General features: G+C 36.5%; 47 protein-coding genes (2 of these 47 running past the window's edge). 17 read left to right on the plus strand and 30 right to left on the minus strand.

Features of this window, described 5'->3' with window-relative positions; all coding sequences use genetic code 11:
- The 4 genes from D1094_RS06325 to rplM form a co-directional block, all read right to left on the minus strand.
- Positions 1–980, minus strand: partial view of a cytochrome bc complex cytochrome b subunit gene (locus D1094_RS06325; RefSeq protein ID WP_118959251.1) — the 5' portion only. The gene continues 286 nt to the left of window position 1, outside the view; 980 of the gene's 1,266 nt are visible here — the first part of the coding sequence; its start codon is at positions 978–980; its stop codon lies beyond the left edge, outside the window.
- On the minus strand, positions 980–1,570 hold the full coding sequence (gene petA / locus D1094_RS06330; protein WP_118959252.1) for a ubiquinol-cytochrome c reductase iron-sulfur subunit: 591 nt from the start codon (positions 1,568–1,570) through the stop codon (positions 980–982). Before petA ends, D1094_RS06325 begins: the two co-directional genes overlap by 1 nt.
- Positions 1,571–2,009: 439 nt before the next feature.
- A complete protein-coding gene (rpsI, locus tag D1094_RS18595; protein WP_140605586.1) occupies positions 2,010–2,402 on the minus strand; it encodes a 30S ribosomal protein S9 in 393 nt (130 codons plus the stop codon).
- A 3-nt stretch (positions 2,403–2,405) separates the two neighbouring features.
- The gene (gene rplM, locus D1094_RS18600) at positions 2,406–2,834 is read right to left on the minus strand and encodes a 50S ribosomal protein L13 (protein ID WP_182440109.1); all 429 of its coding nucleotides are present in this window, start codon (positions 2,832–2,834) and stop codon (positions 2,406–2,408) included.
- Between the two features lie 810 nt (positions 2,835–3,644).
- Here rplM and D1094_RS19045 point away from each other — a divergent pair.
- The 8 genes from D1094_RS19045 (at position 3,645) to yacG (ending at position 10,937) form a co-directional block, all read left to right on the plus strand.
- Positions 3,645–4,076: a prepilin-type N-terminal cleavage/methylation domain-containing protein gene (locus D1094_RS19045; RefSeq protein WP_310648346.1), complete on the plus strand. Its 432-nt coding sequence runs from the start codon at positions 3,645–3,647 to the stop codon at positions 4,074–4,076.
- Between the two features lie 116 nt (positions 4,077–4,192).
- A complete protein-coding gene (locus D1094_RS06345; protein ID WP_118959253.1) occupies positions 4,193–4,894 on the plus strand; it encodes a hypothetical protein in 702 nt (233 codons plus the stop codon).
- Positions 4,895–5,105: 211 nt separating this feature from the next.
- Positions 5,106–6,806 (plus strand): type IV-A pilus assembly ATPase PilB, encoded by a 1,701-nt coding sequence (pilB, locus tag D1094_RS06350; protein WP_118959254.1) that lies wholly within the window; start codon positions 5,106–5,108, stop codon positions 6,804–6,806.
- Between the two features lie 120 nt (positions 6,807–6,926).
- Positions 6,927–8,165 carry a type II secretion system F family protein gene (locus D1094_RS06355; protein WP_118959255.1) on the plus strand — a complete coding sequence of 413 codons (1,239 nt, stop codon included), beginning with the start codon at positions 6,927–6,929 and terminating at the stop codon, positions 8,163–8,165.
- Between the two features lie 97 nt (positions 8,166–8,262).
- Positions 8,263–9,135: an A24 family peptidase gene (locus D1094_RS06360; protein ID WP_118959518.1), complete on the plus strand. Its 873-nt coding sequence runs from the start codon at positions 8,263–8,265 to the stop codon at positions 9,133–9,135.
- An 18-nt stretch (positions 9,136–9,153) separates the two neighbouring features.
- Entirely contained in the window at positions 9,154–9,756 is a 603-nt protein-coding gene (coaE, locus tag D1094_RS06365; protein ID WP_118959256.1) for a dephospho-CoA kinase, read from the plus strand.
- 140 nt (positions 9,757–9,896) lie between these two features.
- A complete protein-coding gene (gene zapD / locus D1094_RS06370; RefSeq protein WP_118959257.1) occupies positions 9,897–10,643 on the plus strand; it encodes a cell division protein ZapD in 747 nt (248 codons plus the stop codon).
- A 57-nt stretch (positions 10,644–10,700) separates the two neighbouring features.
- Positions 10,701–10,937, plus strand: a complete 237-nt coding sequence (gene yacG / locus D1094_RS06375; RefSeq protein ID WP_118959258.1) for a DNA gyrase inhibitor YacG — start codon at positions 10,701–10,703, stop codon at positions 10,935–10,937.
- 3 nt (positions 10,938–10,940) lie between these two features.
- Here yacG and mutT read toward each other — a convergent pair whose 3' ends face one another.
- The 3 genes from mutT to D1094_RS06390 form a co-directional block, all read right to left on the minus strand.
- Positions 10,941–11,360, minus strand: coding sequence for an 8-oxo-dGTP diphosphatase MutT (gene mutT, locus D1094_RS06380; RefSeq protein ID WP_118959259.1), 420 nt, complete (start codon positions 11,358–11,360; stop codon positions 10,941–10,943).
- Positions 11,361–11,430: 70 nt separating this feature from the next.
- Positions 11,431–14,112 (minus strand): preprotein translocase subunit SecA, encoded by a 2,682-nt coding sequence (secA, locus tag D1094_RS06385; RefSeq protein WP_118959260.1) that lies wholly within the window; start codon positions 14,110–14,112, stop codon positions 11,431–11,433.
- Positions 14,113–14,167: 55 nt separating this feature from the next.
- The gene (locus D1094_RS06390) at positions 14,168–15,121 is read right to left on the minus strand and encodes a M23 family metallopeptidase (RefSeq protein ID WP_118959261.1); all 954 of its coding nucleotides are present in this window, start codon (positions 15,119–15,121) and stop codon (positions 14,168–14,170) included.
- A gap of 56 nt (positions 15,122–15,177) precedes the next feature.
- Here D1094_RS06390 and D1094_RS06395 point away from each other — a divergent pair, with 56 nt between their 5' ends.
- A complete protein-coding gene (locus tag D1094_RS06395; protein ID WP_118959262.1) occupies positions 15,178–15,678 on the plus strand; it encodes a DUF721 domain-containing protein in 501 nt (166 codons plus the stop codon).
- 81 nt (positions 15,679–15,759) lie between these two features.
- Here the strand turns inward: D1094_RS06395 and lpxC are convergent, their stop codons facing one another.
- The 16 genes from lpxC to mraZ form a co-directional block, all read right to left on the minus strand.
- Positions 15,760–16,677 (minus strand): UDP-3-O-acyl-N-acetylglucosamine deacetylase, encoded by a 918-nt coding sequence (gene lpxC, locus D1094_RS06400; RefSeq protein WP_118959263.1) that lies wholly within the window; start codon positions 16,675–16,677, stop codon positions 15,760–15,762.
- Between the two features lie 256 nt (positions 16,678–16,933).
- Complete coding sequence (gene ftsZ / locus D1094_RS06405) at positions 16,934–18,103, minus strand: cell division protein FtsZ (RefSeq protein WP_118959264.1); 1,170 nt, start codon at positions 18,101–18,103, stop codon at positions 16,934–16,936.
- Positions 18,104–18,163: 60 nt separating this feature from the next.
- Positions 18,164–19,399, minus strand: a complete 1,236-nt coding sequence (gene ftsA / locus D1094_RS06410) for a cell division protein FtsA (RefSeq protein WP_118959265.1) — start codon at positions 19,397–19,399, stop codon at positions 18,164–18,166.
- Positions 19,392–20,222 (minus strand): cell division protein FtsQ/DivIB, encoded by an 831-nt coding sequence (locus tag D1094_RS06415; protein WP_118959266.1) that lies wholly within the window; start codon positions 20,220–20,222, stop codon positions 19,392–19,394. Before D1094_RS06415 ends, ftsA begins: the two co-directional genes overlap by 8 nt.
- A 5-nt stretch (positions 20,223–20,227) precedes the next feature.
- Positions 20,228–21,187, minus strand: a complete 960-nt coding sequence (locus D1094_RS06420) for a D-alanine--D-alanine ligase (protein WP_118959267.1) — start codon at positions 21,185–21,187, stop codon at positions 20,228–20,230.
- A gap of 2 nt (positions 21,188–21,189) precedes the next feature.
- Positions 21,190–22,653 carry a UDP-N-acetylmuramate--L-alanine ligase gene (gene murC, locus D1094_RS06425; protein WP_118959268.1) on the minus strand — a complete coding sequence of 488 codons (1,464 nt, stop codon included), beginning with the start codon at positions 22,651–22,653 and terminating at the stop codon, positions 21,190–21,192.
- 13 nt (positions 22,654–22,666) lie between these two features.
- A complete protein-coding gene (murG, locus tag D1094_RS06430; RefSeq protein ID WP_220452529.1) occupies positions 22,667–23,779 on the minus strand; it encodes an undecaprenyldiphospho-muramoylpentapeptide beta-N-acetylglucosaminyltransferase in 1,113 nt (370 codons plus the stop codon).
- On the minus strand, positions 23,776–24,990 hold the full coding sequence (gene ftsW, locus D1094_RS06435) for a cell division protein FtsW (RefSeq protein WP_118959270.1): 1,215 nt from the start codon (positions 24,988–24,990) through the stop codon (positions 23,776–23,778). The genes murG and ftsW overlap by 4 nt, the downstream gene beginning before the upstream one ends.
- Complete coding sequence (gene murD, locus D1094_RS06440; RefSeq protein ID WP_118959271.1) at positions 24,987–26,402, minus strand: UDP-N-acetylmuramoyl-L-alanine--D-glutamate ligase; 1,416 nt, start codon at positions 26,400–26,402, stop codon at positions 24,987–24,989. The genes ftsW and murD overlap by 4 nt, the downstream gene beginning before the upstream one ends.
- A gap of 25 nt (positions 26,403–26,427) precedes the next feature.
- The gene (gene mraY / locus D1094_RS06445; RefSeq protein ID WP_118959272.1) at positions 26,428–27,510 is read right to left on the minus strand and encodes a phospho-N-acetylmuramoyl-pentapeptide-transferase; all 1,083 of its coding nucleotides are present in this window, start codon (positions 27,508–27,510) and stop codon (positions 26,428–26,430) included.
- On the minus strand, positions 27,510–28,982 hold the full coding sequence (gene murF / locus D1094_RS06450) for a UDP-N-acetylmuramoyl-tripeptide--D-alanyl-D-alanine ligase (protein ID WP_118959273.1): 1,473 nt from the start codon (positions 28,980–28,982) through the stop codon (positions 27,510–27,512). The genes mraY and murF overlap by 1 nt, the downstream gene beginning before the upstream one ends.
- The gene (locus D1094_RS06455; RefSeq protein WP_118959274.1) at positions 28,979–30,610 is read right to left on the minus strand and encodes a UDP-N-acetylmuramoyl-L-alanyl-D-glutamate--2,6-diaminopimelate ligase; all 1,632 of its coding nucleotides are present in this window, start codon (positions 30,608–30,610) and stop codon (positions 28,979–28,981) included. The genes murF and D1094_RS06455 overlap by 4 nt, the downstream gene beginning before the upstream one ends.
- The gene (locus D1094_RS06460) at positions 30,603–32,393 is read right to left on the minus strand and encodes a penicillin-binding transpeptidase domain-containing protein (RefSeq protein WP_118959275.1); all 1,791 of its coding nucleotides are present in this window, start codon (positions 32,391–32,393) and stop codon (positions 30,603–30,605) included. Before D1094_RS06460 ends, D1094_RS06455 begins: the two co-directional genes overlap by 8 nt.
- A gap of 31 nt (positions 32,394–32,424) precedes the next feature.
- Positions 32,425–32,739: a cell division protein FtsL gene (ftsL, locus tag D1094_RS06465; protein WP_118959276.1), complete on the minus strand. Its 315-nt coding sequence runs from the start codon at positions 32,737–32,739 to the stop codon at positions 32,425–32,427.
- Between the two features lie 3 nt (positions 32,740–32,742).
- Positions 32,743–33,693, minus strand: coding sequence for a 16S rRNA (cytosine(1402)-N(4))-methyltransferase RsmH (gene rsmH, locus D1094_RS06470; protein ID WP_118959277.1), 951 nt, complete (start codon positions 33,691–33,693; stop codon positions 32,743–32,745).
- Between the two features lie 51 nt (positions 33,694–33,744).
- Entirely contained in the window at positions 33,745–34,203 is a 459-nt protein-coding gene (gene mraZ, locus D1094_RS06475; protein WP_118959278.1) for a division/cell wall cluster transcriptional repressor MraZ, read from the minus strand.
- 654 nt (positions 34,204–34,857) lie between these two features.
- On the opposite strand from mraZ, the gene D1094_RS06485 reads away from it, so the two are divergent.
- The 7 genes from D1094_RS06485 to dndE all read left to right on the plus strand — a co-directional run bounded on the left by D1094_RS06485 (position 34,858) and on the right by dndE (position 42,790).
- Positions 34,858–35,412, plus strand: coding sequence for a hypothetical protein (locus tag D1094_RS06485; RefSeq protein ID WP_147361060.1), 555 nt, complete (start codon positions 34,858–34,860; stop codon positions 35,410–35,412).
- Positions 35,402–37,405, plus strand: a complete 2,004-nt coding sequence (locus D1094_RS06490) for a DNA phosphorothioation-associated putative methyltransferase (RefSeq protein ID WP_118959281.1) — start codon at positions 35,402–35,404, stop codon at positions 37,403–37,405. Before D1094_RS06485 ends, D1094_RS06490 begins: the two co-directional genes overlap by 11 nt.
- A gap of 51 nt (positions 37,406–37,456) precedes the next feature.
- Positions 37,457–37,627 (plus strand): hypothetical protein, encoded by a 171-nt coding sequence (locus D1094_RS18605; RefSeq protein WP_182440110.1) that lies wholly within the window; start codon positions 37,457–37,459, stop codon positions 37,625–37,627.
- A 96-nt stretch (positions 37,628–37,723) separates the two neighbouring features.
- Positions 37,724–38,815, plus strand: a complete 1,092-nt coding sequence (gene dndB / locus D1094_RS06495; protein WP_118959282.1) for a DNA sulfur modification protein DndB — start codon at positions 37,724–37,726, stop codon at positions 38,813–38,815.
- Positions 38,812–40,437, plus strand: coding sequence for a DNA phosphorothioation system sulfurtransferase DndC (locus tag D1094_RS06500; RefSeq protein ID WP_118959283.1), 1,626 nt, complete (start codon positions 38,812–38,814; stop codon positions 40,435–40,437). The genes dndB and D1094_RS06500 overlap by 4 nt, the downstream gene beginning before the upstream one ends.
- Positions 40,437–42,437, plus strand: a complete 2,001-nt coding sequence (gene dndD, locus D1094_RS06505) for a DNA sulfur modification protein DndD (RefSeq protein WP_118959284.1) — start codon at positions 40,437–40,439, stop codon at positions 42,435–42,437. Before D1094_RS06500 ends, dndD begins: the two co-directional genes overlap by 1 nt.
- Positions 42,437–42,790, plus strand: a complete 354-nt coding sequence (gene dndE, locus D1094_RS06510) for a DNA sulfur modification protein DndE (protein WP_118959285.1) — start codon at positions 42,437–42,439, stop codon at positions 42,788–42,790. The genes dndD and dndE overlap by 1 nt, the downstream gene beginning before the upstream one ends.
- Positions 42,791–42,852: 62 nt before the next feature.
- Here the strand turns inward: dndE and D1094_RS06515 are convergent, their stop codons facing one another.
- Genes D1094_RS06515 through dptF form a run of 6 tightly spaced genes read right to left on the minus strand, consistent with a single transcriptional unit; the run spans position 42,853 to position 56,222 of the window.
- Positions 42,853–44,088: a DGQHR domain-containing protein gene (locus D1094_RS06515; protein ID WP_118959286.1), complete on the minus strand. Its 1,236-nt coding sequence runs from the start codon at positions 44,086–44,088 to the stop codon at positions 42,853–42,855.
- Positions 44,081–44,587: a hypothetical protein gene (locus tag D1094_RS06520; protein ID WP_118959287.1), complete on the minus strand. Its 507-nt coding sequence runs from the start codon at positions 44,585–44,587 to the stop codon at positions 44,081–44,083. Before D1094_RS06520 ends, D1094_RS06515 begins: the two co-directional genes overlap by 8 nt.
- On the minus strand, positions 44,574–46,037 hold the full coding sequence (locus tag D1094_RS06525) for a HEPN domain-containing protein (protein ID WP_118959288.1): 1,464 nt from the start codon (positions 46,035–46,037) through the stop codon (positions 44,574–44,576). The genes D1094_RS06520 and D1094_RS06525 overlap by 14 nt, the downstream gene beginning before the upstream one ends.
- 36 nt (positions 46,038–46,073) lie before the next feature.
- Positions 46,074–53,309, minus strand: coding sequence for a DNA phosphorothioation-dependent restriction protein DptH (dptH, locus tag D1094_RS06530; RefSeq protein ID WP_182440111.1), 7,236 nt, complete (start codon positions 53,307–53,309; stop codon positions 46,074–46,076).
- On the minus strand, positions 53,290–54,615 hold the full coding sequence (gene dptG / locus D1094_RS06535; protein ID WP_118959290.1) for a DNA phosphorothioation-dependent restriction protein DptG: 1,326 nt from the start codon (positions 54,613–54,615) through the stop codon (positions 53,290–53,292). The genes dptH and dptG overlap by 20 nt, the downstream gene beginning before the upstream one ends.
- Before the next feature lie 2 nt (positions 54,616–54,617).
- Complete coding sequence (gene dptF, locus D1094_RS06540) at positions 54,618–56,222, minus strand: DNA phosphorothioation-dependent restriction protein DptF (protein ID WP_118959291.1); 1,605 nt, start codon at positions 56,220–56,222, stop codon at positions 54,618–54,620.
- A 233-nt stretch (positions 56,223–56,455) separates the two neighbouring features.
- Here dptF and D1094_RS06545 point away from each other — a divergent pair, with 233 nt between their 5' ends.
- A complete protein-coding gene (locus D1094_RS06545) occupies positions 56,456–57,373 on the plus strand; it encodes a YeeE/YedE thiosulfate transporter family protein (RefSeq protein WP_118959292.1) in 918 nt (305 codons plus the stop codon).
- Positions 57,374–57,621: 248 nt separating this feature from the next.
- Here the strand turns inward: D1094_RS06545 and D1094_RS06550 are convergent, their stop codons facing one another.
- Positions 57,622–57,671, minus strand: partial view of an acyl-CoA dehydrogenase C-terminal domain-containing protein gene (locus D1094_RS06550; RefSeq protein WP_118959293.1) — the 3' portion only. The gene runs 1,735 nt beyond the window's last position; 50 of the gene's 1,785 nt are visible here — the last part of the coding sequence; the start codon falls outside the window, past its right edge; the stop codon is at positions 57,622–57,624.

A 57,671-nucleotide genomic window follows, 5' to 3' on the forward strand; every position in this document is an offset into this window, starting at 1 on the left:
CCTAATAACTTATCAGGAACAACACGTAAAATGGTGTAGAAAGGACCAAAATACCAAACAGGTACAATGTGCTCAGGTGTTTTCAAGCCATTTGCTGGTTCAAAGTTTGGCGCTTCAATAAAGAAACCTCCACCTTCAGGAGCAAAGAACATTACCCAACAGAAAATAAATAAGAAGAATGCCACACCCATAATATCTTTTACAGAGTAATAAGGGTGGAAAGGGATTGCATCAACAATATCGTATTTGTCAGTGTAATGCTTATGGAACTTAAATTTACTTAATTCTTCTGGTTTAACAGAGCCTTTCTTTTTCTTAATCTCTGTACCATCAGGGTTATTTGAACCCACTTCATGCAAAGCAAGGATATGTAAGAAAACTAAAATAACTAACACTAAAGGCATTGCGATAACGTGCAGTGCGAAGAAACGGTTTAATGTAGCACCAGAAATAACATAATCACCACGAATCCACTGTGTTAAGTCATCACCAATAACAGGTATTGCACCGAATAAGGAGATAATTACTTGTGCCCCCCAATAAGACATATTCCCCCAAGGTAATAAGTAACCCATGAAGGCTTCAGCCATTAATACTAAGAAGATCAACATACCGAAGATCCACAGTAATTCACGAGGCTTCTGGTAAGAACCATACATCATGCCGCGGAACATATGTAAATAAACCACGATAAAGAAGAATGATGCACCCGTAGAATGCATGTAACGTAATAACCAACCGTAATCCACATCACGCATGATGTATTCGATTGAAGCAAATGCTCCATCGCCAGAAGGCTCATAGCTCATTGTTAACCAAACACCTGTAAGGATTTGGTTAACTAGCACTAACATGGCTAGAGAGCCAAAAAAGTACCAGAAGTTAAAGTTTTTAGGTGCTGGGTACTGAGCTAAATGTTTATTCCAACAATCAGTAACTGGCAAGCGCTTGTCAATCCAAGCCATAAAATTAGCGAACATTACGCCTCTCCTTGACCAACACCGATTAATAAGGTGTCTTCACTTGTGAATGAATGCTCAGGAACCATCAAATTTAATGGTGCAGGAACGCCTTGAAATACACGACCAGCCATATCAAATTTACTACCATGACATGGGCAGAAGAAACCATCACTAACGCCTTCAACGAACTGATCAAAATCACCGCTATGGTGTGTAGGAGCACAACCTAAGTGAGTACAAACACCTAATGCAACCAAGAACTCTGGTTTAATTGAGCGATAGGCATTCTTAGCATATTCAGGTTGCTGTGCTTCATCAGAGTTAGGGTCACGTAATTGATCATCCACTTTAGCTAAATCATTAACGGTTTTCTCTGTTCGGCGAACTACATAAACAGGTTTACCACGCCATTCAGCACGGATTAATTGACCTGGTTGTATTTTCCCAACATTGATTTCAACTGGAGCACCCGCAGCTTTCGCTCGAGCACTTGGATTCCAGGAACCAATGAAAGGCACAGCCACGCCGACCACACCAGCACCACCAACAACTGCAGTAGCAGCAGTTAAGAAGCGACGGCGGCCATTATTCACAGGCACATTGCTCATTCATACTCTCCAACTAAGACACTAACCCAACAATTATTCTTGATACGTTACCTTAAAAAACTAAATACAAAGTACGCATTAAATTTGTTTTTGTTAGATCAAATTCATACCAAGCGGTATATCGATAAAAAAATTTTTATGATCATAAAGAAATACCCTATTTTTTACAAGGTAAAAACCGAGTAAGTACAGTAAAAATAGCAAAAAAGTGAAACTATTGTTTATTCAATTTCAATAATGCTTTGTTGGGAATAATTGCTATTTTCATCTTGAGGATATTTGCGCGAATAACAAAGAGAAGTGCACTCGTTAACAAGGGGAGCTCGTGTGAACTGATTTTGGTAGCGTGTTTTTTGTTGACACTATTATAGGCAATAAAATAAAGGCAATAAAAAAGCCGACGTAAAGTCGGCTTTTAAGAAGTATATTCGAATGAATATTAACGTTTTGAGAATTGTGGACGTTTACGTGCTTTGTGTAAACCAACTTTCTTACGTTCAACTTTACGCGCATCACGAGTAACGAAACCAGCTTTACGTAGATCGCTACGGAAAGTTTCATCGAACTCCATTAATGCACGAGTGATACCGTGACGGATCGCACCAGCTTGACCAGAAATACCACCACCAACAACAGTGATGTTAAGGTCAAATTTCTCTAGCATTTCAACTAACTCTAATGGTTGACGAACAACCATACGAGCCGTTTCACGACCAAAGTATACAGAAATATCACGATTATTAATTGTGATTGCACCGTTACCAGCTTTCATGAACACACGAGCAGTAGAGCTCTTGCGACGACCAGTACCGTAATATTGATTATCAGCCATTGTCTAAAGCTCCAAAAGTTGTGGTTGTTGTGCAGTATGCTTGTGCTCAGCACCAGCATACACTTTTAATTTGCGGAACATTTCACGACCTAAAGGACCTTTAGGTAACATGCCTTTAACTGCAAATTCAAGTACACGTTCTGGTGCTTTATCAATTAACTTTTCAAAGCTAATTTGCTTAAGGCCACCAGGGAATTCAGTATGCGAGTAGTAAATTTTACCTTTCGCTTTATTACCAGTTACTTTTACTTTCTCAGCATTAATAACAACGATATAATCGCCAGTATCAACATGAGGAGTATATTCTGCTTTATGCTTACCACGTAAACGGCTAGCAATTTCAGTAGCGATACGACCTAAAGTTTTATCTTCGGCGTCCACTAAGAACCATTCGCGTTGTACGCTTTCTGGTTTAGCTACAAAAGTTTTCATTAAAAAACCCAATTTTAAAAATGTTACTTAAATAACAAGCTAACTATTGTTAGTTTGTCGGTTAAAAAGACCACGCTATTGCCCCTTCGAGCATCGAGTCCAGCGCCCATATTTACTGACAGTTCAATAATATTACTTAGTAAACTAAGCCATAAATAATAGACATTTGTAACGTAGGGAGCGCGGATTATACAGAAGTTGTTCAAAAAGATCACGTCTAATTTTTAATCTTTTTATCGATTTATTAACGTTCTACTACTTATTAAATATATTGAAAAAACTGTAGTCGGTATTGTGGGCTATATAAGTAACCACACAGAAACTGTTATTGCTTAACTTTGTATAGACAAAGTAAGTTTCATTTATACTTCTCTAAAATAGATTTAATCTAACTAAAAGCATGTAATATTTAGCTATTTAATTACGTTGGTATAAAGGTAGCTTTGTTGGTATAAAGGTAGCTTTGTAATTTTAATGGTATTGCTATTTAGCGCTACATTCTCTTAAAACCTACTGCATCTTAAAAGCTATTGCTTAAAGCATATTTATCAAAATTTGTAATGAACATCTTCATTTAATGCATACTTGAAAATAAGCACTTCATTCTGCTTACAACTTATACAATTGAATATGATGAAGGTAAAATATTTCAAATAAAAGTTAACTTAAGGTTAAGAATGAGTTATAAATTACCCGATTGTTGTTAAATCAACAAAAAAACTAAAAAAAAGTGCTACAAAATTTTACATTTGAGTAAAAGTGTCGCAATATAAATTCAGCCCCCGTAGAAAATTAATGGATGTATAAACTATGAAAAAATTACAAACAATGAAAAAATCAGCCCAACAGGGTTTCACGCTTATCGAATTAATGATCGTTGTTGCGATTATCGGTATTCTTGCGGCAGTAGCTTTACCTGCTTACCAAACTTATACTGCTAAAGCAGCTTACAGTGAAGTTATTTTAGCCTCAGGTACTTTTAAAACTGGCGTTCAAGTATGTGCACTTAAAAACCCAATTGCTGATTGTGACCTTGGGACAAACGGTGTACCGGCTACAACAGAATCACAGGCTGTAGCAAGTGTAGCGGTTTCAGGTGGTACAATTCGTGTAACACCAAAAGCGTTTAGTGGTATTCAAACTGATAACATCTACCAACTTGAACCAGTTGGCGGTGCAACTGCAGGTGCAGCAATTACTGCATGGAATGAAACTTGTGAAGGTACTACTCCACTTTGTTAATAAGTAGTTATTCCTAATATAAAAGCTTCTTCGGAAGCTTTTTTTATTTCTGATGTAAAGATTGAAACTCTTAATTATATTTAAGCATAATAATTTTCAATATTAGTAAAAGCTGTATGGACTCACTAAAACGCAAATTTTTTATTTATCATTTATCTGTAAGTATAATAACCGTTATATTGCTTAGTAGCATTTGCCAATTTTACTGGTTCCCTTCACCTTTTCTTTTATTAGATGGAACCTGGATAGCTCTATTAACCTTAGCTTTAGTTGATATTATTATTGGCCCTTTATTAACTCTTTTATTGGTGTCATCAAAGAAATCATCTAAAGAAATAATTTTCGATATGGTCGTTATTATTACTATTCAAGTTTCAGCATTAAGTTACGGGTTAATAAAAATAGAACAAGAACGTGTTTGGGCAATAGTACACTTAGATGGTGTTTTTAATTTAGCGCCTAAAAAAGAAATATTGATAAATTATCAAAATATGGAACAGGAGTTACCTAAATTTAAAGGAATATATTATGCCATGGTATTAAATTCAGAGATGCTTTTGCATAGCCAAAGTAAAAATAGCACTAAACCATTAATGTACTCGCCTGAGCGTTATCATCCTATTAATAACAATATATTAGCTACAGCTATACCTTATCGTAACTTACCACGCGAAATTCAAAAGCAATATAATGAACAGTACCGTTTTAAACTACTTATAGGTAAAAGAATGAACGCTGTTATTATTCTAAGTAAGGAATTGGAGATTATTGATATTGCTCCTCTCAATGAAAATAAAATTAAGATACCGACAATATAATAAGTTTATAATGAATCAGTTGTTGTATATAAAATAGAAAAAGTGTTTTAGAAGATTTTTTATTACCCTTAACATATTCATTTATTCTCAATAAAGTTATGTAATATATACTATGCTCAAAGAATCGCCTGAAATCTATTTATGCTTTTACCACGTAATAAGTTACACTCACCTAGTTAACAATACTTCAAAGAGGCTATAACTAAAAGTTATGAAAGGAAGTCATCAACAATCAAGCGTACTTTCCGCGCTTTCAAAGCAAAATCTTATACCTGAAGAGTCAGTTGATGAAATTTGGGAAGGTTTTGCCAACAAAACTAAACCTTTCGTCAGATATTTAGTCGAAGATAAAGATATAGATGGTGTAAAAATAGCCAAAGCTTTATCAAAAAGTTACGGTTACCCGCAAATACAACTTTCAAGTTTCGATACTAGCCTTGTCCCTGAAGGTGTTCGTAATGAAAAACTCATTGTAAAACATAATGCTTTACCACTATTTTTACGTGGTAAAGTTTTGTTTGTTGCCATGTCTGATCCGACCAATTTAGATGCCTTAGAAGAAATTCAATTTAATACGGGGTATGGTACTGAACTTATACTTTGTGATGAAAAAAGCTTACAAGCCAGTATTGAGAAAGTTTTAGAAGATGAGAGTGACGCTCTTGATATATCAGATATTGATTCCGATGAATTATCTGGTATTGATGTTCATGATACCGAGAAGAAAGAAGAACAAGCATCAGGTGAAGATGATGCGCCAATTGTTGTTTTTATTAATAAAATTCTTTTAGATGCGATTAAAAAAGGCGCTTCAGATTTACACTTTGAACCTTATGAAAAAGCTTTTCGTATTCGATTTAGGGTCGATGGAATTTTGACCGAAATAGCAAGACCTCCTGTAGCTTTAGCGTCAAGAATGGCTGCTCGCTTAAAAGTGATGTCAAAGCTTGATATTGCAGAAAGGCGTGTTCCACAAGATGGTCGTATAAAACTGGCTTTATCACAAAAAAAATCGATAGATTTTCGTGTTAGTACACTCCCTACAATGTGGGGTGAAAAAATAGTTATGCGTATACTCGACTCTTCTAGTGCTATGTTGGGTATTGATATGTTGGGTTATGAAGCCGAGCAAAAAGAAATCTATATGAATGCATTAGCACAACCGCAAGGCATGATATTAGTGACTGGGCCAACAGGTTCTGGTAAAACAGTTTCTCTTTATACTGGCTTAAATATTCTTAATACCGCTGAACGAAACATTTCAACCGCAGAAGATCCTGTAGAAATTAACCTTGAAGGTATCAATCAAGTTCAAATCAATACTAGAGCAGGATTAACCTTTCCAAGTGCTTTACGATCATTTCTTCGTCAAGATCCAGATATCGTTATGGTTGGTGAAATTCGAGATCTTGAAACCGCTGAAATCGCAATTAAAGCGGCACAAACAGGTCACCTAGTTTTATCAACGCTACATACCAACTCAGCTGCCGAAACCTTAACACGTTTACTTAATATGGGTGTCCCTTCATACAATGTCGCCAGCTCGGTCACTATTATCATTGCACAGCGATTGGCAAGACGTCTGTGTCCTCAATGTAAAGAAGAAGAAGTATTATCAGAAAGCCAATTACGTGAGCAAGGCTTCCCAGAAGATAAGCTCTCCCAAATACAGCTTTTTAAACCCGTTGGTTGCACTCATTGCACTGGTGGCTACAAAGGTCGAGTCGGTATTTATGAAGTTATTGAAATTACACCAACGATTGCAAGTATTATTATGGAAGGTGGTAACTCTTTAGACATTGCAAGCCAGTGCCAGAAAGAAGGTTACAATAATTTAAGGCAATCTGGTTTAATAAAAGCCATGAATGGCATGACAAGTTTAGAAGAAGTAAACCGTGTCACTAGCGCTTAATAGCAAATTAAGGTAGTTTATTTACTAGCAAACATCATTACTTAAAAGAATTAAAATAAAACAATCACACATGCTAACTATTATGTTTAACAGGAAGTTGTGAATTGACTGGGTATATCTATGGCAACAGCAAAAAAAACAAAAAAAACTAAAGAGTTAGATACTTTTATCTGGAGTGGTGTAAACCGCAAGGGTAAAAAAATAAATGGTGAATTAACCGCAAACAATGTGATTGAATTAAAGGCTCAACTTAGAAAACAAGGTATAACCCCTAGTCGAGTCAAAAAGAAGCCTAAACCGCTCTTTGGTATGGGGGGTGATAAGCCTATTACTCCTGCAGATATCGCTGTAATTACACGCCAAATTGCAACTATGTTAGGTGCTGGTGTGCCGCTTGTTCAAACTATTGAAATGATTGGTAAAGGTCATAACAATGGTAATATGCGCAAACTTTTAGCTGATGTTGGTCATAAACTAGCATCAGGCATTCCATTATCTGATTGTTTACGTGAACACCGGCTTTATTTTGATGATTTGTATTGTGATCTTGTTGCTTCAGGTGAGCAATCTGGTGCGCTAGAAACAATATATGGACGTATTGCAACCTATAAAGAAAAAGCTGAAGCATTAAAGGCAAAAATCAAAAAAGCGTTAACCTACCCTATAGCAGTATTAGTAATAGCATTTATTGTTACAGCAATACTACTTATCTTTGTCGTACCTGTTTTTCAAGATATTTTTAATAGTTTCGGTGCTGAATTACCTGGTTTTACTTTATTAGTGATTTCAATATCAGAATTTATGCAGGCTTATTGGTATTTAGGGTTAGCAATCTTATTTATTATTGGTTTTCTCTTTAAAAGAGCTCATCGTAGTAGTCAAAAATTTAGAGATAGTGTAGATAGAAAGATAATTAAGCTGCCCGTTATAGGTGATTTATTAGAAAAAGCAGCCGTTGCTCGATATGCACGAACTCTTTCAACGACATTCGCGGCGGGTGTTCCGCTAATTGATGCTCTAGAGTCTGCCGCTGGAGCTTCGGGCAATGCGGTATTTAGAGATGCTATCCTTGAAATTCGAGCCGAAGTATCCTCTGGTATGCAAATGAACTTGGCGATGAGAAACTGTAAAATATTCCCTGATATGGTTATTCAAATGGTTGCTATCGGTGAAGAGTCAGGTGCAGTAGATGATATGCTTTCTAAAGTAGCAAATGTCTATGAAGCTGAAGTTGATAATGCTGTCGATTCATTAACTAGTCTACTAGAGCCTATGATCATGGCAGTGTTAGGTGTAGTTATTGGTGGTTTAATCATCGCTATGTACCTACCAATATTCCAAATTGGTATGGTTGTTTAATTTAATTGAGGCAGCCTAATTAATAGGTTGCCTCTGCTTTCTTCCCAACGATTAGCTCCAAGGTTCAAGTTTGTTAGACTTTCCACTTTTTCAAAATATTGCTTCATTATTTGAGCAATCTTCCAACTTTTTCTACCTTTGCGTAATACTTGTTTCACTTTGCGTGGGTAGTTTCCTTAATGTGGTCGTCTTTCGCTTTCCTAAAATGCTTGAATATACTTGGTATCACGAATGCCGAGAATTTCTTGCTGATGAAGTTAAAGATATTAAACCTAAACCAATCCAGGAAATCACCCTATCTACACCTGATTCAACTTGTCCGAACTGCCAACATAAAATACGCTTTTATGAAAATATTCCTGTTCTAAGTTGGCTCTTTCTTAAAGGAAAATGCGGCAATTGTTCTCAAGCTATCTCGAAGCGTTACCCACTAGTTGAGCTTTCAACAGCGATTTTAAGTCTGATTGTTGCTAAGCACTTTGGTGTAACAGCGACAACATTTTTTGTCTTATTTTTGACGTGGGGGTTAATTGCTTTAACACTCATTGACTTTGACCATATGCTATTACCCGACCAAATTACGCTACCTCTAATGTGGTTAGGTTTACTAATCAATATTAATGGGCTTATCGTACCACTTTCAGATGCGGTCATTGGTGCTGCCGCTGGCTACATGAGCCTGTATTCAGTGTTCTGGTTATTCAAACTATTAACAGGTAAAGAAGGAATGGGCTTTGGCGACTTTAAGCTATTAGCTGTTTTCGGTGCTTGGGCAGGCTGGCAGTTGTTACCCATATTAATATTAATGGCTTCAGTGGTTGGTGCTGTGGTTGGCATTACCTTAATGATAGTTAAAAAGCATCAACGAGAAAAAGCAATTCCTTTTGGTCCGTATTTAGCGGTTGCAGGTTGGATAACTTTACTCTGGGGTGAAGGTATTTGGGCTTGGTATCTTCAACAAATCAGTTAATTAAATAGCTTCAATCATATGTCTTCATTTATTGTAGGTCTGACTGGTGGTATTGGTAGCGGTAAAACTACCGTTAGCGATTACTTTGAATCCTTAGGTGTTAATATCATTGATGCTGATATTATAGCGCGTGAAGTTGTTGAGCCTAATACTCACGCGTTAAAGCAAATAGCCCAGCACTTCGACAATACTATTTTAAATCAAGATGGTAGCCTTAATAGAGCTTTATTGAGAACAAAAATATTCAGTAACGAAAAAGATAAACAGTGGTTAAACTCCTTACTCCACCCTATTATTCGTCAACAAATACTTGAGCAATGCCAACAAGCAACAAGTAAGTACTGCATTTTAGTTGCGCCACTATTAATCGAAAATAATTTACTTAACATAGTTAATAGGGTGTTAGTCGTCGATGTCTCTGAAGCAACACAACTATTGAGAGTATTGGATCGGGATTGTAGTAATGAAAAAGAAGTCAAAGCTATTATTGCTAGCCAAGCACCAAGACAAAAACGATTATCCCATGCTAATGATATTATTCAGAACGAAAACATAGATTTAATGCAGCTTAAAAAGAAGATAGACGATCTTCATCAGCGATATCTAAACCTTGTCAGCTAAGCCGATTCAACACTGTTTATGCATTTAATTAAATACCCACTTACATTTGAGTGAAAAATAATCAGCAAAATCATTCGCCATTTATTTATTCTATGGTTACTATAGCTAAACCATCAAACGAAACATAAACTTAGCTATAGATGTCAACGGTTTTATATGAACATCCGCTTAATGAGCGAATTAGAAACTATTTAAAACTTGAGCAATTATTTGCTCAAGCACAACATTGTTCCACTCAAGACATCACAGTACATCACCAAGTTTTTTTCAATGCCTTATTCGCTATTATTGATACATTAGAACGTAACGATGTTAGAGGCGATTTAATCAAAGATCTTGAGAAACTCGAACAAAACCTTGTTATTTGGTCTAAAGCACCTGAAATTGATACTAGTGCGCTTGAAAACAATCTCTCAGAAACCGTAAAGCTTGTCGGCCAACTTAAACTTTCATCCCCCATCTGGTGTAAACTAAAGGAAGACAAATTTCTTGCCAGTTTAAAGCAGCGTTTTGCAATACAAGGGGGCAGTTCTTTATTCGATCTTCCTCAATTGCATTATTGGCTATATCAACCACAAAAAAAGCTGCAAGAAGACATTAATTCATGGTTAGCATTATTGGCTAATATTCAATGCTCTTTAAGCTTGGTTTTGAAGTTTGTCCGACAACGCGCTAATTTTGAAAAAATTAAAACTGACAGTGGCTTTTATCAAGACAATGGCGAAGGTCTTTTACTATTAAGAATTAAACTCGATGAAAATGTAAACTACTACCCTACGGTAAGTGGTAATAAATTTCGCTATTCTATTCGTTTCATGTCACCTTGTGAGCATACTGGGCGACGATATTCTAATCAAGCAACTCAATTTGAGCTTGCCCGCTGTTAACGCATCGCTGAATTTCAGTTATAATTTTATCATCTCGATATTAATAAAGAATAACCAATGACTCTTGAAGTTTCATGTCCTACTTGCCAAAAACAGGTAAAGTGGGAAAAGCAAAGTGAATTCAGACCTTTTTGTAGTAAACGCTGCCAACTAATCGATTTGGGAGAGTGGGCTGAAGAAGGACATAAAATTAGCCAACCCGTTCAGAGCCACTCACCCATGAGTGAAGAAATGCTTGATGCACTTGAGGATGAATTTTTGATGAATAATAAATTTTTTGTTGAGCCAGAATAATTATTACACAGCAAAACGTTTAACTAACAATTCAATAATAGGGTAGTTTGCTTTAGGAAAGTTCATTTCTGCAAGTTTTGATAAAGCAAACCATCCTTCTTTTTGTCCTTCAAGTGCCTTAGGTTGGCCTTCAAAGTTATCAACAAGGTAAACCTGTAGACAAACCTTTTTATCGCCATAATCATGTGTAATTGTGCTTAAATGCTCGCATGAAAGCACATCAATGGCGACTTCTTCTTTTAATTCTCTAGCTAAAGCCTCGCTTACTGTTTCACCTTGCTCAATTTTTCCACCAGGAAATTCCCACTTGTTTGCTTGGTGAACATGTTCATGACGCTTCGTTAAGAAAAAAAGCACCTCTTCACAACCAAAGGTTGCCTTTTGCACAATAACACCAACTGCAACATTAACAGTACTTATCATATTTTAGTCCTATAAATAAAAAAGCTGACATGTATGTCAGCTTCAAATGTTAATAGTAAAAACTATGTAGCTAGTTTAATTTACCATGACACTGCTTATATTTCTTACCTGAGCCACATGGACACGGTTCATTCCGACCTACACGTGGCATTTGAGGGGTATCTTCAGCCCCAGAAGCAGACTCATGTTTGAAGTCCATTGGTACTTCTTCTGCTTTTCTATGTTGCTCTTCAACCGCCTCTACATCAGATTCTGCCCTAATTTGTACTTTAGACAAAATACCCACGACATCGTATTTTAAGGTGTCGAGCATAGTAGTAAATAGCTCAAATGACTCACGTTTATACTCTTGCTTAGGGTTTTTCTGTGCATGAGCACGAAGACCAATACCTTGACGTAAATGATCCATTGCTGATAAATGCTCTTTCCAGTGCGAATCTAAACTTTGTAGCATTACTGCTTTTTCAAATTGACGCAATACATCAGCACCGACAGCTTCTTCTTTATCTTTATAGACTTGTTCAAACTCAGTGATAATCTTCTCACGTAAGCTTTCTTCATGAAGTTTCTCATCTTCTTCAAGCCATTTAGCAATAGGAAGATCTGTAGTGAACTCACCTTTAAGCTGTTCTTCAAGCCCAGTAATATCCCACATTTCAGCAAGTGACTGTGGCGGAATATGTTGGTCAATAACAGAGTTAATCACATCACTACGAATTGCATGTACCACTTCAGCGATATCTTCTTCATCAAGTAATTCATTACGTTGCTCGTAAATAACACCACGTTGATCATTGGCAACATCATCATATTCTAATAGTTGCTTACGCATATCAAAGTTACGACCTTCAACTTTTCTTTGCGCATTTTCAATGCTTCGCGTAACCCACGGATGCTCAATCGCTTCTCCGCGTTCCATGCCCAATTTACGCATCATGTTTGAAATACGCTCTGACGCGAAAATTCGCATTAAAGAATCTTCCATTGAAAGATAAAAGCGTGTCGCACCAGGGTCACCTTGACGACCTGAACGACCACGTAACTGGTTATCAATACGACGTGATTCATGACGCTCTGTAGCGATAATTTTTAGACCACCGATAGATTTAACTCTTTCGTGATCTTCTTTCCATTTCGCTTTCGTTTTTTCTATTTGCTCTTCTGTAGGGTTCTTCAGCTTAGCAATTGCTGCATCCAAATTACCGCCCAAAACAATATCTGTACCACGGCCGGCCATATTAGTTGCAATAGTGACGGCACCTTCTTTACCCGCATCAGCAACAATTTCAGCTTCTTGCTGATGGAATTTAGCGTTTAAAACTTTGTGCTTGATTTTAGCTTTTTTAAGGTAATCCGATAAAAACTCTGACGTTTCAATCGCAATGGTACCAACTAATACAGGCTGGCCACGTTCAACACAATCTTTAATATCTTCAAGAATGGCTTCAAACTTTTCTTCTGTGGTTAAGTAAATTAAATCAGCCATATCATCACGAACCATATCCCTATTGGTTGGAATAATAACGGTTTCTAAGCCATAGATATGATTAAATTCAAATGCTTCAGTATCTGCAGTACCTGTCATACCAGACAGCTTTTCATAAATTCTAAAATAATTCTGGAAAGTAATAGAGGCTAACGTTTGGTTTTCATTTTGTATATTCACGCCTTCTTTAGCTTCCACCGCTTGATGTAAACCTTCAGACCAGCGACGACCTTCCATTGTTCGTCCTGTATGTTCATCTACAATGACAATTTCGCCATCTTTTACAATATAGTCAACATCTTTTTGGAAGAGCTTATGTGCTCTTAATGCCGCCATAACATGATGTAATAAGGTTATATTTGCAGCAGAGAATAAAGTATCCCCTTCCTGTAACAAGCCCTTTTCAGCCATGATTTCTTCGATACGAATTTGGCCACGCTCAGTTAAGTAAATTTGCTTAGCTTTTTCGTCAATGGTGAAATCACCAGTACTTTCTTCACCTTCTTTGTCTTCTTCTTCTTGCTGTTCAAGTGTTGGTACAATGGTATTAATAGTACGGTAAAGCTCTGAACTATCTTCCGCTTGCCCTGAAATAATCAGTGGTGTACGGGCTTCATCTATTAATATTGAGTCTACTTCATCGACAATAGCAAAGTGCAGTGGTTTTTGTGCTCTTTCTTGTGGCGAAAATACCATGTTGTCACGCAAATAATCAAAACCAAACTCGTTGTTAGTTCCGTAAGTAATATCAGATTGATAAGCTGCTTGTTTTTCTTGCGTTGAAAGGCCAGGAATATTACAGCCAACAGTTAAACCAAGAAATTCAAAAAGAGGTCGACTCCAATCAGCATCACGTTGAGCTAGGTAATCATTTACTGTAATTACGTGAACGCCCTTACCTGTTAAAGCATTTAAATAAGAGGGTAAAGTTGCGGTTAATGTTTTACCTTCACCGGTACGCATCTCCGCTATTTTGCCTTCGTTTAATACCATGCCACCAATCATTTGCACATCAAAATGGCGCATACCAAAAACACGTTTACTTGCTTCTCGAACTACAGCAAAAGCCTCTGGAAGTATTTCTTCTAACTTCTCATCTTGCGCTAATCGTTCTTTAAACTCTGCAGTTTTCGCTTTAAGTTCATCGTCACTTAGTGCTTCAATAACCGGCTCTAGTGCATTTATTTTTTTTACTTCTTTGCGCATTTGTTTTAGTAGTCTATCGTTGCGGCTACCAAACATTTTAGTTAACAAGTTTACAAACATCTTTTTTAAACCATTTATTGAATATAGACAGAAATCAATCTGTTATTGGTGAATTTTATTTTTTATTCTTTGCTTTACGATAAACATATTTTACTGGGTTTATCTGTGTATTGTGTTTTAGTATTTCATAATGAACATGTGGCCCTGTTGAGCGACCTGTACTACCCATTTTGGCAATGACCTGCCCTTTATCGACTACATCTCCTACTTCAACAAGTAAGGTCTTATTATGACCATAACGTGTTTTAAAACCGCCGCCATGATCTATCTCAATAAGTTGTCCATAGCCATAACGTTTATTTGCCCAGCTAACAACACCAGCACCCGTTGCAATAACACCTGTGCCCTCTTTACCTGCAAAATCGACACCTTTATGCATAGTTGGTCGACCGTGAAAAGGATCTTTCCTCATACCAAAGTAAGAAGATAACCACCCCTTTTGAATTGGACGACCAGATAAATAGCGATTATTTTGTATATGGTGACCAAAGGTTAAAGATTCAAGCAGTTGTAACTGCTTTTCTTCATGATTAATGCTACTTTCTAATTGCTCTATCTCTTTAAGTAAAGTAGGTATTGGCTTTTGATTAATTTCATTAACTGATATTGAGGGGCCACCACTAGGGGGTAGTTGACTAAAATTAAATTCTTTATCGGGTATATTTGCATCATCGGCTAAACGCTCACCCAGTGCATTGAGTCTTAATAGCTGACTTTGTAATTCAGCAAGCTTTATTGTAAGTGCAGTAACTTGTCGCTTTTGTTGTTGTGAATTAACCGTATCATTTTCTAAAATATCGTTTTCGTTACTGATATACTGTAATTTAGACGACTCCGACTTAGTTAGTGAATATTGCTCTAATGATTGAGTTTGTTTTGATGGCAACATAAGGTGAACACAAACACCTGAAATTATCGCGAACACAGTTAGCGCTGATAACCAATGCAACTTAGATAATTGCATTGAAAATCTAACGTTTTTTCCGCGATATAGTAATGTTAAACTCATAATACGTTCTGTGTTTAATGTAATTTGAATAAAGAGTTGAATGAAAGGTAGACATTATGGCTCGTAAGCCTAAAAAACCACTTAACTTATCGACACTGTTGCAATCAACGACAGGCACTTTGGCACAAATCCAGTCAAAAACCAACTCTTTGGCAATATTGGCCGACATTGTACGACAAATATGCCCTGATTTACCAGAAGAGGTATGGCATATTGCAAACTTTCGTCAAGACACACTGATAATTGAATTAAAATCTCCTGTTTGGAGTCAAAGATTGCAGTTTGAGCGAAATAAAATTTGTCAACAACTTGCTATTGAAACCGAAGGACAGTGTTCTAGAATTGAAATCAAAGTCAATCCGCAAGGTTTTACCACAAAAAAAACAAGCGAAAATTTAAATGCGTTATATAAAGCTGCTGAATCAACCAAAGCCACCACCAGAGCAACCCCTTCTAACCCTGCTACGGCAAAGTTATTACTTGATGTTGCACAAAACGCCCCAAAAGGCTTAAAAGAAAAGCTTGAAAAGTTAGCTAATGTTGCAGGAAAAAAATAGCGGACCACACAAAGATAATCACAAAAAAGCCGAACTGAAAGTTCGGCTTTTGTTTACTTAAAACGGTATCAACTACTGAAATTAAAATGCTGTTGCATTAATTTCCTGATATTCAATAGGTGAAGATTGTGCATCTTCATAAGTGACCCATTCCCAAGCATCTTCTTGTTTAAACACTTCACGAAGTAACATATTGTTTAAGCCATGGCCTGATTTAAACGCGTTAAGCTCGCCTAAAATACTAGCGCTACCCATGTACAAATCACCAATAGCATCAAGAATTTTATGTTTTACAAACTCATCATCATAACGAAGTTCATTTTTGTTAAGCATGCGGTATTCATCCAACACTATCGCGTTTTCTAAACTTCCGCCTAAAGCTAAGTTATGAGAGCGTAAAAACTCAATGTCTTTCATAAAACCAAACGTACGAGCTCGACTAATCTCTTTAATAAAAGAGGTACTTGAAAAGTCCATACTCATTGTTTGACATGTAGAAGCAATAACAGGGTGTTCAAATTCAATAGCAAAATTTACTTTAAAACCTTCATAAGGCTTCAATTCTGCCCATTTATCACCCTCTTCAACACGTATTGTCTTTTTAATACGTAAGAAGCGCTTAGCAACATTTAATGTTTCGATGCCAACTGACTGAATGAGATATACAAAAGGTAACGCGCTGCCATCCATTATTGGAATCTCTGGAGCATCAACATCGACAATAAGATTATCAATGCCCAAACCAGCAATTGCGGATAACAAATGTTCAACCGTAGATATTTTGATATTTTGCGGGTTAACTAAACAAGTACATAGGGTTGTTTCACCCACAGCTTCAGGTGTCGCTTTAATATCAACAACTGGATCTAAATCAACACGGCGGAAAACAATACCGGTGTTTGCTTGTGCAGGACGGAGAGTGACCTGTACTTTCTCACCTTTATGTAATCCAACACCGACGGTTGATACACTGTTTTTTATTGTACGTTGCTTAATCATATTAGCCTCGCCTTCTTAACATTTGCGCTGAGTTTAATCTGTTCAAAAAGACATTAAACTTTATATGCCGAATAAACATAGTAATAGCCAAATTCGACGGGCGCATAATATATCAAAGTTTACTAGTAAAATCAAAATTTAATCAATTAACTAGTTCTCTTATATCCCAAAGTTGTAATCACTTTCATCTATAACATACGTTAACTGTCATGTTATTTTCTACAACAAAATTGTAGAAAAATTGTAACTTGATTTCTTAGTCAGCCTGCTTACGTAAAAATGCGGGGATATCTAAATAGTTATCTAGATCTGCCGCTGCAACTTTTTGTGCATTGCTATCAGTCATAGTAATAGTCTCTGCAGATACTGCTGCTTGAACTTGAGGCGCTGCCGCTGGCGTGTAATCAGCACCAACAACCTTAGGCTCTGCTGCAGGCATAGGGTTAACTAAAGTAATATCAGGCTTAACTTCTGCACCAATACCCGTGGCAACTACAGTTACACGTAGTTCTTCGGTCATTTCAGGATCAATTACTGCACCAACAACAACCGTTGCATTTTCAGAAGCAAACGCTTTAACTGCATTACCTACCGTTTCAAACTCGTCAATACTGATATCCATACCTGCGGTAATGTTAACTAAAATACCGCGTGCTCCTGCTAGGTCGACATCTTCTAGTAATGGGCTAGAAATTGCCGCTTCAGCTGCTTCTTCAGCTCTATCTTCGCCTGAAGAAATACCCGACCCCATCATTGCTGTGCCCATTTCAGACATAACAGTGCGTACATCGGCGAAATCGACATTAATTAAGCCTGGGCGAGTAATTAACTCAGCGATACCTTGAACAGCACCTAGTAATACATTATTTGCCGCTTTAAAAGCATCAAGCAGGCTGGTACCAGGCCCTAAAACCTTCAATAATTTTTCATTTGGAATTGTAATTAATGAATCAACGTTTTTACTCAAGAACTCAATACCTTGATCGGCATAGTTCATACGTTTTTTCCCTTCGAATGGGAAAGGTTTAGTGACAACTGCAACGGTTAAGATACCCATTTCTTTAGCAACTTCAGCAACAACAGGTGCAGCGCCAGTACCAGTACCACCTCCCATACCTGCAGCGATAAAAATCATATCAGCACCATCGAGGGTTTGTCTGATAGTTTCTCTATCTTCTTCTGCAGCGCAGCGGCCAATTTCAGGATTTGCACCAGCACCTAAGCCTTTAGTAACGTCAGCGCCTAGCTGTAAAGTTACATCAGCAGATGAATTCCTTAATGCCTGTGAGTCGGTGTTCGCAGTAATAAACTCTACACCTTCAATGGTTTGAGTTACCATATGCTCAACGGCGTTTCCGCCACCTCCGCCGACACCGATAACTTTAATTACCGCCTCTTCGTTATGATCTTCCATCAATTCAAACATTTTCTCTCTCCGTTTTTACTTAACAAATTGTTTAACTAATTAAATTACTTTTGCCTGAGCTTAAAACTCACCTTTAAACCAAGCATGAATTCGTGACCACAAGTCTGTCACGCCTTCACTCTTATTCTTTTCATGACCCTCTTGATTATTAGCTTGCATACCGTAATGCAATAAACCAACAACCGTTGCATAACTTGGGTCGTTTACATACTCTTTAAGTCCTTGAACAGACAGTGGATTTGCAATCCTTACTGGCATTTGGAAAACTTCTTCGGCAAATTCAACTACACCTTCCATCTTCGCTGTACCACCAGTTAATACATAACCTGCAGCGATCTGATCCTCTAGGCCAGATTCTCGAAGTTCTTCTTGAATCAATTCAAATAACTCATGGTATCTAGGCTCTACTACTTCAGAAAGTGTATGGCGAGACATTGAGCGCGCTGGTCTGCCGCCGACACTTGGCACGTCGATATTTTCTTCCATACTTACTAATTGTTTAAGTGCACAAGCATATTGCACTTTAATATCTTCAGCATGACTTAAAGGCGTTCTAAAAATTTTGGCTATATCACTGGTTACTTGATTGCCCGCAACAGGAATAACCGCCGTATGGCGTAAGGCACCACCAGCAAAAACAGCAATATCCATCGTTCCTGCTCCCATGTCTACGACACAGATACCTAATTCTTTTTCGTCATCAGTTAACACGGCATAACTTGAAGCAAGTGCTGAAAAAATTAGTTGATCGGCCGATAGTTCACAGCGTTCAACACACTTTACCAAGTTTTTTGCCATATCATTTGCACAGGTCACAATATGAACTTTTGCTTCCATACGAACACCTGACATACCAATTGGGCTCTTAATGCCCTCTTGAACATCAATGCTATATTCTTGTGGTAACACATGTAGCATTCTGCGCTCTGCTGAGATAGGTACTGAACGCGCTGTATGAATAACATTGTCTACATCGTCTTGAATAACTTCTTTGTCATTAATGGGCACCATGCCATTTTCATTTTGACAACTAATATGTTTACCTGAAATACCTAAGTAAATGGAGCTTATTTGACAGTCAGCCATTAATTCAGCTTCATTAATAGCGCGTTGAATAGATTGAATTACTAAATTCAAATCATTAACACCACCTTTATCCATGCCACGTGCAGGCTGATTACCTACGCCAACAATGCTAAGTTGGTTATCTGGGGTAATTTCACCAACAGCCACTGATATTTTGGACGTACCAATATCCAGACCGACGACTAATTTCCTTTCTGCTGCTTTAGACATTTAGGTTTTTCTCTTGCTCATTTATATTGCTTTGCTGTGTTGTTTCAACAATGTTTTTCCAACCAACAGCCAATCCTGTATCATACCGTAAATCAATGTAATCAACCGCCTGATTTTGCTCTTTTTCTGTATTTATTTGCGCTTTGATTAAAGAATATACATCCATGAATCTTTGTATACGTTCTACACGCTCTTCGCGCCCTAAATTTAGGGTAATTCCGTCATTTAATGTTAATTGCCATGAATAACGTTCTGTTAGCACCAACTCATCAATTGACAAGGCTTTGTAATCTAATAACGCATTTAAATTGCTATAATTATCAAGAGCCATCTGCTCAGAACCTTCAGGACCATAAAATTTAGGTAACGGATGATAAACCCTAGCAATATCAGCCTGAAAAGCCTTACCAAATTGATTTAACAAAAAATCACCATTCCATAACGCTACGGGTGTTTGATCAACAACATATATTTTTAATTCATCTGGCCAATGCTTCCTAACAGCTACCGAATATACCCAAGGCAAAGCCAACACTTTTTCTTGAACTTCATCTACATCTACTGTAAAAAAATTTCCTAAATCAACATCGTCAATTGCTTGCATTACATCATTGCGCTGACTATAAGGCATTTCACCTGCCACAATCACTGAACTAACAGGGACATTTTCTTGCCCCAAAAAGTGTTGGCTTAACCACCAACTAGCTGCAATCAAACCAAACAGTACTGAGACGAAAAAAAACAACCCTAAACCAAAGCTCCACGCAGGTGCTTGGTTAAATTTTTTGCTTTCTGTCTTCTCAACTGTTTGCTTTTTGGGCATAGTTATTAACCTACAATGCTTAACGCAAGAATTCTTTCAACTAACTCTTCAAAGCTTAATCCAAACTGCTTTGCTGACTTTGGCACTAAAGAGGTCTCAGTCATACCTGGGACAGTGTTAACTTCTAATAATTGCCATGTACCATCACTATTTCTCATCAAGTCAACTCGTCCCCAGCCACTTGCACCCGTTGCTTTAAAAGCGCTTAATGCCAATGTTTGAATGACCGCTTCATCTTCCTCATTTAAACCACACGGGCAATGATACTGAGTACTGTTTGATTGATATTTAGCCTCGTAATCATAAAACTCGCGCGGTGTTTCCATATGTATTGCTGGTAACGCGTGTTCACCTAGAATACTTACCGTGTATTCTGGCCCATCTATCCATGCTTCCAACAAAACTTGTTGATCAAAACCGAAGGCCTCTTCTAAGGCATTGGTTAATTGTGCAACGTTGTTAGCTTGAGCCATACCAATACTTGAACCTTCATTCGCTGGCTTAACCATTACCCTACCGCCAAGCTGTTGCAATAATTCAGAAAGAGCTGGCTGACGTTGTTGCAACGATTCAAAGTCAGACTTATTCACCACTCGATAAGGTGCAGTTGGTAAGTCGCTTGCCGTGAAGACTTGCTTGCTTCGCACTTTATCCATAGAAAGTGCTGAGCCTAATACATTTGAGCCCGTGTAAGGAATACCAAGATACTCCAATGCACCTTGCAAACAGCCATCTTCTCCGCCTCTACCATGCAAAGCAATAAAGACACGATCTATCTTATGTTTCAAAAGGTTTGATAAATCAAAGCCTTTGGTATCAATCAACTCAACTTGATAGCCTTTGTTCGCTATGGCACTGGCAACGGCTTTACCTGAATTTAACGACACATCGCGTTCAGCTGAATTTCCGCCATATAGCACAGCAATTCTTTCTTTTTTGAGTTGTTCTATTTCTTTACTAAACATCACTAACCGCCTTTAACTTGCAGTAAGCTATGTTCTGATAAACTTCGTGACACTGCACCAATATTTCCTGCACCTTGGGTAATAACCATATCGTTATCTTGTAATTGTGCGGCGAGTAGCTCAGGGAGTTTATTTACATCACTGACATATATCGGTTCAACTTGGCCACGCTGTCTTATTGAGCGCGCTAAACTTTTACTGTCTGCTGAAGGTATACTTGCCTCGCCTGCAGCATAAACATCGAGTAAAAATAAACAGTCAACTTCTGACAGTACTTCAACAAAATCTTCATATAAATCGCGAGTACGTGAATAGCGATGAGGCTGAAACACCATCACTAAGCGTTTATCTGGCCAACCAGCTCTCATGGCTAAGATAGTTGCTTTAACTTCACTCGGATGATGACCATAGTCATCAACAAGTACCATGTTTCCTGCTGAAGTTGATAAGTCGGCTAATTGTTCAAATCGACGACCTATACCAGCAAAATCAACTAAAGCCTGACATATTGCCTCATCTGCAACACCTTCATCTTTTGCTACTGCAACACCCGCTAGTGCATTTAATACATTATGTTGGCCTGGCAAGTTTACACTCATATCTAATGGCGGTTGACCTTCAATTTCAACTGTGAAGTGACTTACGCCACCATTTTGCTGGTAGTTAACAGCTTTAACATCAGCATCATCAGAGAAACCATAAGTAATAACTTGTCTGCTAATTCGGGGCAAAAGCTCTCTAACTACTGGGTTATCTATACACACAACCGCTAAGCCATAAAATGGTAAGTTATGAAGAAACTCTATGTAGGTATCTTTGAGCTTTTCAAAATCACCTTGATACGTTTCCATGTGATCAGCATCAATATTAGTGATGACTGCCACCATAGGTTGTAAGTGTAAAAATGAAGCATCGCTCTCATCGGCTTCTGCCACTAAGTAGCGACTACTGCCTAAGCGGGCATTTGTGCCTGCGCTATTTAACAAGCCACCAATAACAAACGTTGGATCTAATTGACCTTGAGCAAAAATACTTGCAATTAAGCTCGTGGTTGTGGTTTTTCCATGGGTACCCGCAATCGCAATACCGTGACGAAAGCGCATTAGTTCAGCGAGCATTTCAGCTCTTCTTACAATAGGAATACGTTGTTCTTTCGCTGCGCTTATTTCAGGGTTTTCTTGATTAATTGCTGTTGAAACGACTATCACACTTGCATCAATAATGTTTTCTTTGGCATGCCCAATAAAAACTTTTGCGCCTAATTTGGTTAAGCGTTTTACAACTTGATTTTCGCCAATATCAGAACCAGAAATTTGGTAGCCTTCATTTAGTAGTACTTCAGCAATACCGCCCATGCCTGCGCCACCAATACCCACAAAGTGAATACGTTTTACACGGCGCATTTCAGGGACATGTGCTCCGTATTGGTTTCGCTGCTGTTGTGTTCTGTTTACTTGCTGAGTCATAAATTCTCTAATATTACTTTTTACTTGCTAGTTGCTGACATAACTCAGCAACTTTTTCTGTTGAGTGCATATCTGCTGCTTTGTAAGCAGCAGTAGCCATTTTTTTTAATATCGTTTTATCTTTAAATAACAACGTTAACGCCTGCGTTAATTTTTCAGCACTAAAATCGCGCTGAGCAATCAATTGTGCCCCACCACTTTTTACCAAAAACATCGCATTCTTGGTTTGATGATCATCAACCGCATGAGGTAGCGGGACAAAAATAGCTGGCTTAGCTGCCATTGCAAGCTCTGACACTGTTAAAGCACCTGCTCGACAAATTACAATATCTGCCCATTGATAGGCTTGTGCCATATCCTCAATAAACTCTGTTACTTTTACAGTGTCGCTAACTGCGCAGTTATCATTTAAATCATTGCTATACTTAGCCTGAACAGCTTCTGCGTTCCCTTTTCCTGTTTGATGCCAAATACTGCATTGCTGTCCAGCCGCTATTATATTTACAAAGGCCTCTGGCACAGTATTATTTAAAACTTGTGCCCCTAAACTGCCACCAATCACTAATATATGTTGGTTCTCATCATTATTTTCTTGGTCTTGGTTTACTTGAGCAATAGCTGTTCTTAATGGATTGCCCACCACATGGACATTGTTCCCAGATTGCTTAAATGCACCAGGAAAAGCACTACAAACAGTCGTTGCAACACGAGCTAATAGTCTATTTGTCATGCCTGCAACTGCATTTTGCTCATGAACTATAACGGGACGTCTTAAAAGCCACGCAGCAATACCACCAGGCCCACTGGCATAGCCGCCCATCCCCAGTACAACATCTGGTTTAATTTTACGTATCACACAAATCGCCTGAAAAAGTGATTTAAGCAAAGTAAACGGCATCGTTAATAATGTTTTAATACCTTTATTTCTCGCGCCTTTTACCTCGATAAACGAAATATCAAAACCGTGATTCGGTACTATTTGTGCTTCCATACGCTCAGCAGTACCAAGCCAATGAATATGCCAGCCTTTATCTTGTAATGCTTGAGCAACTGCCAGCCCAGGAAATATATGACCTCCAGTGCCACCAGCCATAACTAATAATGTCGGAGAAGCATTCATATTCATGCTTTAGCCCCTCGTCTGTTGGTACTGGTTGCTTGCAAGCTCTGCAATCGAATTTCATGATCTATTCGAATTAAAATAACGAGTGCTATGGTCATGGTAATCATAGAACTACCGCCATAACTTATTAATGGCATGGTTAAGCCTTTTGTTGGCACAATACCTGCGCTGGCGCCTATATTTACTGCTGCCTGAAAACACATCCAAATGCCAATAGCATAAGCGAGAAACCCTTCAAAATATTTTTCTTTCGCTAACGCTTTTTTACCGAGGGTCATCGCTTTAAATACTAAAGCCATGCTCAGTAACAAAATAAAAGTTACGCCAATAAAACCAAACTCTTCTGCTAATACTGCCATAACAAAATCGGTATGAGCTTCTGGCAAATATTCTAGTTTTTGAATGCTATTACCTAAGCCTTGACCTAATAATTCACCTCTGCCATATGCCATTAATGATTGTGTTAATTGATAACCACTACCAAAAGGGTCTTGCCAAGGGTCTAAAAAACTTGTGATTCGTCGCCAACGATAAGGTTCAAATATTGCTAACATTGACAGTAAAAAAACACCCACTGATGATAAACCAATAAACTGCCACAATTTTGCGCCAGCTAAAAATAGCAAACCAAATGTCGTAACAAACATAACAATAATGGTACCTAAATCAGGCTGCATCAGTAACAAGCTTGCTAGCACACCGAAAACCACCAAAGGTTTCACAAAACCCTTAATGTTTTCCATTACCTGCTCTCTTCTTCTGACTAAGTAAGCAGCTAAATAACAAAAGAAAAATAATTTTGCGGGCTCTGCTGCTTGAACCGTAATAGGGCCTAGCACTATCCATCGAGTGGAGCCATTAACGGTCCTACCTACGACTAACACCACCATCAACAATAAAATAGCAAAGCCCAATAGGTAGCTACTATTTTGTTGCCACCATGACATAGGTATTTGCAAGGCAATAGCCGCAATACCGAGGCTGAGAACAATATAAATGCCATGACGTATAACAAAATGAAATGGATTATCGAATAATCTCTCAGCTACAGGCATTGATGATGTTGCCACCATCACCAAGCCAACCATATACATAATCAAACCAAGCACTACAAAGCTGCGATCAAAAGTTGCGGTATTATGTTCCGAACCTATGGTTATATTGGTTATCCATTTTGGCAACTCAATCGGTAATGTTTTTATAGCTGAGGTCATATGCGTTCCCCAGCGATTTTGTTCACTAACGCAATAAAGTGTTCACCACGCTCAATATAATTCTTAAACATATCTAAGCTAGCGCAGGCAGGAGAAAGTAACACTATGTCACCTGAACTTACCAATGAAGTTGCTTGCTCTACTGCATCTTGCAATGAACTAACTTGATAGCACTTGACTGAAGTATTCTCACTTTGTTTTGCTATACGACTGCCATCTTTACCAAAGGTTATTAAGCTACCTACGTGTGCAGCAAGTACTGAATGCAATGGCGTGAAATCTGCTCCTTTACCTTCACCACCTGCAATTAAGACTATACGGCTATTAGGTAGTTTTGTTTTAGCTAACCCTTCAATTGCTGCTAGCGTAGCACCAACATTTGTTGCTTTAGAATCGTTAATCCATTGCACTTCTTTATAGTTGGCAATGCGCTGACAACGATGCGCTAATCCCATAAAGCCACTTAAACTTTCACTCATAGCAGATAATGACCAACCTGCGCTATAACCTAAGGCGAGTGCCGCTAAATAATTCAAAGCGTTATGCATACCTGCAAGTGGTAAGTCTGTAAGTGAAACGAGTGATTGCTGACCAAAGGCTAAATAAGGTTCGTCGTTAAGGTATTTAATACCAAAATGATCCTCAATGGGTTCGTCACTGCCGAAACTTATTGCTTGTTCTACAGTGTGAATTGGGAAAGTTGCTTGATCATCTCGATTAAACACAGCGGTATTCGCCTGAAGATATATTCTCTGTTTAATCTCTTGGTAGTTTTTCATCGTTAAATGACGATCTAAATGATCATCACTTAAATTCAACACAGAAGCGGCAATAGCTTTCATACTATTAAGCGTTTCTAATTGGAAGCTAGAAAGCTCAAAAATAAGCATTTCTGGTTGGTTTACTGATTCATTAGACTTGTCATGTTCAAGTTCTAGTAATTCAAGTACTGGCAAGCCAATATTTCCACCTAGCTTAGCATTAACCCCAAGTTCTTTTGCTATGTATGCTAATAGCGATACAACCGTAGATTTACCATTTGATCCTGTTACTGCCAAAATGGGAATAGGCTTAGCTTTAGCATTGTTTACTTGGCAGAAAAGCTCTACGTCACCTAACACCAAACATGAATCGTTTATCCAATCGCGAATACCAGTAGCCATTAAATCTATGCCGGGGCTTGTGACAATTATATCTGCATTATTAATAGTCTTTTGGCACCAATACCCAGTAATTAATCTTGTATCTTCAAATTCTTTAGAGAATTCGCGTGAATCAATTGCATTGTCACGACTGTCATTAACAACAAAAGATAAACCTAACCTGTGCAAATACTTGGCACAGGAAAGCCCTGTTACCCCAGCACCTAACACCAGTAGTTTTTTATCTTTTAATTCTGTTAAAAACGTCATTAATGTAAAAGCCTATCTAACTGTTTTATCGTAATTTTAGTGTGGCTAAACCCACTAAAACTAAAATAAGTGAAATAATCCAAAACCTGACAATAACACGTGGCTCAGGCCAGCCTTTCAATTCATAATGATGATGTATTGGAGCCATTCTAAAGATTCGTTGACCGCGCATTTTATATGAGCCGACTTGCAATATTACTGACATAGTTTCCATCACAAAAACACCGCCCATAATGAATAATACTAACTCTTGCCTCACTAACACGGCGATAACACCTAATGCAGCACCTAAAGCTAATGAACCGACATCACCCATAAAGACTTGAGCAGGATAAGTGTTAAACCATAAAAAGCCTAAGCCAGCTCCAACAATGGCTGTACAAACCACAACCAATTCACTGGTTAAAGGAATATATGGAATATTTAAATAACTAGAGAAATTTACATGGCCTGTCACATAAGCAAACACAGCAAATGCACCCGCCACCATAATGGTTGGCACAATAGCTAAGCCATCTAAACCATCGGTTAAGTTAACGGCATTAGAAGTGCCAACAATAACAAAGTAAGTCAAAATTAAATAAAGGATGCCAAGCTGCGGTAATACATCTTTAACAAACGGGATCAGTAATGATGTTTCTTCTGGCGCTTGAGCTGAAGCATATAAAAAAATTGCGGTAGCAAGGCCTGCTACGGTTTGCCAAAAATACTTCCACTTAGCAATTAATCCATTTGAATCTTTTCGAATAACTTTGCGGTAATCATCGACAAAACCTATGACACCAAAACTGACCACGACAAACAATACAACCCAGACATAACGATTGGATAAATCTGCCCATAACAAAACGCTGGTTACAATTGAGGCTAAGATTAATATCCCCCCCATTGTCGGAGTACCTGATTTAGATAAGTGACTTTCAGGGCCATCATCTCGTACCGTTTGTCCTATTTGCATTGCTTGCAAATATCGGATTAACTTGGGACCAAAATACAACGAAATGAGTAACGCAGTTAGCGTACTAATAATTGCTCTAAACGTTAAGTACGAAAAAACGTTAAAGGCAGAATAAAATTGAGTTAAATACTCTCCTAACCATAATAACATTAAGATATTACCTCTTTATTCTGTAAAGCTTCATATTGCTCAAACCACTCAATAATGGCTTTTACAACATGTTCCATATGAGCACTGCGCGATCCTTTAATTAATATCGCTATCTGTTCTTCACTATCACTAAGTAATTGATTAAACTCCTCATAAATATGGTTTAACAAATCATCTTTATGAGAAAAGTGTTGGCTACTATTCGCCTCGTTTATTGACTTATTGGCACAAAAACCATCACAAGCGCTTTGACTTAGCACCCCGAGAGTTAATAAGGTGTTAATATCTAATTCTGCAGCAAACTCGCCCACTTGTTGATGATAACTGCGTGCTTGAGCACCTAATTCGCCCATATCACCTAAAATAAGAATTTGCTTACCAGGGTATGAAGATAGCAACTGAGCAGCAGCTTTTGCTGATTCTAAATTTGCATTGTAACTATCATCAATTAATTTTACCTTGTCGGTAAGTTGGTATAGGTTTAATCGCCCTTTTACTGGCTTCATTTGTGCTAGGCCATGACAAATGTCGTCTAAACTAGCGCCAAACTCTAATGCGATGCTTGCTGCCGCTACTGCGTTACAAACATTATGCTTGCCTGGAATATTTAATTTAACTAAGCATTGCCCTTGGCGAGTATGCAATTGAAAACTGGCACAACCCAGCTGATCTAATTGCACATCACTACTAAAGCAATCGGCTTCGCTAAAACATGAAAAAGTACGGACATTTTTATCAATTAAACGCCACTGCCATTTATCGGTATAGCGAGTATCTTTGTTATATAAAGCAACGCCTTGTGAAGTTAAGCTTGAGAATATTTCACCTTTAGCTCTTGCAACTCCGCACAAGTCACCAAATCCTTCCAAATGAGCCGCAGCAATGTTATTGATAACAGCTACATCAGGTTTTACTAAATTAGTGGTATAGGCAATTTCACCAATATGATTAGCGCCCAGTTCAATAACAGCAAACTCATGCGTTTTATCTAAGCGTAATAAAGTTAAAGGCACGCCAATTTCATTATTAAAATTCCCTAAAGTCGCTAATACATTGCCTAGTCTTGATAAAATAGCGGCAACCATTTCTTTTACTGTGGTTTTACCGCTACTGCCTGTAATAGCAACGGTTTTAGGAGCGACTACTTTTTTAACGTAAGCTCCGAGTTTACCTAGTGCGACACGGGTATCTTGTACAACAATTTGAGCAATCTGGTTTTCATCAAACTCTGGTAGATGCTGTTCGACAATGACTGCAATACAATCATTTTCAACAACCGCTTTAACAAACCGATGCCCATCAAAGTTAGCCCCTTTAAGCGCTAAGAATGCAGTTTGATCGGCTTTGTTCTCTTGTTCAAAGACTCGACTGTCAGTAACAATATTAGTGATTTGAAACTGCGCTAATTTTTCTGAGCCATACAAAGTTCCCTCTGCGGCAACAGCTATATTTTCAATAGTTAAAGGGATCATTTATTTACCCCGCAGTTATGCAGTTGTTGATTTGATTTGGTTTTAATTTCATCTGCAGTTTGATTAACTTGGTAGTATTGAGTAACGACTTTACGTTCATCATACGATAGTGTTTCATTGCCTATAATAATGTAATCTTCATGGCCCTTACCCGCTAGCAATACGATATCATTTGCACTAGCACGATCTAGTGTTTCAATAGTCGCTTTTTTTCTATCAAGTACAATTTGAAGTCTTGCTTGTTCGATATTGGCAATGCCTGTAAGCATGTCATTAACAATGGCTTCAGGTGATTCAGTTCGAGGGTTATCATTGGTAATGATTAGATGATCAGCATGTTTTTCTGCCGCTTGAGCCATTAAAGGCCTTTTTCCTTTATCTCTATCGCCACCACAACCAAAGATAACAAATAGCTCACCTTTACAATGCTCTTTACAGGCAATAAGTGCTTTTTCTAAAGCATCTGGAGTATGTGCATAATCGACTACCGTCGTTGCTAGCCCTTCACCACTTATTGCTTCCATTCGGCCAGCTATTGGTTTAATTTTTGCTATCGCTTTTGATAGTGATTGTAAAAACTCAGACAACAAAGCTTGTTTCTGGCTAAGTTCAACCATGGTCACGGCAATAGCAGCTAAAAGGTTATCAATGTTAAAGTCGCCAAGTAATCGGCTAGATACTTCAACTGAACCAAGATGAGTGTTCAAAGTAAACGTCACACCAGCTAAATGATGTTGAATATCTTGAGCTAATACGTAATGTTTATTTTTTGCTATACGCTCATTTCTTCCATATAGCCACAACACTTGATCTTCTGGCCAAGTCTTTAACCACTGTTGAACACAATCATCATCATCGTTAAGTATCGCAATTTGCTTGTGATTCGCTACAAATAATTTACGTTTAGCAGCAGCGTAATTTTCCATTGAGCCATGATAGTCAAGGTGATCACGACTTAAATTAGTAAATATTGCCGAATCAAATAGCTCTGCATTAACTCGATGTTGCTCAAGCGCATGAGAAGACACTTCCATAGCGACATACTCAATATTTTGCTGCTCAAAACGATAAAATAATTGATGAAGTTCCGTTGCGCTTGGCGTGGTATTAGCAAGAGGAGTTAACTGATCAAAAACGCCAGCACCGTTAGTGCCTATTATCGCGCATTGTTGATTTAATTTTGCTTCACATTCGATAGACGACAATAATTGAGCAACCAACTGGGTGGTGCTTGTTTTACCATTTGTCCCTGTGATACCTATCATGCGCATCTTATCTTGAGGGTTATGATAATAACTTTTTGCTAATTCAAACAATGATTGATTTAGTTGGTAAAAGCTTAATATCGCTACCGATTTTTTATGAGAAGACCACGTTAATTGGCCATGTTCATTCGATGCAGCGCATTCTGATATAATTAAACAAGCACCAGCTTTGATTGCACTTTCTATATATTTGTCACCATTTTCTACGGTGCCTTTTATTGCACAGAAAATATCACCTAACTGAACTTTGCGACTGTCATTGTGCAAATTACCTGTTTTAACCGACAAATTTAACTCTTCACTAACCTTAATATTAAAAAGGTTTAGTGCTGCAATTATGTTTTGACACTGAGGCTTATGCATCTAAACCTCCATCATCTTGATACGATTTAGTTACAGCATTGCTTTGTGTATTCTTATTTGACTCAGCGACTTTACTTGAAGCATCAGGGGCAATATTTAGCACCCTTAATGCACCTTTCATTATGCGAGAAAAGACTGGCGCAGCCACTTCACCGCCATGATATAAATCTCCACCGGGATCATTTATAACCACTACAACGACTAACTCTGGATTTGAAATGGGACCGACACCCGCAAATAATCCAACATAATCATTACCATAACCACCAGCAACCGCTTTAAACGATGTACCTGTCTTTCCGCCAACACGATACCCTTCAACTTTTGCTTTAGGTACATGCTCATCAACAACGGTTTCAAGCATGTTTACGATTGCATTACTATTTTTCTCAGAAAAAATGCGCTCACCTTCACTAGGCTTATCTGTTTTAACAATGGACAGTTCACGCTTTACGCCACCATTGGCAAGCGCAGTATAAAACCTTGTTAATTGTAAAGGGGTGATAGCTAACCCATACCCCCAAGATAACGTCGCTAATTCAAACTGAGACCAACGTTGTCTGTCATGCATCATACCGGTACTTTCACCCACTAAATCTGTACCCGTATCTTCGGCAAAGCCCACATCAAAAAATTTATCAAGCAAGTAATTTTTAGGAACTGACAGGGCTAATTTTGTTGTCCCCATATTTGATGAATGAATTAAGATTTCTTCGATAGATAATTTACCGCGATTAATGGGATCGCTTACTCTTCTTCCGCCCAATCTCATCCAACCAGGGCTAGTATTGATTACAGTATTTACTTGGGCAGAACCGAACTCAAGCGCAGTAAGCGCCGTAAGAGGTTTCATTGTTGAACCAGGCTCATATATATCGGTAATAGCGCGATTTCGAAAGCGGTGTAACGCCGTATTTCTTCTATTATTGGGGTTATAAGATGGGCTATTCGTAATAGCTAATATCTCTCCAGTGTGAGCATTAGCAACTACGACTGAACCAGAAGCTGCTTTAAAAGCTTGCACTGCACCTTTTAATTCTTTGTATGCAATTGCTTGAATACGTTGGTCAATGCTTAATGTAATATCTTGCGCTTGTTCTGACTCTTCAACAGACAATATTTCTATTTTTCTGCCTTTAGCATCTTTTCTAAAACGTTTTTCTCCGCCTTTACCCGTAAGCATTTGATCATAAAGTCGCTCAATACCTTCAATGCCTTTATCATCAACATTGGTAAACCCCACAAGATGAGCACTAATTTCTCCCGTTGGGTAAAATCGTTTAGATTCTTTGCGTAAGTGAATACCCGGTATTTTTAATTCTCGAATATAACTTGCCATGGCAGGAGAGATTTTACGCTCTAAATAAACAAAACGTTTTCTTGGATTTTTGACAATACGTAATGTTAACTTATTAATATCTTGATCAAGGACATCAGCGAGTGCTTGCCAATGTTCTGACATGGCTAAGGCATTATTATCCATAATAATTTTAGGATCAGCCCACACTGTTTCTACCGGCACACTAATCGCTAATTCAGTACCGTTTCTATCAACAATTGAACCTCGTTGCACTCTGTCAGCATGTACTCTTAACGAACGCATATCACCTTGCTTCTTCAGCATTTCAGGTTCAACAATCTGAATATAAGCACTGCGTACCATCAGACCAACATAAATTAAGACCACGACAACCATAACCAAGTAAAAACGCCATGCGGCAGTACTTGGTTGGCCATTATTGCCTAATTTTTTGGCTGATTTTATGGTATCGCCTTTGGTCATTTTGTTGCTTATATCTCTTTAAAAATACCATTTATGGTAAGTTAATAATGACTTCTGATTTTGTATCGGGTCTTTTCATCTTAAGAAGCTTCGTTGCTTTACTCTCAATCGCACTATGTTCTGCTAAGCTATTCTGCTCTAACAGTAAGTTTCGCCACTCAATATTCAATTCGTCTCTTTGACTTAATAGTACTTCTAACTCACTCGTTGTCTGTCTATTCACATGGGTATAGTAAATAACTGAAAAAGCTGAAATCACTACAGCAACAAGTAAAAGATAACTCAATGCATAACGAACAATGTCTTGCCAAATATCAGTAACGAGTGCAGTTCGACTTACTGCCATAATTTATTCTTCTGTATGTGCTAATCGTTCAGCAACACGTAAAACAGAGCTTCTTGAACGTACATTTTCTGTTACTTCAGATTTGCTCGGTTTTTGTTTTTTCCCCACTAACTGTAATTTCTTGCCTTTATGTAATTCTTCTTCGCTGATAGGTAATCCACGCGGTACTTTTTTAGGCTGTGAATGTTTTTTCATAAATTGCTTCACTAATCTGTCTTCTAACGAGTGAAAACTTATCACGACCAAACGACCATGCTCAGCCAAAACAGATAGTGAAGCAGCAAGTGCCTTTTCAATTTGCTCAAGTTCACTATTGATATACATGCGAATAGCTTGAAAACTTCGTGTTGCAGGGTGTTTTTTTATTTCTCTTTGTGGCGCAGCTTTTTTAATGATGCTCGCCAATTGCCCTGTTCTTTCGATTAACGCTTCTTCTCGAGCTTCTACAATCGCATTGGCAATTCGCCACGCATGTTTTTCTTCACCAAAAGTACGCAAAACCCATGTAATATCTTCGACATCAGCAACTGCTATCCACTGTGCTGCCGTTTGACCTTTTGTTGTATCCATACGCATATCAAGTGGGCCATCATTCATAAAGCTAAAGCCACGCTCTGCAACATCAAGTTGCGGTGAAGACACCCCAAGATCGAGTAAAATACCATCTACTTTTCGGGTTAAATTATGCTTATCTGCTATTTCAGCTAAATGGGCGAAACCTTGATGCTCAATTAAAAAGCGCTGGTCATCACTAAATTTCTCCGCCGCTTTAATTGCCGTAGGATCTCTATCAATGGCAATGAGCCTGCCATTGTCAGACAGTTTTGATAAAATCAAACCAGAGTGTCCACCGCGACCGAAGGTGCAATCGATGTAACAGCCATCTGGATCAATGTCTAAACCATCAACAGCTTCACTTAGCAAGACACTAATATGTGATTTATCAAATTCCATATTGTTATTCTTATAACCTTTGTTACTTATTATTAGTCACGTGATTTTCGCTTACAACGACAAATCAAGTAATCGTTCTGTTAGTTCAATTTCGCCAGATTGAATTTTATTTATGCCTTGCTGCATTTGAGCTTGCCATGCAGCCTCACTCCATATTTCAAATTTCTTTAACTGACCCACTAACATAATGCTTTTCTCTAATCCTGCATGTTGTCTTAACGGACCATTAAGTAATAAACGTCCATTTTTATCCATATCACAATCAGTCGCATTACCCAGCAGTACTTGCTGTAATAATCGCTCCTGTTTATCCATGCTGGATAAATTACAAAGCTTCAGCTCAATTTCTTCCCATTCTGGCAATGGGTATAGCAATAAACACGGGTGTTGAATATCAACGGTACAAATCATTTGTCCTTGGCAATCAGCAAATAGCTCTTCGCGATACCGAGTAGGTACCGTGATCCTATTTTTACTATCTAATGTAATTGAGCTAGCGCCTCTAAACATAACTGATTATTTTGTATCTAATTTGTTGTTTTTATATCCAAGTAAAAGTGGTTATGTAATTAAGATCCACAATTTCCCACTTTTTTCCACATTGATACAGTTTAGTGAACAATGCAAAGCTATGTCAAGCAGATAATAAGGAAAACAACTTGGCTGTAACCAGTTTCAATACTAGTAATATTAAGGCTTACGGGGAAGTAGATGATATTGTGGAGTTTTGTGGATCTTTAGTGGTAATTTGTCAGTAAAATAAAATAAATTTCTGTTAATTTTGCTGGTTTTTGATGGTTTTAGTGTCAGAAGTGGATGCCCAGAACGGTGAAACTGATAGAGAATTTTAATTTTACTTTAAAACAAAGGGCTTAACACGAATTTTTTGGAATCCTAACAACTGAAGGCATACGCTGTACCTGATATGAATTTGTTACAGGCTGCACAAATCTACTTCTTCCGCTAATATACATGTCATCGATATATAACTATTTATTACTATGTCATTAACTATTGCTCATATAGACGACTGGTTATCTTCTAAAGAAATTAGAACACATCTAAAGATAACTGGTTGTGAACTAATGCACCTTCGCGAAAAAGGTAAGCTGGAATTCAAAAAAATTGGTAATGCATATTTTTATAAATTGCCTAAAAAGTTTAGTGAACCGAATGTCAAATAGTGAACTAAAGGACAAAGTAGTTAATTGGCATCAATATCGCTATCCAACTATTGATAACATCCCTAATGAACAAAGCATCAATGCAATAAGCGATTTGTGTTCTAATATTTTACTCCCTATCCAAAATGAATTTGGTGAAGTATCTGTCACCTACGGCTTCACATCACATAGTCTCCTTAAAGAAATACAAAAACTAAATCCTAGCCACATAGCCCCTAATCTTGATCAACACGCTTCTTATGAAAAGAACTCTAGGGGTAAGGTTATTTGCGGTAGAGGTGGAGCTGCTTGCGATATTGTTGTCACAGGATTTGAAAGTAACATGTATGAAATAGCTAAATGGGCTGCTGATAAGCTACAGCTTGATAGAATGTATCTATACGGTAATGAGCGTCCAGTTCATTTAAGCTTCGGACCAGAAAACAGTCGATTCATTCAAATAATGAATATGAGAATGGATGGCAGAAGGTTTCCAGGAAAGCGAGGTACATGCAAAGAGTTATCTAATCTTATCGGTATAGCAGATGAACTTTGAGCAATTTCAATTATTAGTTAAAGATCTACCTTGCGGAAAATTAACACCGCAAGCTATCTATATTCACAAATCAGCACTTCAAAATGAACAGTTAACATCTTTCCTAAATAGAATTCAATCAGCATTAAAACTAGAAGACTATGATTGGAATATCGCCAAATTCTGGAAAAATGATTTTAAGTTTTCACTTTTAAGCTATCCTGATTTTGAAGAAAAATCATACCCCGAATTAAATCATAGCTTATTTGTAGATTTAGAAAAAAAGCATCATCGTATTAATGACTATGCAAATTCTGATAACCCACCAGTACTTCATAGAAAAGAATTAATGGTTACTAAAGATCACCCTTCTTATGAAGAGTTCTCGATCATAACGCAAGAGGGAGAGCAAGCAGGGCTTTATGAAAATACCAGGGCTATTGGTTTTAAGCTGGGCTGGGTTTCAACTATAAATAACGCTGGATATGAATTAGTTGATGGCCGACTTTTCAGAAATAGTGCGTTTACTTGTGTTGATGATAAGCAAATCAACAGACATAAAACCGCCATTGTTCGCCATGGATTGAGCAGCCCTCTGAAAATACTATTTAAGAAAGGTTACCTTAGTGGCGCTTATAGTGTTTTTGATTACGGATGCGGTTTAGGTGACGATATTGCCGAACTGCAAGCCAATGGTATCGATGCATCCGGATGGGATCCAAACTTTAAACCAGATGCCGAACTATACAATGCTGACATTGTTAACCTAGGCTTTATTTTAAATGTTATTGAAGATGTGGCTGAAAGAATAGAAGCACTTCACAATGCTTTTGCATTGTCAGATAAAATATTAATTGTATCTTGTATGTTAGCAAGTGAATCTAAACTTTCTCAAATGACACCCTATAAAGATGGTGTTATCACTTCACGAAATACCTTTCAGAAATATTACTTTCAAAGTGAGCTACAACTGTTTATTGAAGACTCTTTAGATAAGTCAGCTATTTCTGTTGGTCCTGGTATTTTTATTATTTTTAAGGATGAGTTAGAAGAACAAAAGTACCTTTCCTCAAAATTAAGAAGACGTAGGCAGTGGACTACGCTGAATAAGCCTCCTTCAAAGTCAGAGAGAAACACTTTACTAATTGAGGAGCATCATCAGTTAGTTGAAAGCTATTGGAATGCGGTACTAACATATGGACGCATACCTGCTTCAGATGAATTTAATGAAACTAAAACCGTGATAGACATTTTTGGCAGTGCCAAGAAATTATTTAACCTATTAATGACATGTGAAAGAAAAGAGCAGTTTGAACAAGCAAAGGTTCAAAGGCAGGAAGATTATCTTGTTTATTTTGCATTAGGGCTTTTCTCTAAACGATTACCATATAAGAACATGTCAGAGGAAAAGAAACGTGATATCAAAGCATTCTTTGTATCGATTAACTCAGGACGTGAAGAAGCTAAAGATTTATTATTTAAGATTGCTAATAACGAATTACTTCAAAACGCAGCGTTGAAAGCATCAAAGTATATCCCATCAATATATAACGTTAATCACTCATTTCTTCTACATGCAAAATACATCAATGAACTGCCAGTTATTTTAAGAATTTATGTTGGCGCGGCTGCCGTTATGTATGGTGATTGGAATGAGGCGGATGTAATAAAAATCCACCTCACTTCCGGTAAAGTAACATTTATGGTTTATGATGATTTTTATAATAAAGCAGTCCCTAGAATTACTGAACGCGTTAAGGTAAAACTTGCCCAGCAAGACATTGATTACTTTGACTACGTTAATGAAATCAAGCGGCCACCACTATTAAATAAACATGAGTTCATGGATAACAAGGATGAGCAATATAAAGATCAGGAGCGTTTAGACAGAAAGCTTATTCAATTAGGTGCTGTTCAATCGCCAGGAGAACAACATATGTCTATCAATGAATTCAATGGAAAATTATCTGCTCTAAATAAAGAAATAAAAGGTTATCGGATTTATAGCATTTGAGCCTTTTCATATATAAACTTCCTTTCAAAACTTATAGTAAAGAATCCATACATGACTGAGAAAAAAGTTAAGTTCGAATTTGAAAAACACAATAAAAATAGTGTCCGATATAAAGAAGTACCAGAAGATGGAATGCCGCCAGTTATTGGTAGTATCTATGTTCAAAAATGGTTTGCTGGTGATAGCAAAAATATTGAAGTAACCATTAATAAAAAAGATTAATTTTTCTAAAAATCACGTACAAAATCAATATTACAGTTCATAACTCAATTTGTACGTGATATTATTACGTACAATACGTAATAAAGACTTTACATCATGGACTCTTTCGACAACAACTATTGCTACTCCTTCCCTGCTATTAGAGCAGTGCAAGCCGGAAAACCATTTTACATAGCAACATGTCCGCTACGTATAATCCCTAAAATATTCAGTTATAATGAAGAAGAAGTACCTGCGGAGTTAAGAGCACAGCGCACATTAAATAAAAGCCGCATTCCTGAAATGACTCGTTACCTTGTAGACTCCCCCAAAGAATACGTATTTTCAGCATTAACGGCATCTGTGGAATCTGAATCAGATTTTAAATTTATAGAAGCTGATGGTATCAATAACATGGGGACTTTAAGTGTTCCTATGGATTCTCAAATGTTAATAAACGATGGTCAGCATCGTAGAGCTGCGATTGAAGAGGCAATTAAAGAAAATCCAGAACTAGGCCAAGACAATATTGCCGTTTTGTTTTTTGTTTCTGAAGGTATAGAGCGTAGCCAGCAAATGTTTGCAGATTTAAATAAGTACGCTGTTAGACCAAGCTCTTCATTAGGTACTCTTTATGATCATAGAGATCAGGCATCTGAGCTTGCTCGTTATTTATCAATGAATGCAAAACCATTTGTTGGTTATACAGAGTTTGAACGCTCTACTATTTCAGTCAGAAGCCATAAAATATTCACATTAAGTGGTATAAAACAAGCAACCAGAGCACTTTTTGGAAAAGGTGCCAAAGATGGTTTTAATGATGAAGAGCAAAAATTAGCAGAAGATTTTTGGAACAAATTAAATAAGCATATGATTGAGTGGCAACAAGTGCAGGCTAAAACACTATCTGCCGCAGAATTCAGACAAGAATTTATAACCGCTCACGGCATTGGCCTTCAAGCGTTAGCTATTGTTGGCAAAGAAATTTGCTTACTTAGTGAATCAGAGCAAGCTGAAAAATTTGAATCCTTAAAGCATCTTAACTGGCTTAAATCTAATTCAGATTGGTCAAATAGGGCTATGCAACATGGACGATTATCCAAAGCGGTCTCGAATATTTTCTTAACTGCCACCGAAATTAAACGACAAATCGGTCTCCCTATCTCAAGTGAAGACCTAACAAAAGAAAAAGAATTACTTAACGCATGAATTTATTAAATAAGCATGACCTAGATGAAGAATATATTGATTTCATCGAAAATGAACAGTTCTCAGGCAGATACCTGAGTGAATATATTGCCGATACACAGCGTGTTTATTTAGCTGATAATCGCCCTTGGGTGCTTGGATATAGTGGTGGTAAAGACTCCTCCGCAGTAATGGCTCTTATTTATATGGCATTACTTGGTTTAAAGCCAGAAGAACGTCATAAGCCTGTGTTTGTTGTTGCTTCAGACACCTTAGTAGAAACACCTATTGTTGTTAATCACGTCAATAACTCATTAGAAGCAATAGAGCGTGGAGCTAAAAGAGATAACTTACCTATAACTTCACACAAGGTTGTACCTAAAACGAATGAAACCTTCTGGGCTAATTTATTAGGTAAAGGCTACCCTGCACCCACAAGAAGCTTTAGGTGGTGTACAGAACGGATGAAAATAGATCCCGTAAGTACATTTATTACCGACAAAGTAAGTCAGTATGATGAAGTAATCGTTGTTTTAGGTTCGCGTTCTCAAGAAAGTGCATCTCGTGCGCAGGTTATTGCTAAACATAAAATTAATGGAACAGTACTAGCTAAACATACCACATTATCTAATGCCTTTATTTATACGCCAATTGATACGTGGCATGTTGATGATGTATGGAAAATTTTGCGTTTATGCCACCTTGTGAGCGAAGAAACTCCTAACGGAATTAGAAACAAGTGGTCTGATAAATACGATCTCGAATGGGAAAACCCATGGGGAGGTAAGAACCTTATTCTTTGGAACCTTTACAAAGATTCTTCAGGGCAAGGTGAATGCCCTATGGTTATTGATGAAACCACACCATCTTGCGGTAACTCTCGTTTTGGTTGCTGGACTTGCACTGTTGTAACTAAAGATAGAGCAATGGAAAGCTTGATTCAAAATGGCGAAGAGTGGATGAAGCCATTGCTTGATTTACGTAACAAGCTCGCTGACACTACTATTATTGAAGACAAAGGCAAATACCGCAGCCACATTCGTAGAGATGGTCGAATGGCTTTTAAAACTCTGACTATTGATGGCAAAAAAGAAATGACCGAAGGTTATACTTTTGGCCCATATTTGCTGAGTTTTAGACAACAATTTCTGAGGGAGTTGTTAGAAACCCAACATCAATTAAGTAAAATAAATAAAGATGTAGAGTTAATTACAATACCTGAACTTCACGCAGTTCGTCACGAATGGCTAAATGATCCTAACGAACCTGATTGGGAAGACTCATTACCAAAGATCTTCAATGATATCTTTGGATATGACCTGGATTGGACTATTGATGACACTAATCAATTTAGTCATGAAGAAGCTAAGTTAATTAATGAGTTATCACCTAAATATGATGTTGCTCCGCAAATGATTAAAAAACTTATTGATTTAGAAACATCAATGAGTGGTTTATCTCGTAGAACAGGTATTTTTACAAAAATTGGCAGAATTGTTCAGCAAGACTGGGAATCAGCAGAAGAAATTATCGAGAAAAACCTAGAAAGCAGACAGAATCAAATGCGCCAGTCAAAAGAAGTTATTTCTATCGCGGAAGAATTAGAACAATTGAATAAATTAATTGAAAAGGAAGGTTTGTAATGATTTTTAAAACACTTTCCTTAGAGAATTTCCGTGTTTTTAACGGACTCCACAACATTGAATTAGCACCTAGACGAGATGGATTACTATCTAAGCCAGTTGTTTTGTTTGGTGGTTTAAATGGTGCAGGTAAAACCTCAATTTTAACGGCTATTCGTTTAGCGTTATTAGGTAGGAAGGCCATTGGTAATGCTGTATCTAAAAAAGATTTTAATGAGTACCTAGCCGAACAAATTAATAAAAAGGCAGTAAAGGATAATACTGATCCTGTTGCTAAAGTAAGTCTAGAGTTTACTCATACACATCAAGGCAAGCACAGCACATATCGTGTTGTACGCAACTGGTCATTAGATGCGGATGAGTCCCTTATTCTATTCAAGAATGATGTTTGTGAAGAATCACTTACCACAGAACAAGTTCAAAGTTTTCTTCATGAATTAGTGCCTCCCGGTATTGGCGATTTATTCTTTTTTGATGGTGAAAAAATTGCTGAGCTTGCAGAAGATGATACTGGCTCATACCTCAAAGAAGCAGTTCAGAAATTATTGGGGATTGATGTAATCAATCGTCTTTCTGATGATTTAGACATTTACATAAAACAGGTCAGTCAAAAAGCGGCTGATGCTAAAACGGTTAAAATCATCAGTGATCTTGAGCTAGAAAAGAAAGAGCTATTATTACAAGCCAATAAAGAGCGTGAAAGCGAAGATCAAGTTAAAAGAAAATTAGCTGATCTTGAATTACAAGTTCGTGAGGCCGAACAAAAAATTCAAGATCGTGGTGGTGCCTGGGCTAAAACTAAGAACGATGAAAAAGATAAAGCAAGTGACTTAATTAAGCATAAAGCGATATTAGAAACTAAATTACTTGGTGAGTTAGATGGTTCACTTCCATTATCATTAGCACCTAATGCAATGGCTGAATTAATAAAGACACTATCGAAAGAGCAAGAAGTAAAAGAGTCACAAGCTTTTTCGAAGAAATTAAATGAAAACTTAACGGGATTAGAAGCAGTAATAAAATCCCAGTTTAAAAGTGATTCAGATGAGTTATTAGCGACAATCAACGAGTATTTTAGCTCGGTTACTGAGGAATCAACTGATAAAATAGAACTTGATATATCAAATACTGACTTTAATTTGATTCAAGCTCAAATAAAAGATGCATCAGAAGCTAAAGCGCACTGCACTGAACTAACCCAAGAGTTAATGGAAACTGAGCAAGCTTTAGAATCTGTCTCTATAAACATTCAACGAGCACCAGATGAAGAAGAGCTTACAAGTCTTTATGACAATTTACGTAAGTTAGACACAGAAAAGCATAAACTTAAGACTCAATACGGTCATCATTTGGTTAAAGCTAAATCTTTTATCACTAAAGCCCTAGAATTAGCTAAGAAATTAGAAAAGCTTTATACCAGTCAAAAAACGGAAGCGTCTATTTCAAAAGCGGTTAGTCGTGTTGATGCAACTACAAAAATATTACATGAGTTTGCAGCACAGCTTACGGAAATGCGTGTCAGCCAATTAGAAGAGTTGTTTGCCCAATCTTATCGTAAGTTAGCACGAAAGGAAGATCTCAAGCTTTCAGCGAAGATTAATCCTAGTACGTTTGATGTAACACTCGTTGATGCTGATGATGTTGCGATTAACAGAAGATCTATGTCTGCTGGTGAAAAACAAATTTTTGCCTTTGCCATATTAGAAGCTCTTGGCAAGCTGTCAGGTAAAATATTACCTGTTGTTGTTGATACACCGTTGGGTAGATTAGACTCAAAACACAGAGACAAACTGGTTAAACATTATTTCCCTGAAGCCGGTGAACAAGTCATTTTACTATCAACAGATACAGAGGTTGATGAAGACTTCTTTAGCACAATGGCTCACGAAATTTCACATGCTTTTGAAATTGAATTTGATGAGAAAACTAAATGCTCAACATTAAATGAAGGTTACTTCTGGAAAATCAACCCAGTTGTTGCTCAAAAGGAGGCAGTATAATGTTACCCAACCGAATGCAGCTAAACCGAACTGTCGAGGAACAACTAAAAAAGCTAAAAGCTAATACTGGTATTACGCCTAACGTATCAGCTCGTATTGCCTTTTTCCGGTCAATTGAGTCTGATTATACTTATCAGCCAAATGTTGAATACAAGCTCGATGGCAGCCTTACATTGGATAAATTTACCTGGCTTGGTAAAACTCAGTTAGTAACTGAGTTGTTACTTAAGAAAAAATACCCTGAATTGGAAAGCAAAGAGTTACAAGTTGCTTGGGCCTCTCACGTAGAGCATGGTATATCCGCTTTTCGTAATACAAAAAGCTTACTTTCGACTGTGAATTATATTACTTAGTTTAACTTCTCTTCCCCTTGATAAATATTTAAATCAAGGGGGAGATAGTTTTAGCTTCGATTTTAATTTTTACCCTTCAGGACAATTATATAAGACTCTAGTTCTTCACCTTTTATGTTTACCTCTTCAATAGTCTTTAGGCCACTTTTAATAAAAAGAATGTTTCTGATTCTACTTCTGAGCTTCGTTTGTATACCAAAAAAATCACTTTCAAAGTTAATTGATACTACAGGCTGAAATAGATCAAGGAAAAAATCTTCATTATAATCTTGCTTACCATCATAGCTCTTACATATGAATTTCAAAAAATCAAAGCATGCATGCACACCAAGTGTTTTTGTAAACACACCGTGATTCCATAGCGTTGACTCTAAAGCCTTAAAGAAGTTAAGAACAATATCAAAAATGGTCTTATCCTTATTGTTGATGAAATATTCCCTTAGAGGTGCACTTGTAGTGACATCTTTTACTGTCCCCCTATTTCGTCCATCTTTAATGGAGATAGTATGCATCAGCTCTCTATCATTTTTCGGATTACTTGTAATTAAAGATAAAATCCCATCTATGATTGAAGCCATCGATATGGTTGAGTCAGCTTTCGTATTAGCTAGACCAAGCTTGATCATGCCTCTTAATGGTGATGATTCATCTTCTGCTAACACTCGTGCAAAATACACAGCTAATGTTTCGGGTGTCCATGAACTTGGCTCCCCTTGCTCCATATCAAATTGAAATAAATTATAAGCAAGATTCTTATCTACTCTTTTTTGATTCATGTTTATATTCGTAAAAATACTAGCATGATATGGAAGTGGCAAATCAATAAATACGGAGCAGAGTAATGACATGTCTTTAGCTTCGGAGTTTTGAAATCCGAATACTCTATGTTGACCATCGATAATTGAAGCTAACTTTTTACCTGTAGGAATAATCAAGTTATAAAACCCGTCTCCCACCTCTTCAACTTCCCAACGATCATTAATATTTGTTATTAAGTTTCCATTTTCATCATAATTTGCTCCTAAAATTATCGAATTAGGAAAGCAAGCATCTACGGTTTCAGTGTACCTTTTTATTTCATTTAATCTTTTTGTCGTTCTAACCCTCTGGTTTCCTTTAAGCTTGTTTACAAACGTTCCTAGATAACTTGTCGTTTCGTCATCATAATCTTGTAAAATCTCAGCTTTGATCGTGTAGCAAGTTTGCAACAATTCTCTGGCCGTTAGTGTTGCAACATAAAACTCACCTAAAGGCTGTTCAACTTTAATAGCGGGTATTTTTATAGGAAATTCAATCATCTTTTTTGTCCGTTATTTTGTTAGCATCAGCTTTAGGAAAGCCCGTAGAGTCAGCGGTAGGTTCATCTTCTTCATCATCAAATCGCGGGTCATTAACATTTGCCATTAAAAATATAAGTAAGGAAAGTCCAGCCCCCCAATTTACTGCCAAAGAAATACCGGACTGGGTATAAAAATAACCAACACTACATAAAAGAAACGCGATAAACCCCACAATTAGCCCTAAAGCTGCAAAGTTTTGTTTATTACCTCTTCCTAAGAAGCCCTCAACAAACAAAGTTCCCAATATGGCAACAGAAAAAGTGAACATACTTTGGCTCTCAAACCATACAGCGGACGTGTTTTCTATTAATGGGGGAAGCCAAATACCGATACCGCCAATAAATAAAACTCCAACTATAAAGTAAGCTATGAACATAATGCTTTTTAAAGCGTTTCCTAGCCTTGTAAAAATTTCGGATAAAATCCCACTCCATGAATTTTTTCTAACTTTCAGCATTCTTGCTCCCTAAAAATTCATCTAGCATTTTAGGGGCAATATTTTTTCTTATCATCCAAACACCTTTCGATACCTGCTTGTAAATATCATACTTACCATTAAATAATTCCACATCTGACGAATTGGAATAGATAGCTCTTCTTACACTAGTTTTCCATGATCCAAATAGATGTCTTTGAGTCTGTGACTCAACTTGTTTATAAACATCTTCCAATGTACTGTAACCACCTAGCTCTTCGATCGCTAAAAAGACCTCTTTACTCCAAGTCTTTTGAATCTGTTTTTGCACATCATTTATTCTGTTAGCTAACTCCACAATATTTTCATTTGAGGGAATACCTTCAAATGAAACACTATCCTTCAATTGAATTAACTTTTGAACTTTGAGGCCTGTTGATTTTTCTATTCTATTTGAATCAATTAAACTCTTAACTAGCTCTGTTAATGGTAACTCCTTTTGACTCGGATCTATTGCTTTTATTTCCTCTTGTAGCAAAGCTATTTCATTAAAATAGTCTCCAACTTTTACATCTAAAGTAGTGGCAATCTTTTCAGATATAGCTAACCGGTCAGAATTATTAAGTTTTACTTCTTCTAAATTAGCAAAAGCTTTTTCGAGTTCAGGCTTTAACTCTTCAACTAACTCATGTATTTCTTCGAATTGGGTACTATTAAGACTAGAAGTGTGAGCAACTACATTTCTTAGTTCATACAACCTCTCCCATTTCTTTTTTAATGATGGCCCTTCAATATTTACATGTTTATTAAAGAACCGTGTCCAATTAGACTTAGGCATTAAGGCTTTAAGCTGTTTAATTGGAACATTTTCATTATCTTTATAGCTTTCTATTTCTTTATGGAGTCTGGCGTTACTGTCATTTTGATAATCATCAAAAAGAATTGGGCCTAAGTCTTTGAAATCTATTTTCTGAAGCTCTGAAGCATAGTTTCTATTTTTGGCTTTAGCGATAGAGTCTTTTACATTTTTAGGTAGATTGTTTGAAACCCAATCTTTACCTACTTTGGTGATCATGAAAAAAGTAATGAATTTCCTCATCAAACTTTCTATTTCATGAATCATGGAATAAGCTCTTTTAGAGTAAAAAAAGGAAATGTCATCTTGAAGTGTTTCCACAATGAAGCCTTGGTTTTTAAATACAGTTCTCATTTCCTTTAGTGCTTTCGAGTAAGAAACTAACTCCGTTGTTTTAGCTTTTATTGTTACATAAAAGTAACGCTGAGTTTTCTCAGGCACCACACCATGAATCACATGGTATTTAAATTTATCTTTGTTAAAGATGACTTGATTGTTTTGAATTTTAATAGGAGATTCATTTTGCAGCATCTTATTAAGCATACTGCTCGAATCAACTAAATTATAAAGAGCTTTTGAGGTTTTCTGATCTATTACAACCAAATACTCGGTAGTAAATATTTCATCAGAATTCATAGCTCGCCCACCTCATCACTCTGCTATTGAAAATAATCATATACGTTCACCTAACGAAGAAACCTTAACTACTCTCGCGCCTTGTTCAACAATGCCATATTCATTCATATGTAAACCAACTGAGATACACTCACCTTTTTTCAACTTAGCCAACTCTTGCAACCAAGCTTTCTTGTTTGAGGCAGGTACTGCCTGCTCTAATAATTTAGCGTAGCTTTCAATTTCAGTTTCAGCAGGAGCAAAAAACAATTTGTGTGCGGCTTGGAACAGGCGATCTTGTTCATCTTTTTTCAAGTTACTTAATGTTTGAGTAGCAAGAATTAACGACAAACCATATTTACGGCCTTCCGTTAACATTTTACCTAGGGGACTATCTAGCTTTTGATCTAAATTTTGAACTTCATCTAGTACTACAGGTAAAGGGTTATTCTTATTTCCATTAGTGCATGCATACGAATATAGATCCCAAAGAATAAATTCTGTCGCTAATCTCCAAATATCTCTGGATAACCTAGCTAGTTGAATTAACCTTGTAGTCGGATGTTGAGATTTAAAAATACCTTCCCAGCCCTGTGACGATTCTTCACAAGAGAAAAGGTTGGCTCTTACCATAGGGTGAAGCTTATTAGCTAGCGCTTCGCCATGCTTTCCTTCTTCTTGTAAGTCTTTTAACATTTTATCGAAGCGGTAATCTGCTCCATATAAATCAATCCCTTCTTCAATTACTTTTATTAAAGTGGGTAACTGCTGACTACCTATATCTGAGTAAACGGCATTAAATACAGATGCCACCCTAGAAGCAACGTCATGTGCTTTATCCGAAATTTTAAAGCCTGCAACTTCTTGGGTTTGTTTACTAAAAGGATTTAACTCTAATGGTTTATGGACCACCAAGTCTGTTCTAGGTTGTACTTTATTTTTAAATTCAGGCTCTAATTGTTCTGGTAAGAAACCATTGGTGTAATCTATTACCATCGAATTAAGTTGATGCTTAGCTAATTCCATCAATAACCCTTGAATACAATAGGTTTTACCCTGACCTGATCGGCCAAAAACAATTAAATGCCTATTGGCTAACTCTTTATTGCCATACTCCCAATAAACAGGTTTTAAGTTATCTATAGCTTGCCCAATTAGAACCCTGCAACTTTCAATATTCTTTGCCGTTGGAAGCTTTGGTGAGGCTTCTGTTGTTTTAATTTCTTTACTAATTGAAGGAGCGACTACTTGGACATGTTCTGTAGAAATAGTTGGTTCGCTTTCGTTGGCTATTGTGGTGGTAACACTATTACTAACGCCCCATAATGATGACTGATTAAAGCATCGAGATAAAACGTGTTTATGAACACATACGCGCTCATTAACAAAGGTAAAAGCTCCATCGCGAGTAGATGATTTATCTAATGCCTCCCTACAAATATCAGATAGCCCTGTATAATCAATTTCAGTGCTAGAAATAAGATTTTGAATGAAGTAATACTTTTTATCAAAGCTACTCGCATGAGCTTTCAACAATGAGATATAGAAGTATTTGTTATATTCTTTATCAAGATGCTTATTAAGATGTGATTGAACTTTTTCACCTTCAATAATTCGAGATTCTCTATCTATGTAGTCGATAGCCAAACTCAATGTACCTTCTATATCCACATTAATAAATGCATTATCTATATGAGCATAATGTGTTTCATCGATACGAACGATGTCGCCATCAGTTAATAGCTTATCTAGATAGAAAGAAGCATGACCAAGCGACTGACTTCTAATTTTAGATGCCACATCCTTTTTAGAAAGAGGTTTCAATGACGCTTTAAATAAATCGATTAAAACTGTCTTTTGAGAGGCTAAACTAAACTCACTATCAAGACTAACTGTATCGGCTCCAGACTTGCCATTAAAATATATGCCAAAAGGCTCACCAAAAGCTCTTACAATATGCCTTACAGTAAAGTATTCATCAGAGAAACCAACAGGCTTAAATATGTCAGCATGAAGGTTAACTGAGTTTCTTCCAGAGTGCTTATGTTCACTTAATTTAGAGTGAACTTTATTTAAAATTTGTTGTTTATCATCTTCACTAACATTTAGGTAAGATATGTGTCTATAAGTGCCACGTCCACTCTGGTATAAATACTCCTTATCAGCCGCGTAACCGTAACTATTTTCAGGTCTATCTGAATAAAAATCACCTGAAATAATATTTTTCTCTGTTGCATGATTTTGAATGCTTTGCCATGTACCTCCATTTGGGAAATCTAATAACGCATTAGTTATTCCTGGTACTTTTGGTAACGCCAGAGGCTTAATTTCTTCATCATTTTTCTCAAGAATACCTTCTTGAACCCAAATAGAAATTTGGTTTTCAGCTACAGCTAGCTCAATATTCATATTTTCATGTAAATACCAAGATAAGTCTTCAACATTGGCAGGAGACTTATTCCATACCCAAAACTCTTCAAATACTGCTTTATTCAAGTTTGGAGATGTAACTTTCCTAATTTCATTTTCTTTTAATGCACAACAAACTTCTAAGAAAGCATAAAAATTTTTATTGTTATTGAAATAAACTCGAAGCGAAGGAAATAAAGGTGCTCTCAACTCACTTAGGTTTGTTTTGGTAACTGCCCAAATAACTTTTGGTGAGATACTTAATTTTGCGATAAAGTTCTTTTTAGCTTTTGATTCAATTTGCCTAATTCTTTCCCTAGTTATATCGTAACTTTTTCCAATTTCCTCAAGAGTTTCACTATTACAATTAATACCTAATCGTCTAGACAGAATGTCATTCTCTCTTGTCTTTTCTTGTAAGAAATAATTTTCGAGATCGCTAATTAAGTGCTCTTCAAGCTCATCTAATGGCAAGTCAAAATTTTCTATTTGTTTTGAGGTTTCTTCTTGGTGGCTTATTGAAAATGCATTTTGTTTTAACTGCTCAGTAAACTCGAAAAACTTCTTAACTTTACCTTTACCGAAACCGTTTATTTCTTCCAGTGATGGTATCGTAATTTCATTTACTTGATTTACAGTTAAGTCAGCACCAAACTCTTTAAGCAAAGTATTAACTAAAGCTCTATATTCATCAGTTACGTTGATGGTACTCAGCTTAGCTGAATCGTCATCTGTCACTGGTTGCTTTACATTCGTTTCAGTTTTGTCGCTTGTTAAAGCTTCTTTTAAACGGTAAAAAGATAAAATATCTGAGGGTTCAAAATTTTCAATACGTTCTAAATCACTTTCGGTTAGTGATAATACATCTGTAATACTTATATCTTTTTGATAAAGGTTTAGTAACTTTTCTACAAAATTTTCTAGCTGATTTGGATAATCAAATTTTGCCACTTTCTTTTGTTCATCTTCTGTACCTAAATCACCTAGAGATGCTTTATCGGTATTATCTACAGGAGAAGTTATTACAGTAGCACCTTTATCTTCGATGGGCTGATTGATAAAAGTAGTAAGTTCGCTTTTAAGTAAACTTAATTTACTTATTTCTGGATAATCAGATTGTTTTTGGTATTTTTTAGCTAACTCCTCAATAGAGTTTTCATGGATCATTTTGACAAACTCTTGAGGTAAGCGAAGTTTTAGAACATTTACCTCTTCATCTAAATCACTCTCAATTCGAGAGCGTTCCATACCTTCATTTACAGCTAACGCTATTCCTTCCGGATAGTTAGATAGGTCACAAATCTCATAATCACCTTGTAATAAAGAGTCAGGATTATTACGTATATCTGAAAAATAACTTTCCGGGAAAACATTATACAATTCAAACTTATCAATTTGAGTTAAAACTTGCTGGATAAAGAGAGAACGATACACTTTTCCTTTAAATGTTTTTGGCTCAAGTAAGCGCTTCATATGATCTGCTAATGCTTTAGCTTGCTTTACAGCCTTGGTAAAATCAGTTCCTTTCTTTCTAGTTTTTACTTCTAGAGGTAATAATACAAGTTGGTCGTTTTTAATTCCCACAAACAAAATATCGTCAGATAATGCGCCTGTAGTTTTATTATGTAGTCGAGCAGAAAAATCATTATCTTTAATTTCTAAGCCAAGATTGCCTGTGACTCTTAGCATTTCTCCTACAGATAAAGGAATCCAGGTAACATCGCTCGTGATGAGTAAACTAGATAAAAACTTATACGCTGCAACAATCCCTTGCTTTTCCTTTATTTGTTTCTTGGTGTTTTCTGTTTTCTGCTTACCAGATTCTTTAACAATGCTTAATAACCATTGCCCATTTAATGCATTAAAAGAATTAATTAACTCATCAGATTGGCTTTGTAATAAATCTTTATAAAGGCCGACACGAGAGGACACCGTTATTGCGTCATAGGCTACCGAGTTGGTGTATTGGTCAGCATAGTGGATTAATATTGTATCTTTAGTATCGAAAAACTCTAGAGTAACCTTAGGGTCAATAATGCAAGTCCATAAACTTGAATCATATGACTTAGATAATTTATCTCTAAACGTATCTTTAACTGCAAGTACTGGCACATTGCCTTTTATGTATTTAGCCGACTTGTCTCGATACGCAAAAAGTAATTGGTTATATAGGGAGGCTAAACTAACGGATATGTTTTCTGCTTTTACATTCTTCAAGCCAAAACCAGTATAGAATACTTCATTTTCTAAATAAGAAGCTTCACCCGATAAAACACCATTACATACAATGCCTGACTTACCTTCATTTACGTTGTTTGGTCGTAGAGTAACTTCTTCATTATTTTTGAAAAAACTTAAATGTGCATAATCATAATCAGTAAACTCTCTTACTTTATGAATAGTGACATTTTTTCTTATTTTGAATATTAGGTCATCTAAAATCGCTTCTTTATCAGAACTGTTTAAGCGAACTAACTCACGTAGTTCTTCAATTTTTCTTGCTTCAGAAAACTCTTCAAATGCAGTAAAATGATATTGCTCATCGTACACATTAACTTGTATCTTCTTCGCCTTACCTTTTGTTTTTTTATAGTAATTTAAAATTCCCTTAAAAACGTGCGAGTTTCTTTGATTATTTATTGAGTTTATAATCAAAGGAGCATCTTTGCTTTGCTGAAATAACATATCAAAGCATGTTACAAAGTCTTGAATTTTCTCGTGTACTAAAGATGATATGTAGCTATTTCCGGAGTCTTTTTGTGGGACAACTTCTAACCAAAGTTTATTATTACCCAATGCTTGCGTTCTAACAAATCCTTCACTTTCATCAAATAATACAGGTAGTAGACCCGCTGCATTAAATTTATCAACAGTTGTAGGTGGAACCTGACTAAAAGAGTTTGTCTTATCCACACTTCTTAATTTGGCAAACTCTAGGGCATATGACAAACAAATAGGGTGGAAAGGACTGAAAAGTTCTTCATCTCCCTTTTTAATCATTCCTATTTTTAATAAATTACGACTTCTTTGACTTAGTGCTTCTTGAGGAATATTTTCTAATTCAGATTTAATACTAAGAAGCGCTATTTCAATTAAGTTAAGCAGTTCAGGAGGCCAATTAGTAATAGATAATAAAGTCTCATTTTCTGTTAACCATGAAAATAGTGCTTTATAGGCTTGGGCTACTTTAGGGTAGTCGTTTTCTATATCTTTTAGATACAGAGAGTTGGAAGCTTTATCATCAAAATATAAAACACCTCCATTGATAATTTTATATTCATCGATACACAGCTCTTTCGCCTTTACGGAAAGTTCCTTTTCTCTTCCACTGATAATAACTCTTGAGTTTGAAGGCTTGTATTTCGGTATTCTGTCTTTATCGAATATATCTATGCTTCGTTGTGTATCAAATAAACTAGGTAGTTTGACACTTTCAATAACTTTTGTGCCTGTAATGGTAATAGGTAAGTGGTAGTCGTTTAAAACTAACTCAAAATCACCTAAGACATCTTCTTCACCGCTTTGCCTGAAATCAATTTCTTTTATACCCTCACAATTAATCTCACTTTCTAAACCAGTAAAATTATGAATATTCAGGTTTTCTGGATTGAGGACTATTTTATCTTGAACATTTTCCAGTATGAGTTTGCCTTTGTTTCTTTTTATTTCAACTTCTAACTTTTCAAAAAAGTTATGTAAATAGAAAATATCCTTTTCTACAAAGCAACAGTTAAATTGAAAACATTCTCTTTGAGAAGGTCTTTTAAGCTTTAATTGTAAGAAGGTTGGTTTACCGTCAAATGGCAATTTTACATTGAGCGTTGAATGTTGGTCATGATTAGAGGTAGATATTATGACTTGGTTCTTTTTTAAGTCGCCATATGGAATAATCTGTTCTGGTTTAAGTAATGGTTCCCCCCTTGTCATCCTTATTTTTAATTCAATAACATTAGAAGTTACTTCTCCAACTAAAGAAATATACTTCTTGGACGTGCCTTCTTTCCATTCCTCAAGTTTCTGTCCGTTAATTTCAATATCACGTAGTTCTAGGTTCCTATCTTTATTTCGCTCAATTTCTGTTTCTATTTCTGAAAAAGTCTCATCTTTTATATTGCCTTTGATAACTTTATCTCTGATATAGCGTTCACTAAGTCCTATCTCTTCAAGCTGCCTTTGAAGCTCTGCGGGTTCGTCACCAAAATCATGCACCCTAGAATTAATTATTTGGGATAATCGAGCATTCCTATCTAACTCTTTCTTAAGAGCCTTTACATCGTCTATACCTGATAGTCTTGGTTCAGAGAAAAGGCCATGCTCTCTAAGGTCTATTTTTTCTTTGTGAATCGATTTGTATAGTGATTCATACCCAAATATACTAAGGTTTTGTTCCTTGATTCTGTTCTCTTCGCGAGCGACCAAATAATTAAAAATCAATTCATCTTTAATGCCTGAACCATGCTCAACTAACGCTTTATTTACATATTTAGGTGTAAATACACTATTGTTTACACTTACATCTGTAAATGTAGATGTTAGTGTTTCTAATGAGCTATTGTTTATTACAAATAAGATGGCATCTTTAATGTCGTTCAGCGCATCCCTAATGCCAGCAATATAATCTTCATGATTAGTGTTACTATCTTGATCACCTAGATGGTGCAACATGACAATAATTTTTTTACCATTTTCAGCCTCTACATAATTCAACGTAGAGTTACCAACGACAAGAGGTTTAAAGTTTAAATTTTTAAACCCGTTATACAACTGAAGTGATTGTGCCGGGTTAGAGCTGATAAAATGATATTTAGTATCTATTGAATTTGACGTTGTTATAAATTGACAAAACAACCCAGCTAAAAATTCTTCAAATGGTAGTTTTGACATAGACTGCATCCCCGCTGTCACTTAATTTTTCGATATTTCCTACATTTTCGTAGAATTTTAATAAGGCTTTCTTGGACATTATATCCAACCAAATGCCACGTTCTTTAAAGCCTTCAATTACATCATCAATAAGAAGCTGACTTTCTGATGAACCGCTTATTACTAGATTGGTAAGCAGCAATAACATGTTAGAATTTAAAACAAAATATTTACCAGCAGCCTTTCTATCAGTAATAAACTCTGCTGCGAATTTTTTTTCAAATATTTCAACGACTTTCTTATTTGCATCTTTTCTTGATGTTTTGTCGAATATTTGTTTTTGTAAATTAAGGCCGGAGTTAACTGCTGCCTGAAGTGAATCTTCATGCCTATAACCCTCATCAAATAGTTGCCCTATACATTGATTGAACTGATTTACTTTAGGAGACAAATTACTATTATTAATTAACATCCAACTTGGCTCTTTTGATAGTTGACTCAAATAACCTAAATAAGGGAAAAGATACAAAGCAATGCCATTTGTTTTACTAAATAAATGATCGTACCCATATTGATTACATTCATGCCTTTCTTTACTTGCCCTCTCTGTTTCTAATATGAAATAAAGGGGTTTAGCTGTAGGCGTTTGATATCTATTACCAGGAATGCAAAGGTGCTTGGTTAGTTGGGTTAAATATAAGAATGTATAAATATTTATAAAACCTTCTAACTCACTTAAGAAATAACTGGAATTTTTTGTTAGTGTTTTAATGTCTTTTGAAAATGCTTCAGCTAAAAATGGTAAATAGGTAACACTTCCTTCATTGAAAGCTTTAGTTTTGCAAAGCTGTTGAATTTTTTCTATCAATAATGACTCAAGCGGGTTATTTCCACTAGATATTAACTTGTCACTTAAAGGTGATGTTAACAATCCCTGAACAATATTGATCATTGTTTTGGTTCTAGACGTTAACGTTTCTTTGTTACTCACCAAATATGCCAAAGGCGTGATATTATTTATAGCGTTGGAGGATAGGTAAAGTTCATCAAAAACATCGACTAATTCACGGGTATCTCTACTATTTCGAAAAGACTCTAGTACTTCTTCTTTAAGCTGCTCTCGGTCTCTTTTTCCTAATGATAATTGAAATAAATCTTCTATAAGTGATTGATAAACTCGATCCCAATCTAGCTTATGATCTTTAAGTGTTTGAGGCCCGATAGGTAAGAACTTATCTGCAACATTGCTATATGCTGAACCATTATTGTTTTCTATAAGTTTTTCAACATCTGATATAGAAGATTCGATAATACTAAAATGTTCCATTTCTATACCTCAACTGTATATCTGCGTCTGTTTTTACTCACAGATATAGTTCTATTATTGCTTATCAATTTCATTGATTCGGTTTTTATGGTTCGGTCTACAATATGTGAAATAAGCTCATCAAACTTAGCAATAGTTTCCAAGTTTTGACGGTTAGGTCTAAAACCATTCGAGATATAAACAGCTTGAATCATAGTGTTGAGATCAATATTAAATATATAGACAGGTTCATTGTTTATGACTAGCGGAATAGGGATTTTGTCGATTGATGTTAATTTATGGTTTTCTATCCATTCTAAGTCAGCCTGGATATTTACCTTGTTGCAGATTGAATAATCTTTTAGTTTTCGACTAACGATAAAGCCATCAACCTTTGAAGGTAAAAGTCTATTAGAGTATTCCAATGCTGAATTAACTATTAACTCCTCGACAATGTTTAAACATAAATCTTCGTCTTCACTCGTTAGTTCACTTTTTTGAAATATATCAATTAAACCTAGGTAATTGGTGAGTGATTCTTGTAAAAATGACTCTTTCGAGAAATCAGCTAATGATGATTTTAGTGTTTCTTCCCCCAAGAGATATGCGGCTCGCACAATCCCTTCAGGGGTTAATATGAAGTTAGTTAAAGATGACAGTATATTAATATCATCTTGCACTTCAGAAGATAAAGTTTGAGTAGTATATTCAAGGTAAAAGCTATCTAACGCTTGACTACGTACATTAATAGGATCTACTTTCGTAAAACACCGACTAAATTCATTATCAAATTTAGTAAAAACATTCCCAATAATTCCATCTTCATTTTTCATTGTTAATATTTGATAGATAAAATCTACAAAAATTCGAGGGATAAGGAATTGCTCTTCCATTAGTCTCGCTAATCCAAATAATTCAATTAACTTATTTTGGAATGAAGCTAACGATAAAACTTCAAAATTTTTCGCCACGTAAGAGCTAGTTTTATTTTCTAATTGGTAATATTTATAAAAGGAATTATTTGGTGTTTCTTCTGTGAGTTTTGTTAAAAATTTAGATATAAAATCAGAGGTAACTTGGGAAGATGAGAAATTCAATCTTGGATAACATTCGAAATCATAAAAGCTAACAGCTTTAGCTGTAAAGCCTTTTACATGCCTATTTTCAAAATATTCTTCAAAAGACTCTTTAATATCATCATGCCGCTCACTTCCTTGTTTAATAAACTTTTGAAGCATCCCTATGTTTATGCCGATCGCTAAAGGTTTGTTGCTTAACTTAAACTCATCAAATTTTTCATCTAAACAATCTATAGCTGATTTATGTTGGCTATTACTGTGGGTAGCATCTAAATGGAAATCAATCGAGTGACTGAATTTTTTATATAACTGAGTCAGGATTTCAGACTTTCCATCGCCAGAGCTTCCGCATAAGCAAATAAGACTATTAGTATGTGGTCGCTTCAAGGCATTTTCTAATTCACCTTCAAATTCGATCTGAATATCGGGAATAATATAAAGGTGATCTTTTAGTTTTTGGAACTCATCTACAGTATTGTCTGTTCGTAATGTTGATACAGAGTATTTTGAAGCTCTTGATAATACGCCTAACGCATCTTGTAAATTCACTTTATCTCCTTATAAAGATAGCCCTATAACTCAATGATTAATAAGTAGGAAAACCTCAATTGTACATATATGTATAATGCTATAGTTCTAATCGAATGTCTGTAACAAATTGCACTTATGGCCTGCATCATGATCTTAAACAAAGAGAGTGGGTGAGGATTTATTTGCGCGATTCAATAAATTCAGGCGTTATGGTCCATAATAAACACATATAAAAAAAGAGGCGAGTGGCTATGCCGTTATCGGTGACGTTATCATTAGTTTGTATTATTGGCTACTTGGCACAGTTTATTGGGTTGTGCATGGTCAGAGGCGTAAACGAGTTAAAAAAAGGTAAACCTGAGTTTCTTATCGCTATATTGTGCAGTGGTGTTTTATCCTGGGTTGCGATGCTTTTTACTTCTTTTGCTGATATTCCAACAAACTTTAAAACATTTGAAATCAATATATGGTTTGCTATTGGCGGACTGTTGTTTGGTTTTGGAACCGCGTTTAATCAAGGGTGTGGGGTTTCAACTTTAGGTAAGCTATCTAGAGGAGATTCAAAAATGATCTTCACTATTCTTGGTTGGTTAATCGACTGGTCTATTTTAGCTAAATGGAATCCATCAATTAGTCATAATAAGTTTATAATTTCGTCTGATATCACAATAGGATTGTTGGGTATTTTATCCATTATTTTAGTTGTTTGGGCATTTCTTGGTAATAAAGAAAGAAGAAAGTTATGGTCTACTATGATGTTGATTGGGCTTATTGGCGGTTTTGTTTTTCTCTTTGATCCTAAGTGGCCGCCAAGTGGCCTTCTCCTTAAAATCAGTAATGCAATAGTAAATCCTGACAGCAGCTTATGGCCTCCCAAAGAGAGCTACTTTTTATTTATTGCTCTACTCATTGGAATGTTTTCTGCTGCTTTATACACCAAAACATTTGAAGTCATAGGGTCTAATTTGAAAGAGTGGTCATTACATATTATGGCAGGCACGTTCATGGGTATAGGAGCCTCACTGGCACTCGGAGGGAACGACACTCAATTATTACTAGCATTACCAACCTTTTCACCAGCAGGAATAGTTGCAGTTTTAGGAATGTTGGTTGGTATTTGGGTAGGCTTATTTGTCAGGGAAAAGGGTTTGGCTAAAATAAAAATTTAAAAATAAAAAAATAAAAAAAACTCATTACTTATTAAAATGGTCGTTTTCAAAACAAATTATTAATTAGAATTTAGCTTATCTAAAATTTCCTTATGGAGTGATATGACCAAAGAAATAGGCTGTAGCCATAAGTGTTCTGCCACCCAAAACATTTGCACAATCAAAAAAATAAGCCTGATTGATAAAATCAGGCTTATTATATTAGTGGTATTATATCTTAGCTAACCTAGTGCTCGCTATAGTAAGCACTAGAATAAGTTATCATCAATAGCAAAAAGAGGTTGGCTACCAGAACGAA

The organism is Colwellia sp. RSH04, from assembly GCF_003545765.1.
In the GTDB taxonomy this organism is placed as follows: domain Bacteria; phylum Pseudomonadota; class Gammaproteobacteria; order Enterobacterales; family Alteromonadaceae; genus Colwellia.

Coding starts and splice junctions, on each gene's coding strand:
- petA (WP_118959252.1), bottom strand. CDS start 1,570: ATGAGCAATGTGCCTGTGAATAATGGCCGCCGTCGCTTCTTAACTGCT.
- rpsI (WP_140605586.1), bottom strand. CDS start 2,402: ATGGCTGATAATCAATATTACGGTACTGGTCGTCGCAAGAGCTCTACT.
- rplM (WP_182440109.1), bottom strand. CDS start 2,834: ATGAAAACTTTTGTAGCTAAACCAGAAAGCGTACAACGCGAATGGTTC.
- D1094_RS19045 (WP_310648346.1), top strand. CDS start 3,645: ATGAAAAAATTACAAACAATGAAAAAATCAGCCCAACAGGGTTTCACG.
- D1094_RS06345 (WP_118959253.1), top strand. CDS start 4,193: ATGGACTCACTAAAACGCAAATTTTTTATTTATCATTTATCTGTAAGT.
- pilB (WP_118959254.1), top strand. CDS start 5,106: ATGAAAGGAAGTCATCAACAATCAAGCGTACTTTCCGCGCTTTCAAAG.
- D1094_RS06355 (WP_118959255.1), top strand. CDS start 6,927: ATGGCAACAGCAAAAAAAACAAAAAAAACTAAAGAGTTAGATACTTTT.
- coaE (WP_118959256.1), top strand. CDS start 9,154: ATGTCTTCATTTATTGTAGGTCTGACTGGTGGTATTGGTAGCGGTAAA.
- zapD (WP_118959257.1), top strand. CDS start 9,897: ATGTCAACGGTTTTATATGAACATCCGCTTAATGAGCGAATTAGAAAC.
- yacG (WP_118959258.1), top strand. CDS start 10,701: ATGACTCTTGAAGTTTCATGTCCTACTTGCCAAAAACAGGTAAAGTGG.
- mutT (WP_118959259.1), bottom strand. CDS start 11,360: ATGATAAGTACTGTTAATGTTGCAGTTGGTGTTATTGTGCAAAAGGCA.
- secA (WP_118959260.1), bottom strand. CDS start 14,112: ATGTTTGTAAACTTGTTAACTAAAATGTTTGGTAGCCGCAACGATAGA.
- D1094_RS06390 (WP_118959261.1), bottom strand. CDS start 15,121: ATGAGTTTAACATTACTATATCGCGGAAAAAACGTTAGATTTTCAATG.
- D1094_RS06395 (WP_118959262.1), top strand. CDS start 15,178: ATGGCTCGTAAGCCTAAAAAACCACTTAACTTATCGACACTGTTGCAA.
- lpxC (WP_118959263.1), bottom strand. CDS start 16,677: ATGATTAAGCAACGTACAATAAAAAACAGTGTATCAACCGTCGGTGTT.
- ftsZ (WP_118959264.1), bottom strand. CDS start 18,103: ATGTTTGAATTGATGGAAGATCATAACGAAGAGGCGGTAATTAAAGTT.
- ftsA (WP_118959265.1), bottom strand. CDS start 19,399: ATGTCTAAAGCAGCAGAAAGGAAATTAGTCGTCGGTCTGGATATTGGT.
- D1094_RS06415 (WP_118959266.1), bottom strand. CDS start 20,222: ATGCCCAAAAAGCAAACAGTTGAGAAGACAGAAAGCAAAAAATTTAAC.
- D1094_RS06420 (WP_118959267.1), bottom strand. CDS start 21,187: ATGTTTAGTAAAGAAATAGAACAACTCAAAAAAGAAAGAATTGCTGTG.
- murC (WP_118959268.1), bottom strand. CDS start 22,653: ATGACTCAGCAAGTAAACAGAACACAACAGCAGCGAAACCAATACGGA.
- murG (WP_220452529.1), bottom strand. CDS start 23,779: ATGAATATGAATGCTTCTCCGACATTATTAGTTATGGCTGGTGGCACT.
- ftsW (WP_118959270.1), bottom strand. CDS start 24,990: ATGACCTCAGCTATAAAAACATTACCGATTGAGTTGCCAAAATGGATA.
- murD (WP_118959271.1), bottom strand. CDS start 26,402: ATGACGTTTTTAACAGAATTAAAAGATAAAAAACTACTGGTGTTAGGT.
- mraY (WP_118959272.1), bottom strand. CDS start 27,510: ATGTTATTATGGTTAGGAGAGTATTTAACTCAATTTTATTCTGCCTTT.
- murF (WP_118959273.1), bottom strand. CDS start 28,982: ATGATCCCTTTAACTATTGAAAATATAGCTGTTGCCGCAGAGGGAACT.
- D1094_RS06455 (WP_118959274.1), bottom strand. CDS start 30,610: ATGCATAAGCCTCAGTGTCAAAACATAATTGCAGCACTAAACCTTTTT.
- D1094_RS06460 (WP_118959275.1), bottom strand. CDS start 32,393: ATGACCAAAGGCGATACCATAAAATCAGCCAAAAAATTAGGCAATAAT.
- ftsL (WP_118959276.1), bottom strand. CDS start 32,739: ATGGCAGTAAGTCGAACTGCACTCGTTACTGATATTTGGCAAGACATT.
- rsmH (WP_118959277.1), bottom strand. CDS start 33,693: ATGGAATTTGATAAATCACATATTAGTGTCTTGCTAAGTGAAGCTGTT.
- mraZ (WP_118959278.1), bottom strand. CDS start 34,203: ATGTTTAGAGGCGCTAGCTCAATTACATTAGATAGTAAAAATAGGATC.
- D1094_RS06490 (WP_118959281.1), top strand. CDS start 35,402: ATGAACTTTGAGCAATTTCAATTATTAGTTAAAGATCTACCTTGCGGA.
- D1094_RS18605 (WP_182440110.1), top strand. CDS start 37,457: ATGACTGAGAAAAAAGTTAAGTTCGAATTTGAAAAACACAATAAAAAT.
- dndB (WP_118959282.1), top strand. CDS start 37,724: ATGGACTCTTTCGACAACAACTATTGCTACTCCTTCCCTGCTATTAGA.
- D1094_RS06500 (WP_118959283.1), top strand. CDS start 38,812: ATGAATTTATTAAATAAGCATGACCTAGATGAAGAATATATTGATTTC.
- dndD (WP_118959284.1), top strand. CDS start 40,437: ATGATTTTTAAAACACTTTCCTTAGAGAATTTCCGTGTTTTTAACGGA.
- dndE (WP_118959285.1), top strand. CDS start 42,437: ATGTTACCCAACCGAATGCAGCTAAACCGAACTGTCGAGGAACAACTA.
- D1094_RS06515 (WP_118959286.1), bottom strand. CDS start 44,088: ATGATTGAATTTCCTATAAAAATACCCGCTATTAAAGTTGAACAGCCT.
- D1094_RS06520 (WP_118959287.1), bottom strand. CDS start 44,587: ATGCTGAAAGTTAGAAAAAATTCATGGAGTGGGATTTTATCCGAAATT.
- D1094_RS06525 (WP_118959288.1), bottom strand. CDS start 46,037: ATGAATTCTGATGAAATATTTACTACCGAGTATTTGGTTGTAATAGAT.
- dptH (WP_182440111.1), bottom strand. CDS start 53,309: ATGTCAAAACTACCATTTGAAGAATTTTTAGCTGGGTTGTTTTGTCAA.
- dptG (WP_118959290.1), bottom strand. CDS start 54,615: ATGGAACATTTTAGTATTATCGAATCTTCTATATCAGATGTTGAAAAA.
- D1094_RS06545 (WP_118959292.1), top strand. CDS start 56,456: ATGCCGTTATCGGTGACGTTATCATTAGTTTGTATTATTGGCTACTTG.